Source organism: Neorhodopirellula pilleata, assembly GCF_007859915.1.
Taxonomy (GTDB): Bacteria; Planctomycetota; Planctomycetia; order Pirellulales; family Pirellulaceae; genus Rhodopirellula; species Rhodopirellula pilleata.
On record NZ_SJPM01000001.1, the window covers coordinates 228845 to 286515 of the forward strand.

Below are 57671 nucleotides of genomic sequence, written 5' to 3' on the forward strand. Positions count from 1 at the left end.
CTTGCTTGGCGCGATGGCCCATCCGGACTTCACCGTGTTCATGGATCCCGTTTTGTTGCCAACGGCATTGAAATGGGTCGTGATGTTCGCCTTGATCGGTTCGCTTGAATCGTTGTTGAGCGCCAAAGCGGTCGACATGCTTGATCCGTATCGACGCAAGACGAATTTAAACCGGGACTTGGTCGCTGTCGGTTTTGCTAACTTGGTGGTCTCGTTCATCGGAGGTTTGCCGATGATCTCCGAGATCGTTCGCAGCAAAGCGAACATTGATAATCAAGCCAAGACTCGATTCGCCGACATGTGGCATGGTTTATTCTTGCTCGGGTTTGTCGCGTTCCTTCCCGCATTGATCCACCGGATTCCTTTGGCTTCGTTGGCTGCGATGCTCGTGTTCACCGGGTTCCGATTGGCCTCGCCGAGCGAGTTCTTGCATGTCTACCGTGTCGGCAAAGAACAGTTGGTGATCTTTGTGACGACCATTGTGGCGGTCTTGGCAACCGATCTGTTGATCGGGATCGGCATCGGGATCGCAACCAAGTTCGCCATCCATTGTTACAATGGAGTATCACCGCGTTCATGGTTCGTGCCGGACTTAGACATCCACCAAGACTCGCCCGATCACGTATCAGTGCGAGCATCGCAGTCCGCAGTATTTAGCAATTGGATCTCGTTTCGTCGCCAATTGGTGAATGCCAGTTTGACTCATGGGATGAATTGCACATTGGACTTTACCAATACGCACTTGGTCGATCATAGCGTGATGGAAAACCTTCACGAACTTCAAGACGAGTTTCATCGCGGCGGATTGAAATTGGACGTCATCGGTTTGGAAAATCATAAATCGTTGTCCGACCATCCGATGGCAACTCGTAAGCTGGCCGAGTCGCTCATCTAGTGCCTCAACAAAATTTGGACGGCGAAGCCCAGTCGCACCGCGAGGTTGGTCGAAAGCCGTTCACGTTGACCGCTTGCCGACGCGTTTTGCGTGCTGAAGCGACGAATCCAACAAAGAATCGAGCTTTGGCACAGCGGATGCTTCTCTTTACGCATTGAACTCATCGACCGGTGAGCGATCTGTACGCAAAGAGAGGATACCCAACGATGTCAAATCGTGAAGAACTACAAGGGCACTGGAATCAAGTCAAAGGCCGCTTAAAAGAACATTGGGGGCAATTGACCGAAGACGACCTGCAACGTGCCAAAGGCTCCGCCGATCAACTCGTTGGCGTTGTTCAAGAGAAGACCGGTGCGGCACGAGCTGAGGTGGAGACATTTCTCGATCACATCTTGAATGAGAGTCTTGCCGATCAAGCGTCTCAAAAGTTTAACGAATTTTCCGACGTTGCCGGACAATTGGCTGCCGACGCGTCCGCCTATACACGAGAGCGAGCTCAACAGTTTGCGGCCCAGTCGAGTGAGTATTCGGCTCGGATCAACGAAACGATTCGCACCCGTCCACTTGAGTCTCTCGCGATCGCATTCGGCGTCGGGATCTTTGCCGGCGCGATGGTCTTTATGAACCGGAAGCGATAGGCATGTCAAATACGCTCGCGACCAAGAAGCAGGCCGCCGCGATCAAGCAACGGATGCAAGAGATCCGCACGCAACTTCCCTATGACGTGGACGTGGCGCGGCAAAGTGCGCGGGAGCTGTCGGATTGGAGGTATCACATGGGCCGCTATCCATGGCTGCTCGTCGGTGCCGCCGTCGTCGTCGGCTATGTAATGGTACCTCATCGAAAAAAATCGGAAGTGAAGGTCATTCATCATGACTTCGGCAATCAAGGCGACGACGCCTTGCGGCCGCAGCCAGCCAAGCGAGGATTAATCGGGGGTATCGGCGGCGCGATCGCAACCATGGCGATGAAGCAAGCCGCCACCGTGATCGCCCATCAGGTATCACAACGATTCAGTTTGCCTCACGAGAAATCACATGATCGCCATTGAAACCAGACCGCCCTACGAACAAGAACCGACGCCACCACGTGTCGGTCCGACCTCCGCATCTCATCACTACCACCAAGTCGCCATCGAGAACAACCGTTCCTTTATGTCTCGGCTGACCCAGGAGCGTCCCGCTGTGGTGCTCGCATCGGCAGCGTTGATCGGCATGGCGTTGGGCTGGATAGTCAAACGAAAGATTTGAAATGAGTCATGTACATAGCTTCCAACGTGTCACCCGTGACATCTTGGATTTGGCGGAATTGCAATGGCAACTATTGTCCGTAGACAGCCAAGCAGCACGAACGAAATTGGTCCGCGCGTTGATCTTGTCCGCCGTGGCCGCCACGCTCGCGACATCGGCGCTGACGGTCTTGATCGCGGGACTCGGATTGGCGTTGCACGACCTGAGCGAGTTGCCGATCGGACTTTCGCTCTTAATCGCCGCGACGGTGGTGTTTGTGATCGTCGGGGTCATGTTGTGGATTGCTTTGAAATCGATTCAGTCGGCTGGTGCTGCCATTGCCGAAACCAAATCGGAATTCGGGGAGAATCTTCGCGGGCTCAAAGCAACTCTGGTTTCGCCATCGACATCACCACGCAATCAAATCCGGGCAGAGTCCTTCGCGACGAACGACCTCGAAACCAGTTCAACGACGTACCAACGAAACCCCTCTCACACCTACCAATAGGAAGTAATATGTCTACGCCAGAAACCAGTGCCGAATTTCAACATCAATCCAAACCCAATGTCGGTCATGATATGGCCGGACAAGCCCGACATACGGCCGAACGAGTTGCCAATGCTGCAAGTGTGTATGGGCACGATGCGGCGCAGCACTTTGTGCGCGAACCGGCTCGTGATCTCTTCTCGATCGCTAAAGATTACGCACGCGAAAAACCAGACGTCGCCGCCTGTTGGATGTTTGCGTTGGGCGTTGTGGTCGGTTGGAAGCTGAAGCCATAAAATCGCGGGATGGTGAGGAGAACGCATTGGCGGCGAACATGTGGTGCATTTCCTGACGAGTAAAGCGCTGCCGGGTCTCCGCCGAAGCGGCTCCGACCCAGCCTACCTTGGACGCGTTGGCAGACTTATGATTTGCGTTCGAGATGGGCGAGGACAAGCGCGATATCGGCGGGGGTGATGCCGCTGATTCGTTTAGCTTGAGCCAAGCTGAGTGGTCGGACTCGGGTGAATTTTTCTCGAGCTTCATTCCTTAGCGTTACGATTCGGTCGTAATTGAACGACGCTGGAATTCTCTTCTCGCTCAACCGATTTTGTTTGTCAACGTCGAGTTGTTGCCGATCGATGTACCCGGCGTACTTGATGTCGATACAACATTGTTCGGCGGCATTCGAATCAAGTGATTGCAATTCCGGAACCGATTCACAGATCACGTCCCATGTGACTTCTGGTCGCCGCAAATAAACGTCGGCGGGCGTTCCTTGAACTCGACCTTGGTGCAGTAGTTCGCGACCGCGTTGAATTTGAGCGACCTTGTCTTGAAACTTTTCTCGACGTAGTGTGCTGATCAGACCTAGCTCGTCACCTTGAGGCGTTAATCGACGGTCCGCGTTGTCTTGTCGAAGCAACAGTCGGTATTCAGCGCGGCTGGTAAACATGCGATAAGGTTCATCGGTTCCGGCCGTGACGAGATCATCGACCAACACACCTAGATACGCATCTTGGCGCGAAGGCACCCAAGGCGATCGGCCAGCGATCGTGCGGGCGGCGTTTAGTCCGGCGATCAAACCTTGCCCGGCGGCTTCTTCGTAACCGGTCGTGCCGTTGATTTGTCCGGCAAAGAACAAACCACAAACAGCCTTGGATTCCAAATGAGGCCACAACTGCGTCGGCGGGCAGTAGTCATATTCCACGGCGTATCCGTACCGCATGATCGACGCCTTCTCGAGGCCGGGGATCAAGCGAAACATGGCATCTTGGACGTCTCGCGGAAGGCTTGTCGAAATCCCGTTGACGTAGATTTCGTGAGTTTGAAACCCTTCCGGTTCCAAGAACAGTTGGTGACTCGTTTTGTCCGCAAACCGAACCACCTTGTCCTCGATCGACGGACAATAGCGTGGCCCACGCGAGTCGATCTGGCCGCTGTACATTGGCGCGCGAGAAAGGTTCGCGCGAATCAGATCGTGGACCGCTTCGTTCGTGTGCGCGATATGACATGGCAATTGTTCAGTCGTGATCGCATCGGTCAGAAAGCTGAACGGCTGGGGATCTTCGTCACCGGGTTGAATCTCCAACCGGCTGTAGTCGATCGTGCGGGCGTTGAGCCGCGGCGGTGTGCCGGTCTTGAATCGTTCGAGTTGGAAACCGAGGCGTTTGAGTGCACCGCTGATCCCCGTCGTCGTGCCTTCGCCCGCCCGGCCGCCGGCGCTTTGAGCTTCGCCCGTGTGCATGATCGCCTGCAAGAACGTTCCCGTCGTCAGGATCACCGCAGACGCATAGTAAACGGCATCGCCTCGCACGCGAACGCCGACGATCTTGTGCCCGGCCAATTGGGCGTGCTCGCGTGCGGATTGGTCGGCTTCGGTGATCGGTTCGGTGAGTAGGTCTTCGACGGTTTCTTGCCGCAGATCCAGATTCGATTGAGACTCGATCTGCCATTTGATGTGGTTTTGATACGCCTTCTTGTCCGCTTGCGCCCGCGGGCTGTGCATGGCGGGGCCTTTGCGGCGGTTGAGCATGCGGAACTGGATGCCGGTCGCGTCGATGGCTTCTCCCATCAAGCCCCCCAATGCGTCCACTTCGCGAACGATTTGCCCCTTCGCGACGCCGCCGATGGCCGGGTTGCATGACATTTGCCCGACGGTATCCAGATTGGTGGTTAGCAACGCAGTCTTGGCCCCCAGTCGGGCGGCGGCGGCGGCGGCTTCGGTTCCCGCGTGACCGGCTCCGATGACGATCACGTCATAGTCGTAGCGATTTTGAGGTTGGTGGTGAGTCAAAAGATGAAGTCCCAGGTGGGTGAAAGCCGATAACCGATACAAAGCATTGTCCGTAGACCCTTGATTTTGACCATAACATGCGATTTGACCAGGACCGAAGTGCCGCTGTTTCGAATCAGAGTCAAAATCGGGCGGTCCGTCCGTTCGGCTCGGTCGCCAATCGTCGTGCCCGATTCATGATTGCGCTGGGACTGACCGCAGGGATTGGGGGATTCGGTGGAGCCTCGCATGTCTGCGGCGAGGTGACCGATGTGGTGTTGGGATCGCGATCGTTTCAGATTCCGTTCAACATCGCCAAGAGCGGCTCGCCGCCCCAAGAAGTTCACCTTTACATGGCCGCAACGCCGTCGCCGTCGAACCCTGGTTTGCCTCAAGGGAAATGGCAATTGCTCGACCGCCAGGCTCCCGGTGTCGGACAGTTTCAAGTCTCCGAGACATCTGAAGGGACCTATTGGTTTGCGACACGGACGATCGACGCGAGCGGACGACCGCATCCTCCTGGACCGATCGCTCCGGAACTGAAGGTCACCATCGATACCACCGAACCGGTCGTGGAGTTGGTTGCCGATGCTAGCGCCGAAGGCAAAGTCATCGCTGAATTTCTTGTCGAAGATGCCACCGGCGTGGACCAGATGTCCATCCATTACGTCACCGACGTAACCCGGCAGTGGCAGACGGCGTCGATTTCGCGAACCGCCCAGGGCGGACGGTTCGTGTTCGAACCCCAAGATCGTTGGCAAGAGCTTTCACTGCGTTTGCGGGTGCTCGATCGGGCGGGCAACGAAACCATCGTGACCAAGCGAATTCAAAAGCCGCGCGTCGCGACCAAGAATCCCAACCGGTTTGCGTCGGCACCCTCGATCGACGAAACGCCGGCGTTGCAAGCGTTAGCAGGCCAAGAGCCATCGACCACCCACGCGCAGGTCCCGAATATGACTCCGGCCAAGCCGCAGGCTCATCTGGCGGCGGCTCCTTTCGGATTCCCCGCACCTTATGGAGTGGCCGGGAACTCCGAGACGCTTCCGCCGCCATCGACCCCCGAACAAATTAGCCAAGACTTTGGTCGAGCGTTACCTGGATCGAATTCTTTTTCAGGCGTCGAGTTGTTGCCTGAAACCGCCCCCGCTGTCGAGGACTTGTCTGCACCGGCGGCCGAGCCGGAGAAGCGTCCCCGAACCGCTGCCGATGCGATGCGACCGCTCGATCAACCCTCGGTCACCGAAATGGTGCCCGCACCCACAGGCCAACCACCCGCGCCGACGCAACTGAATCGGCCGGCGATGAACGAATCGTCGTTGGAACCCAAGTTGTCCAATCAGCCTGCGCAAACGAGCGATGTTTCGTCTGATCAAGATGCCGAACCGACGGCGACTCCGTCGCCTTGGTCGCCGATCGATTCGGATCGACCCAAGTTTACCGATCCACGAACCACAGTCAGTCGATCGCGGGTTCCGATATTGAGCCTCGAGGAGTTGTCGCAGCGATCGGTGGTTCGGCACAGCCAGAGTCGTCAGTTCAGTCTTGACTATGAGATTGAAGCGATCGGAGGTCGTGGAGTGGAAGCCATCGAACTTTATGGTACGACCGACGGTGGACAAACGTGGAAGAAATGGGGCAGCGATCCGGACCGTCAAAGCCCGTTCGATATCGAAACCAACGGCGAAGGGATCTTCGGGTTCAATATTGTTGTCGTCGCCGCCAACGGGTTGGCGAGCCCCAGTCCTCTGCCCGGCGATGTTCCTGATATCGTCGTGGTGGTCGATGAGACCGAACCGGAAGTCAGCATCACCGGTGCCCGATATGGTGAAAGCGACCGAGCCGGATCGTTGGTGATTCAGTATCGTTGCCAAGATGAGTACTTGATGACACGGCCGATTGCGTTGGCGTTCAGCGACTCGCCCAATGGTCCGTGGACGACCATCGCGGCGGGGTTGCGAAACGTTGGCGATTACGTTTGGCCGGCCGATCCGCAGTTACCGCGACAGATCTACCTTCGCATCGACGCGACCGACCAAGCCGGCAACGTCGGCGGTTTTGTGCTGGAGGAACCGATCGATACTCGGGGACTCGCCCCGCGAGCTCGCATCCGAGCTTTCCGATCGATCCCGACGCCTTAGTCCACTCACTCGGCAGTGGCGGAAGCTGGTAAACTTCCGGCTCACAAGCAATGTTCCGCCAAGGCTCGTTGGGCCACTTGGGGAACGTTTCACTTACCCGAGAGATCAGTTTTGTCCATCGGTTGGCTCTGTTTGATCGCCATCAGCTTTGTTCTGATCGCGATTTTAGTATTTCGCTTGCATGCGTTCTTGGCGTTATTGACGGCTTCGTTTCTTGTCGCCGTCCTCACGCCGCAAACGCAACTGTATCGTTTTGCGAGCGAGGAGGCGATCCAAGATCGAGGCATCACTGCGGAATACTTGGATGATCACCCGATCGTCGCCGAGCAAATCGAGGCCCAGGCCGACGCGTTCTCACGGGAGTCGGCGTCGCGTCGTGTCGCCACCCAATTCGGAAACACGACCGGATCGATCGGGATTGTCATTGCGCTTGCCAGCGTCATCGGCGCCTTACTCATGCACTCCGGGGCGGCATCCACGATCGTGACCGCGATGTTGAAAGTCACCGGTGATCGTCGTGCCCCCGAAGCGCTGGCGGCGGGCTCGTTCGTACTGGGCATTCCCGTGTTCTTTGATACGGTCTTTTACCTCATGATCCCCATCGCGCGCAGCTTGCGACGTCGCGTAGGGAAGAACTACGTTTTGTTCATTCTTGCGATCCTCGCCGGCGGATCGATCACCCACTCGTTGATCCCTCCGACACCTGGACCGTTGCAAGTGGCCGCCATTCTGAACGTGGAGATCGGCGCGATGCTGATCGCCGGGCTGGGCATCGGAAGCTTGACCAGTATCGTGTCGTTGATGTTCGCAAGGTTGATCAATCGCACGATCGACTTGCCGTTGCGTGACGAAGACGGAAACGATTTACCGGAAGTGGACCCCGCCGATGATCCGGAAAACTCCGCCACCAGCCGACCTCCGTTATCGATGGCACTTGCACCGATCCTGTTGCCGGTACTTTTGATTACGATCGGCTCAGTAATTCGATCGACCAAATGGAAACCCAATGAGTCATGGTCCGAAACCGTTGATTTTGTCTTGTCACTTGGTGACAAGAATATCGCCTTAGGCATCGGTTGCGTAATCGCGTTTGTCTTGATGCGGTGGGTCGATCCGAAAGAACGCAAGGGCTTGGTCGGTGCCGCGATCGCTTCGGCGGGCGGGATCATCTTGATTACCGCTGCGGGCGGTTCGCTAGGCAAGATGCTTCATCAAGCCGGCATTGCCGACGCGGTCTCGGCGATCGCCCGCGACATGCCGGGCGTCATGATGCTGCCACTCGCGTTCGCCATCACCGCTGCGATCCGAACCGTCCAAGGTTCCGCGACGATCGCGATGATCACCTCGGCCAGCGTCTTGCAAGGCTTTGCCATGAGTGAATCGTTGCCGTTTCACCCGGTCTATTTAGCGATGGCGATTGGAGCAGGAAGCAAGCCGGTGTCTTGGATGACCGACAGCGCGTTTTGGGTAATTTCCGAAATGAGCGGCATGACAGAAAAGGAAGCTTTGCGGGTGATCTCCCCCATGAGTATCGCGATGGGCTGTTCGGCGCTAGTGATTACCATGGTTGTGGCCACAATCTTCCCCGCAGTTTAATTACCCTTGGGGCCTTGCCGCTGAACGTGAACGTGAGGGTTGTCGATGTGAGTGAAACCAAGTTCGGCTTTACCGGAGTTTTTGACATTTCCAGGGTTTGATGAAAGATTTTTCCAATCAACCGCCACCCGAGGTTCCATCGATACCCGATGGACGGACCGCGTTTCACCTTCCTGCGATGACCCGTCGTCGGGCGATTCGGGCAGTGGCGGGCGGCGTGCTTGCCTCGCCGGCATTGATGTTCAGTTGGGCGCGGTGGTGGGAACCGCATTGGTTACAGGTGAACTATGCTCCGCTAGCGATCCCGAACCTGCCCTCGACTTGGCGAGGAAAAACGATCGTGCAAATGTCCGACTTGCACATCGGAAGCACCGATCCAGACTACCTGGAATCCGTGGTGGCAACGGTCAACGAGCTGCGAGCCGATCTGCTGGTGATTACCGGAGACATCCTCGACTCGCATTTTGCCGGTTCTGATCAAACGATCGCTCGCTTGTTGTCGCCATTGAAACTGGGATCGGTTGCGACGCTCGCGTGTCTCGGCAACCACGACTACGGGCGTCGATGGCGCGAGGATCACGTGGCCGATATGGTGGAAGCGACGATGTCGAAATTAGGCGTCGAGGTCCTTCGTGACCAGCTAGTCAAACTCGACGGACTGGACGTTTTTGGTCTGGATGACTTTTGGAGTCGAAAGTTCCAAGCGTCCAAGATCCTCAAGCAGGCCAATGCCGGGCGAGCGTCAGTTTGTTTGTGCCACAATCCTGACGTTGTCGACCAACCGGTCTGGGGCGATTTCCAGGGCGTGATCTTGGCGGGGCACACACACGGCGGCCAGTGCAAGCCTCCGTTCCTGAAGCCGCCCAAACTCCCGGTTCGCAATGATCGCTACGTCAGCGGCTTTTACGACGTCGGTTCGGGCCGACAACTCCACATTAGCCGCGGGATCGGATATGGCCTGCAAGCAAGATTCAACTGCCGCCCCGAAGTGAATGTGTTTGAGTTAGGAACGCAGGCTGGGTCGCATCGATAGCGAAGACCCGGCAGGCTGTTAGCTGCTCAAGCTCGGACCGATCAGTCAGATCAGTCCAATCCGACCGATCTCTTCACTCTTCACTCTTCACTCTTCACTGCCGGGTGTTCGTCGCCGAGCCTCCTCCACCCAGCCTACTCGCCGGCAACGGAGTGACAGACTCGGCCGTGGAGTTGCTCGATGCAGGTGGCGATGAGCGCCGTCCAACCGGTCTGATGACTGGCACCGAGGCCCTCGCCGGTATCACCGTTGAAGTATTCGTAAAACAGAACTTGGTTTTGCCAGAGCACGTCGTCGCACTGTGTGCCGCTGCCGATTAAGCACGGCCGCGAGCCGCCACCTTCGGGGCACACGAACAGGTTCGTCAACCGACGATTCAATTCACCAGCGACTTCACGCAGATTCATCATGTTTCCCGATCCGGTCGGGCATTCGACCTGTAGTTCGTCGCCGTAAAACGAATGATATCGTTGCAAGGCTTCGATCAACAGGAAACTCGTCGGGAACCAAATCGGACCGCGCCAATTGCTGTTGCCGCCAAACATCCAACTGTCCGATTCGCCGGGAACGTAGGCAACGGTGTGTTGCTGATCACGAATCGAAATGCGAAACGGTTCAGCCTGGTGGGCTTTGGATAATGAACGGATCCCATACGGGGACATGAATTCATTTTCGTCCAAGAGCACCTTCAGCACACGTCGCAATCGTTCTTTGGACGGGATCGAGATCAACATGCGACGATGCACTTTGGTTGTCTCACAAAACGTGATGTTCTTCACCAAGTCGTGGCGGTTGGTTAAGAACCATTCCAAACGATTTCGGAAGCCGGGTAAGTCGTCGAGTAAATCTTCGTCGAGAATCTCAGCGGCAATCAACGGCAACAACCCCACCAATGACTTCACCTTCATCGACCGGGTATCACCGTCAATCTTCAATTGATCGTAATAGAAACCATCTTCCTCGTCCCACAAACCGCCGCTTTCGCCGCCGTTCATGGCGTCGACGATACGGATGAAGTGATCGAGAAACTTGGACGCCATATCGGAATAGCTTCGATCGTGACGGGCCAATTCGAGCGCCATCGACATCATCGTGCCGCTGTAGAACGCCATCCACGCGGTCCCGTCGGCCTGTTCCAACTCGGCACCATCGGGCAAGCCTTTGCTGCGGTCAAACACGCCGATGTTGTCCAATCCCAAAAAGCCGCCTGCAAACACGTTGTCGCCATTGCCGTCGACTTGGTTGACCCACCAAGTGAAGTTCAGCAGCAAACGCTGAAACGATTGAGCGAGGAATTTGTAATCGCGATGTCCGGTCTCGGCTTCCATTTGAAAGACCCGCAAACAGGCCCATGCGTGGACCGGTGGATTGACATCGTCGAAGTAAAACTCATAAGCCGGCAATTGACCGTTGGGATGCATGTACCATTCACGCAACAACACCATCAATTGTTTTTTGGCAAAGGCGGGATCGATGCGAGCCGCCGGGATCATGTGGAATGCCAAATCCCACGCCGCAAACCATGGGTATTCCCACTTGTCGGGCATCGACAAGATGTCCCGAGCGTAAAGATGCCGCCAATCTTTGTTGCGTCCGGCGTGCCGAGCCGCAGGGGGCGTCATGACGTCATGATCGCCGTCGAGCCAATCGGCCACGATGTAATGATAAAATTGTTTCGTCCACATCAAACCGGCGTATGCCTGACGCGAGATCATGCGTTCTTGATCGGTCGCCTCGACCGGAATCACGGCGGCGTAGAACTCGTCGGCTTCGCGCCGACGTTGATCCATGACGCGATTGAAATCATCGTTTAAATCCGGGTGGGCGTCCCCGAGCAATTCGGTGGCGGTTAAACGTAGGCGGACTGTCTTAGTTTCACCGGGCTGCAATCTCCATCGGTAGATCGCTGAGGCCTTGGTTCCATGTTGTTTCGGATTGACCGCTGTCGCTTGGCCATCAATGACGTAGCGATGAAATGCGTCTTTGGTGTAGGCGGAATAGTTCTCGCCACCGAACAGCTTGGCCAGGTTGGTTTCGTTCTCGGTAAACACCAGCTCACTGCCCGGTTGATTTTCAAACCGACATTGAAACGGTTCGAGCGTATCGTGCCGCGTGTGAACGAGATGAACATCGGGAATTGAGTTTGATTGGACTCGTTGGATCAGCGGCTTGGCCGTGCATCCTTCATGGCGGCATCCCCACACCCAAGTGTTGCGAAACCACAGGGTCGGCAAAATCGTGATGTCATGCGAGTCGGGTCCGTGATTGGTGACGAAGATTTCGATCAGCAAATCGTTGTCGTCGGCTTTGGCATAGGTCGCCGTCACGTCGAAGAAACGGTTCTCGGCGAAAATTCCAGTATCGAGCAGTTCGTATTCACGATCATTTAACCCGCGTTCGGCATTCGTTCGCACCAACTCGTCGTAGGGATACGTCGCCTGCGGATAGCGGTACATCGCTTTGGCGTACGAATGCGTCGGGGTCGAATCGAGGTAGTAATAAAGCTCTTTGACATCCTCCCCGTGATTGCCTTCCGGTCCGGTCAAGCCGAACAGGCGTTCTTTCAGAATCGTGTCGTTGCCGTTCCACAACGCGAGGCCGAAGCACAGCCGACATTGCCGATCGGTGAAGCCGAGCAAGCCGTCTTCACCCCAGCGGTAAGCGCGACTACGAGCGTGTTCATGCGGAAAGTCACTCCACGAATGCCCACCTTCGGAGTAGTCTTCTCGGACGGTGCCCCATTGCCGTTCGGACAGGTAAGGTCCCCAGCGTTTCCAATTGTTCTCACGATCAGCCTCTGCGGCGAGTCGTTGGTATTCCGCCGTAAGCTGAACATCAGGGATCATCGGGTCGTCCTACCTGGATACATCAGTGGCCTAGCAAACCACCAAAGCGTAATCGGACGACCAGCCAAATGGTAGGCTGGGTCGCAGCCGCTTCGGCGGAGACCCGGCAACACGAGGCTCGCCGAAAAACCTAAACTTAAACCTCAACTTAAACTTAAACTTAAACTTAAACTCGTTTTTTCTTGGGTCGCGGATCTGGGATGGCTCGCAAGCGCTGCTCGCTTCGGGTGCGGAAGTTGAAGTTTACGTTTAAGTTGAGGTTTAAGTTTGAGCCAACTGCCAACTGCCGGGTGTTCGTCGCAGAGCCTCCTCCACCCAGCCTACGAAATCCGCGATCGATGGGTCAGAAGTAGGCTGGGTCGCAGCCGCTTCGGCGGAGACCCGGCAACACGAGGCTCGCCGAAAAACCTAAACTTAAACCTCAACTTAAACTTAAACTCGTTCTTTCTTGGGTCGCGGATCTGGCGCTGCTCGGGTCGGGAGCGGAAGTTTAGGTTTACGTTTAAGTTGAGGTTTAAGTTGAGTTTAAGTTGAGGTTTAAGTTTGAGCCAACTGCCAGCTGCCAACTGCCGGGTGTTCGTCGCAGAGCCTCCTCCACCCAGCCTACGAAATCCGCGATCGATGGGTCAGAAGTAGGCTGGGTCGCAGCCGCTTCGGCGGAGACCCGGCAACACGAGGCTCGCTGAAAAACCTAAACTTAAACCTCAACTTAAACTTAAACTCGTTTTTTCTTGGGTCGCGGATCTGGCGCTGCTCGCGTCGGGAGCGGAAGTTTAGGTTTACGTTTAAGTTGAGGTTTAAGTTGAGGTTTAAGTTGAGGTTTAAGTTTGAGCCAACTGCCAGCTGCCAACTGCCGGGTGTTCGTCGCAGAGCCTCCTCCACCCAGCCTACGAAATCCGCGATCGATGGGTCAGAAGTAGGCTGGGTCGCAGCCGCTTCGGCGGAGACCCGGCAACAGCACACTCGCCGAAAGACCTAAACTTAAACCTCAACTTAAACTTAAACTCGTTTTTTCTTGGGTCACGGATCTGGCGCTGCTCGCGTCGGGAGCGGAAGTTTAGGTTTACGTTTAAGTTGAGGTTTAAGTTTGAGCCAACTGCCAACTGCCAGCTGCCAACTGCCGGGTGTTCGTCGCAGAGCCTCCTCCACCCAGCCTACAGTGTCCATCAACTCCGCTTAGGAATTGATCGCGGCTTTCTTCTCGTTGCGTTGAACCAACATCAACAAGATGGGGCTGGCGATGAATACCGAGCTGTAAGTCCCGACGACCACGCCGACGACCAAAGCGAACGCAAACGCGTGGATGCCTTCGCCGCCGAGGGCGTAGAGTAATACGACGACGATCAAAGTCGTCACCGAGGTAAGCAACGTCCGGCTGAGCGTCTGATTGATGCTGCTATTGATCATGTCGCCGGTCAAACGTGGGGCCTTGCCTTTGGTTTCGCGGATTCGGTCGAACACGACGATCGTATCGTTGAGCGAATAACCGATGATGGTCAGCAACGCCGCGACGACGGTTAGCGAGATCTTAAATGGATCAATCAACAGGAACCCGAGTGCGTCAGCAACCCAGTAGCTGATCGCGATCGCACCGAGTGTAATCAACACGTCGTGCAACAGGGCGACCACGGCGGCGAAGCCGTAGATGACCCGTTGGAATCGGAACCAGATATATCCGATGATGCACAGGAGCGATGCGAACAATGCACCGGCGGCACGTCCGATCATGTCACCGGCGACCTGAGCCCCAACGCTGCTGCTACTGATCCAAACCGGATCGCTACCCAGTTTTTGTTCAAGTTGTTTCATCACAGCGATCGCTTTGTCACCTTCGAGTGGCAATTGGATTCGCCATGAAGAGTACGGCAGCGCCGAGCCGCTGTCCCAATCGCCGGTATCATCGCCAAGTGGACTGAGACGAATACCACGTTCGTTGATAGCAATGCCCGCATCGGCAGCGGCGGCTTTGATAAAATCCAGCAACGCGGCTTCATTGATCAACGCTTCCTTGTCGCTGCCTTCGACACCGAGAGCGAGGTCCGAGGTCGTGAAAGCAAAACCAGGCAAGTCGATTTCTCGCATCTCTGTCGCGTCGGTGGCAGCTGAAGCTGGTGCTTCGCTGGCAGGGGTTTCAGCTGCGTCTTCCGCTTGCAAGACCGTCAACATGGTCCCGTTGGTCAGCGTTTCGAAGTCCTGCGGAACCTGCAAGAACGACTGATCATTCACATTCGGTTCGGCGATCGAACTGGTCGCTTCGGCTGGCGGCTCAGTCGTGGCACCTTTGATCTTCGTTGGCGTGATGCTGACTTTGTAGGTGCTCAATCCCACGGACTGTTCCTTGGCGAATCCCTTTTGAATAGCGGTCTTGAGGGTGTCGACTTGATCTACCGACGAATCGACTTTGAAAATTGTGTTATCGGCAACACCGTCCATGCTCACGCCGTTGACAGTGAACTGCACTTTTTCGGTCGATTCATCGTCAGCAAATGCCGCCGCGACAATACGGCGAATTTCTTCGGTCTCCGTCGGCGAATCGACACGAAATTGAACCGAAGAACCGCCGGCGAAGTCGATGTCGAAGATCCCCTGGCCTCGGCTGATCAGTGCGGCAACACCGCCGATAACGAGGATCAAGGAAATGGACAACATCATCTTGCCGCGTGCGATGAAGTCGAACTCGCCACCCGCAGACATCGCCGCTCGCATCGAGTTGACCGTATCGGCCATCGACAGCGACAGCCAACCGCGACGTTCGGCCAAGTCAAAGATTGTTCGCGAAACATAAATCGCGGTGAACATCGAGAACCCAATCCCAAGGATCAGCGTGACTGCGAAGCCGCGGATTTGATCGGTACCGATCGCATATAGCACGATGGCTGTGATGAGGGTCGTCAAGTTGGCATCGATGATCGTCGTCGTCGCCCGGGCAAAACCGTTGCGGACGGCCATGCGTTCCTTGGCACCTTTTTTCAGTTCCTCGCGGATGCGTTCGAAAATCAACACGTTCGCGTCGACCGACATACCGACCGTCAAAACCAGACCGGCTAATCCAGGCAACGTCATCGGTTGGTTGATGAATACCATCGTGGCCAAAATCATCGCCAAGTTCATGATCAACGCGATGCAGGCAACGACTCCGGCGAACCGGTAATAGTACAGGATGAAAACGAGCACCATGGCGAGCGACAAGCCGATCGCGAAGACGCCTTTTTCGATCGTGTCTTTACCCAAGGTCGCGTCGATTTGGTTTTCGGCGATCGGTTGCTTGGTCACGGTCGCGGGCAGTTGACCTGCCTTGAGGATTTGCACCAATCCGTCGACTTCTTCACGAGTGAAGTTGCCCGTGATGCGGCCTTCTTTGGAAATCGGTTGCAGAATGTTCGGTGCCGACAACAGCGTATCGTCCAAGATAATCCCGAGTTGTCGTTTGCGGGTTCCTTCGGGAGAGTTGTTCGTCGTCAAGGCTCGGAAGCGACCCGACCCGAAGTCGGTCAAATTGAACGCCACCGCAGGGCCGCCTTGCTCGTCAAACGTGCTCGCGGCGTACGACAAGTCGTCGCCTTTGATGTCCAACAACGGATTGATGATCATCAGCACTTCGATTTCCGAGAACGACTGAGTTTTCATCCACAGGGCGATCTTGACCTCTTCGTCACGGCCGAGCAGTTCTTGAGGGATGTTGAGGATCTCGCCGTTGTTGGGATTGCGTAGGATCGTTCCCTGGGTGCTCATCCGCAGCGGCCGGACGCCGTCGACCTCTTTGGTTTCGCGGCCGAGTTTCACCCAGCGGCCGTAAAGACCGTCGTCAGGTGTGCCGACGGTTTCATCCGTTGCGATGGCGGGATCGTCGCTTTCGGCTTGGTCGAACGCGGTGCTGATGATCGCTTGGTGGTCGACCTGGTTGGCAAGAATCGCAAAACGCAGTACACCCGCTTCGCTGACGAGCTTTTTAATCCGCGCGACTTCGCGATCGTCGACGGCCGGAACGATGATTTCGATCTGCGATTCACCGTAGGGGCGAATCACGATTTCCTGGGTTCCCGAAGGGTTAATCCGCCGGGTCAACGGCTCGACGAGGTCTTTGCTCGAAATCGGCGATCCGGTTTTTTCCAACTCACGTTGTTTGTCCGGGTCGATCTCATAAACCAAAATCGTCCCACCTTGTAGGTCGACGCCCAGACCGGGGAGCTTGTTCCACAGCGTCACGCCTGAACCGATGATGGCCAACATGATGAAGCCAAAACGGGTGCCGTAGCCAGGCATTTTCAGGCCTTTGGCGAGCTTGGATCCGATGATGAACGGCAGGATCAAGATCGCGGCGGCGACCAACAAGACGACCCATTGTTGGCCAGAGATCCCGCGAGAAACTTCACCGGCAACGGCGGAGTTGGTTTGCGCTAGCAACGCGGTCGACCAATCCGATGGGGCGAAACCGACGGGGATGGCCAAGGTGTGGGAAAGAGAGTGGAGAGAGGAAGGAAGATCCATCGTGACTTTTCGGAGGACGTAGTGGTTTTCGCCGCCGGGACCGAGAACGCCATTCATTGACACTTCTCGCACGAGACGGCGGCGGGAGGATAGGAGCTAGTCCGACGAATCTTCGTCGGACGCATTCTTGGAATTCGGATCGTCGCCAGGGATCTTGCCGGACTTACCCGTCTTGGCAACATTTTTTCCCTTGGCGTGTTCGGTGATGGCCACGATGGCCGATCGGTTGACTTTGACTCGCGTCGTGCCCGCCTCATCAATTTTCAAGACCACGGTGTCGCCGGCGGCGTCCACCGAGGCGACCGTACCGTGCAACCCGCCGAAGGTGATCACGCGGTCGTTCTTGGTCAACGATGCCAACATGCTCGCTTCGTCTTGACGCTTGCGTTTTTCGGGCAAAAACCACGTCAGGTACCAAATCATCGCCAGACCGGCGAACAGCGGCAACGGGCTGCTGAAGAACAATTGCAACCCCGTGGGGGCCTCGCCCTGGCCGGCTCCCTGGGCCAATAAACCCGCCTGATGAACGAACCGCGAGGATGCGTCCCCGGCAAAATACGTGGCCGCGCTAAACCAAGTCGCAAACGTGACGCTTGCCAGCTTGAAGGTCGACGGAGCCAGCGCGGGAGCCAGGGGGAACAACAAAGGGAAGGTCCAAACAGCGGGATCGGTAGCGGGGGAATACCATTAGGCAGGGGAGCATGATATGGAAGCCCAAAAATCGCCACAAGCCCAGCCACCACAATCGGGTATAAAGGAACCCATGAAAGACACGAATTCAGCGACTGTCGCACCGTCTCGGGAATCTGTGGCGGATTGCATCGCTCGTCTAGGCCCCCCGCCGGACGATATTTGGCAGCAATGGCTCGGCGAAGCCCGTCGGTCGATCGGCCAAACGGACTCGTGGTCGCCCAATCCCAACGATCCGACCTGGGCCGATTGGTTCGTCGACGACAACGGGCAATTGGTGCCCAATCCGAGTCTGGCCAAAGAACATCCCGAACACCTAACTGCGGCCGCCGTTTCATCGGACTCCACAACCTCGCCAACTGAACCCGATGCACCCGCAGACTCCGATGTACCCGAGGAGATCGATGTACCCGAGGAGTCCGCCCCGACGACCGTCGAGTTCGACGCTGATCGAGAAAGAACGCAGCGAAGTCAGACCGAACCAAACCGCTCGAAGAAAAAGAATGGGAAAAACAAGTGGATCGCTGCAGCCGGCGTTGCGGTCGCGGTCAGTTTGGTGACTTGGGGCTTCTTCCCGAACGGTCCCGAGCCTCAACCGGAAGTTCGGTCGGCTTCGGGATCGCTCGCGGCACTTGGCGGAATAGAGTCGAACGCGCCGCCACCAATGTCATCGCCCGCTCGCACTGCGGAAACCACGCGGCGTCCGAATTCCGATCCGATCGATGACAATCAATCAGATGAAAGTTTGGAAACGATCATGGCGGATGTCCCCGACGTCGCCGATTCGATCGACAATCAACTGCGTTCGAGCGGCTTATCGCTCGACGCGTTCTTGCCTCCCGAGATGCTCGCCGCGTCCTCGCCAAACCAGCCCGCAGCCTCCGCCAAATCTGATCCGACCGACCCTGATTCGCCCGCCCCGGATGGCCTGCCGAACCTGCCCATTTCGATCGACGAAATCTCGACGACCAAGACGCCCGGCGACGATGCATCCTCCCAGGCGGACGAGTCACTCATGGCGGACGATCTGTTTGCGGACGATTCGAATGCGATGGCTCAAGGGGATGGCGATCCGGAAAACGAAGCCGACGAAGCGACCCAAGAGCAGTCGACGATCACACGGGATCCGATCGCCGCCAAGACTTTTGGAATCGTTTTGCCATCGATTCCTTCGAGCAACGAAACGGCATTGCCCGATCCGATCGAATTGCTCCGTCGGGAAGAGGCATCCGGCGGATCGCTGCCTGGTGAACTAGAGCTGTCTTTTCCAAGCACCGAGAACGGGTCGGCGATCATCGACTCGATCCGATTGGTCGCCGTCGACGCCTCCTCGCGATGGAGTTTGATCGACGCGGAATCGTCCACGACCATTGCTGAAATCCGTCGTTCCGAGGATGAGGATTCGCTGCAATTCGGTTGGTCCGACGCGGCGCGGGATTGGTCCCGATCGGCGTCCTTGAGCCAAGCTCGTATCACAACCGACCAAGGTGACACGATCTTCTTGCGACCGAGCCTCGACGCCGAACCGATCCGATTGGGACTCACCAAACGAGACAACAAGTTGAAATGGAATCTGCAGTCCCCGATCACACCGAACTTGACCCAAGTCGCACTGGACGTCGTCGTCCCGAAAGATGTCGATTTGCAATGGATCGAACCGATCGACAGCGAATCCCCCAGAAACACTCGTGGCGTGGCGTTGTTGAAACTAAAGAAAGCGGAAGAGACCGCGATCGTTGTCCGGTTCGATGTGAAAACGACCCAATCGTTTTCTTTGCGAATGCGATTCGGGGCGCGTTTGCATCCGACCATGCCTTGGCAATGGACCGATGCGACGTCGATCCGCACCTCGTTGGCTGCCGTCACGAATCAACTCGAAGCCGCCGATCGGCAGTTGCTCGATCTGGACGTCGCGATCACCCGCGCCGAACGAATGCGGGCACGGCGACAAGAATACCTGCTCGAAGACCAACGCGACCACATCGACGAAGCGGTCAAGGGATGGACAATCGTCGCCAAACGTTTGGCCGAACTGGACCAACTCGTCGCGTTCTTGGAAGCAGGCGGAGAGGTTCGCCCCAAATTATCCGTGACTTGGCCGGACCAAGAGCAGGTTCTCTTCGGCGTTAACGATTAACCAACCGTTGCACGCAATATAATGCACCCTTAAAAGCCCGAAGCGCAACGGCGTGTTGATTTAGTGAGCCGACGGCGCTAGCGGGCTGTTGATTTAGTCCTCATCGAAACCCGAAGCGTGAGCGAGGGATACATACAAAGGACTTAATGGTGATGAATCCCTCGCTCACGCTTCGGGTTACGATTAAATCAACACGCCGCTAGCCGCGGGCTTTACGGCAAACAAGCCACCATTCGGAACCCGTGGCTAGCGCCATCGGCTCACAAAATGCTCCCCTGCCAGCTCGTCTGGCAGGAAGCCGAGGTTGGCAAGCTAGACGCAAGCCGCAATTCGCCCCACCTTCCGATTTTCACTTGTGCTCGCCGCTTCAAGCGGCGAGCACAAGTGAAGATCGGAAGGTGGGGAGGGCGTCGTTGTCTAGCCGGCGAACCTAATTCACCCACGAGACGAGCTCGTGGGGGTCAAAAAAGATGTGCCGCGATATGCCAATGCGAACTGAACGTTGGAACAAAAACACTACCGTGGTACCACCGGGTGAATCTGATCATGTGGGGCGAACACGACGAGGTAAGTGTTTCGTCCGTTGTGCATCGTAACCGTCGTCTGCACCTGAGGGCCGATCGAAAATCCGTCGCCGCCGACGGGAGCCATCACGATCGTTTGTTGGCCAACAGGCAACTCCGCTCGCAGGACTTGAATCTCGCGAGGCAACAGTCCCCAACACCTTGTGTCGGCCGATTCGGTGGCCGTCCAGGCACTCGTCGCGGCGAAATGAAACACGGTCCCGAGACCACCGTTGAGCCCCAATCCGTCACGCGCTTTGGCGACGGCGAGTTCTTTGCCGGTTTGGCGGACCATGGCGCGGGCGATCGTCCAGGGACGCTCCGCGTCGGCTTGTCGTTTGACTAACTCCGCCACATCAGTCAACGATTGCGTCGCCCCCAACATTCGATACGAATCTCCCGCCGTCGGTCCGGCGAATGTCATTGTCGACGACCCTTGCGACGCAACCGTGATCGCGGCGATGGGCGAGGGAGGCACCACGACCGCAGGGACCTTCACCGACGTGATCTTTGGCAATTGGATGACGTCGTCTTCCTCGTTGCTTTCGTGAAGCAACAACGTCGACGCGATCGAAACGGCTGCCGAAGTGATCGGCGCGTCGACCGGTTGCAGCACCGGTCCTCGGCCGACCATCGCGAACACATACAACACGCCATGATCGGGTCGGCTGTGCGCTCCCGTAGTAGCACGCTCGAGGTCATCCATCGCAGGACGAAAATCGGGTTTGATGGCGCTAACGAGTTGATAGTTTCGTTGGGCATCGTCAAAGTCGTGATGCGTGGCTTCTCGCAATACGCCACGCAAATAGGGCGCGAGCACCAACTCTTGGTGCGGCGTCGTGTCGAGCGACTCCGGAAAGAACTGCTGCCGTTTGGCCTCAGCGAGGCTGCGGAGTTTCCCTTGGTGCAGGGCCGCTTGGTTGATATAGCTTTCCGCATCGCCGTCGTCTTGAACGAGCGAGCACATCGCGAGCATCGTGCGGATCATGACCTCCTCGTAGCCGGCCGGTTGAAAGACCCGAGCGGTGTCGTCAGTGAGCATCGACGCGGCTTCGCCGCCGATCGCCTTAGCACCGGCCACGAGACTGCCGGTGCCGCCGACTTGGCTGACTTCACTCGTGAGATCAAACTCGTCTCGCAGGGTTCGCAATCGATTGGAGGCCGACTTTACCTCTCCCGATGCCAACTCGACGATCGCCAGATCGAGCTTCGCGGGACTAGCAAACCGACCCTTCGAATCGGCGACCTGGTGCAACAACGTTTTCGCGTTCTGCAAATCGCCCGCAACGAAAGCCTGGCGTCCTTGATCGATCGTGGCCAACTTGGCGGCGCAGCCGCTCAGGGTCACGCCGAACAGGGTGAGAACGAACGCCGAATGAAGCCGGAAACGGATCAACCGTCGGCTTGATCGAACAGACCGAAGTTCCACCATTTCCCGGCCCGCGTCTTGTGATAGCCCTTGCGGATCTTGGACGATTCCTTGATGTAGTCGCCCGAGTGCAAGTTCACCATCTCAAGCGTTAAGACATAATCCCGCTGTGTCGATTTGTTTCGGTCGGTCGTGCCCGAAGTGATCGTCGCGTAGAGCAGATAGTCGACCGGCGTTCCTTGACGGCCCAACGCCGCCGCGAAGGCGTCTCGGTTGGCGGGCAAGAACAACGAATCGGGACGCAAACGTGTTTCCAACAACGCCGCGTCGACTAGCCGACGGCTGATGCTGCGAAACGCCTGCCCCGAGTTGATTTGCGAATCGATCCGCTCGTAAAGTTGATCTTTGAAATCGACGAGTTCTTCGGCGCTCTTGTTTTCGATCCCGATGAAACAAACTCGAGCCGGACCGGTGACCAACGGGCCACACGCGGCCGGATCGACCGCTCCCGAGCCGATCGGCCCGTTCAGCGAAACTTGGCCGTCGGGTCCGATCACGGAGCTAGCCGTGTGACTGGCCATCATCGCCGGTGTTTGACCGAATTCGGCTCCAGGTATCAACGGCTCGTTCGGCGGTGGGCAACGGCCGAGCAGTTTGGCAACCGATTCATCGACCAGCGGATTCCAGGTAGCCGCCCCCGCTTCGTGGCTGCCGACCATGTCTTTGTCGTCATTGGCCAGCAAATGTCCATACCGATGGGCGCAGCCCCCGATCAGGAGCGTCGTCGTGATGCTTGCCAACAACAACCATGAAAATTGCCATACCACGGCGAGGGAAGGGAAACCGACCGAGAAAGGACGAGAAACCCCGTTGGGGATTCGGTCACGAGATTGGCCATCCATGGCGGGTCGCACTCAAAATTTAGGGATTCGCCGAAAATTCAGGCTTCGTCGGCTTGTGATTGGTCCATCAGTTACCAAAATGATCGACACAAAGACCAGAGGATGTTCGGAATTGGACCGCGCGTCCGAGAAACTTGTTACAAACTCCGTGAGCCGAATAATCCGAACGGCTTCTTTCGTCTGCCCATTTTGCCACCCATTTTGCCACGGCAAGCGATGTGTTCCATTAGAGTGGTTCACTCTTCGCCGCACCGCTTGGCCATTTTTTCATTTCTTTCCGCGTTGTTAATCCGTTCATGAGCGTCACGTTTGCCCCCCAAACTACCGAGACTGAGACTGAGTTTCCTGCAGGCGAGAAAGACGCCCCCGTCAAGCCATTGATCTCGCCGGCCTTGGTCGTCGATGACGATGATGATGACGATCTGGACAGGGACGAGTCGGATTCGGACGGCGATGATGATGGCTCGCCCGGGTTCGGCGACGACCTGGATGATTCAGAAGACGACCTGGATGAATTTGACGACATCGACGAGGACGATTTCGACGACGACTTCGACGATGATTTCGAGGAAGAACTCGACGACGATTACGAAATCGAGATTGACGACGAAATCAGCGCCGAGTTCGGTTTGAACACTGCCAACGATGACATCGAGGAAGAAGAAGACGACCTCGACGACTTCGAAGATTTTGACGCGATCGATTAGACGCGATTGATTAGGCTTCGTCGAGTAAATCGACGGCCGCAAATCGTTGGCCTTCGAGCATCGCGAGCGAGGCACCGCCTCCCGTGCTGACGTGGCTGACCTGGTCGGCGAATCCGAGTTGTTCGACCGCTGCGGCGCTGTCGCCTCCGCCGATGATGCTCAGAGCATCCGAATTGGCGATCGCTTGAGCGACGGCTTTGGTACCCGCGTCCATCGGCGGCTTTTCGAACACGCCCATGGGTCCGTTCCATACGACGGTCTTGGCGTCCTTGATCACGTCGGCGTACTTCTTGGCGGTTTCCGGTCCGATGTCGAGCCCTTCCATGCCGTCGGGGATTTCACCCGCCGCGACGACTTTCTTGTTGCAACCGGCGATGTTGCCGAAATCGTCACCGCAATGCGTGTCGACGGGCAAGTGCAACTTGTCTCCGCCTTTGGCGAGCAACTCGTTAGCCAAATCGACTTTGTCCTTTTCGACGAGGCTGTCGCCGACTTGTCCGCCTTGGGCGAGCGAGAACGTGTACGCCATCGCGCCGCCGATCAGAATCGCGTCGCAAATGCCCAGCAGATTGTTGATCACGTTGATCTTGTCGCTGACCTTGGCACCACCCAAGATCGCAACGAACGGACGGCCGGGGTTTTCGATCGCATCGCTGAGGTACTGGATCTCTTTGGAGACCAAATGTCCGACAACGCGTGGCTTGCCCGACATGGCCTCGGGGACGGCGACCATCGAGGCGTCTTGACGGTGGCAGGTACCGAAGGCGTCGTTGCAGTACACATCAGCCATCGCGGCCAATTTTCCGGCGAATTCGGCATCGCCTTTCTTTTCTCCGTTGTTGAACCGCAAGTTCTCTAGCACGAGGACTTCGCTTTCTTTCAGTGCTGCTGCCTTGGTCGACGCATCCTCTCCGACGGTGTCGGCGGCGAAATGGACGGGGCTGCCCAACATTTCACCCAGACGCGTTGCGGTTGGCTCGAGCGAGTACTTCTCGTCGCCTTCGCCGCCGCTGGGGCGACCCAAGTGACTCATCAGGATCAACTTCCCACCACGTTTGATCACGCTTTCGATGCTTGGCAGTGCCATGCGGATGCGGCGATCGTCGGTGATTTGGCAGTTTTCATCGAGCGGGACGTTGAAATCGACTCGCATCAAGACGGTTTTGCCTTGCACTTCGGTTTGGTCGATCGTTTTCTTGGCCATCGGGAATTCGCTCCGGTTGTTTGAACGTGATTGAGAAAGTTTGTGAGGTGAGAATCGCCTGCCCAGTATTGGCCAGAACGCGGCAATCGCGAAGGGGCCGAATCTTTTTCTCACGTCGTACCACCGTTACAACCGAATTGGAGAGTTACACCGACGTGGCGTCTTGGACGTCGCGATGGTGTCGGTTTGTCGTGAAATTTGGTGGAACAACTCACGACGAATCGTTCAATCTCCGACCGCCCGGGGGGGCGGCTTCCGTTTATGGGGGCGGTGCTGGTGAAATCCAGAACCACGATGGTCGAAATCCGCGAATACCCGTGCCTAACCGCCCGGACTCTCCGATGTCTCGCTGCCATGGCGGTGTGGTTGTTGGTTTGGCCGGCGACAACGGCCGAGGCACAACTGGACGGTCATATCGGAACGGCGAGTCATCGCCAAGCGATCTTGGACTCGTTACCGCTGGATCGCTTAACGGCCGAAGCCCGCAATCGCATTTTGGAAGTGGCCGAGAAACCCACTTTGTTTCGGCAGTTGCCCAGCCAAGCGATCACGTGCGACCGGGATATGTTCTTATTCCTGACTCGCAACCCCGACGTCTTGGTGGGATTGTGGGACATGATGGGTATCACCCAAGTCCAATCTCAACGGACCGGTCCATTTCAGATTCAAGCGAACGATGGTGCGGGAACACTGTGCCACGTCGATCTGGTTTATGGCGATGATCGGCAACATATCTTCGTCGTCGACGGTTCGTACGATGGACGGATGGTTCCTAAACCGATTCGTGGCAAAGGCGTGTTTGTGTTGCGGTCGAGTTACGCCACGGGGGCTGACGGCGAGACGACGATCTCCGGCACCTTGGATTGTTTCGTGCAATTGGAAAGTCTTGGGATTGATTTGATCGCCCGAACGCTCAGTCCGATCATCGGCCGTTCGGCGGACTCGAACTTCACGCAAACGGCACAGTTCATTTCGCAAGTCAGTCAATCGAGTGCCCACAATCCATCAGCGATGTTGGACATTGCCTCGCGATTGCCGCAGGTTGAACCGCCGATTCGCAAGACGTTTGCTGACACGATCGTGACCGTTGCCCGACGCAGCGCTGCGAACTCGATGAATCAAGCGGCTCAGGCCAAGGCTCAACCAACGCAAGTCGATACCGCGATGCAGCGTTAATGATCGGCTCGCCCCAGAGCCCTCACCCCAAGCCGTACTGTTTGATTTTCTTGTACAGCGTATTGCGGTTCATTCCCAACCGTGAAGCGGCTTTGGTTTGGACACCGCCACATTGGGCGAGCACTTGAGCGATCAGTTCCTTTTCGACCTGATCGACGACGGCCGCGTGAACGTTCTCATCGGGATCCGACTCATCGAGACCGCGTAGGACGACGTACCGGGTCAACGTCTTGGCGTCCATGCGATCGACATAAGCCGCTGGATTGGCACCTTGAGACGACTGCCCGGGCATTCGAGACGGTGGAACGTTCCCGTTGCCTTCACTCGGACCGGAGTCGTGCATGGGAAGACCGCCGCCAGCGGGAGAATGTTCATCGAACGATCCGGAATAGGTATCGGCGTAGGAATCCCCGGTGAGCACGCATTCGGGCAACAAGTCGATCGTCAATTCATCCGTGTCGCTCATGACGACGGCGCGTTCGACGTAGTTTTGGAGTTCGCGGACGTTGCCCGGCCAATGATAATCTTGAAGCGCCAGCATCACTTCCGGGTCGATGTGCGTCACGTAGCGATCGTTGACCTCGTTGTAGTATTCCAAGAAGAACGACACGAGTGCCGGAATATCATCGCGGCGATGCCGCAGCGCGGGGATCTCGATCGGGACGACGTTCAAACGCCAATAAAGGTCTTCGCGAAAACGGTCCGAATGCACCTGACGCATCAAGTCCCGGTTGCTCGCTGCGATCACCCGCGCATCGGTTCGATTGGTGGCGGTATCCCCGACGCGTTCGAATTCTTTCTCTTGAAGGACCCGCAACAACTTGACCTGCAACGTCATCGTCGTGCTGTTGATCTCGTCTAAAAAAATGGATCCGCCGTTGGCGGCTTCGAAACGTCCGGCTCGATTGGCGATCGCGCCCGTGAAGGCGCCGCGGACGTGACCGAACAATTCGCTTTCGAGCAAACTTTCGCTCAGCGCCCCGCAATTGACTTTGACGAACGGTCCTCCGCTACGATGGCTAAGTTGGTGAATCGCCGACGCGATCAATTCTTTGCCCGTGCCGGTCTCGCCAAGGATCAACACGGACGCGTTGGTCGCGGCAACTTTACGCGTAATTCGATCGACCTCACGCATCGCGGGAGATTGACCGATCACGCCGGGCAGCAATTGACCGCGCACACTCACGTTGTAAAAAGATCCGTCATGGTTAGAGTTCGGTCGAGCCAACACATAATAAACTCGCGGCCTAGTGATTTAGTGAGCCGACGGCTAGCGGGCTGTTGTTTTAATCGTAACCCGAAGCGTCAGCGAGGGATTGAACGCTATTAATTCTCTTTGTAAGTATCCCTGTAAGTATCCCTGTAAGTATCCCTCGCTCACGCATCGGGTTTCGATGAGGACTAAATCAACAGCCCGCTAGCCGCAGGCCTTATGATGATGAAGCAACCCTTCGAGGCCCGTGGCTAGCGCCATCGGCTCACAAGATTAGGGCAATGCACTAAATCAACAGCCCACTCGTCGCCATGGAGCCATTGAGGTGAGACGATAAATTATCATGATGACGCCCAATGGGCTATGCGGTCGCCGAAATCACGTTGCCGAATCGTCTCCGCGGCCCGACACGAGGTCGCTCGGCACGCCGACGCACTCGTCGCTTCCGCACGGAGCGAGCAACGAGTGGACGATGTCGAAACGATCGCGGCTGAGATCATACCGTTGGCCGATGCGCTCGCGTGGATCGGCCGCTGCGGTCCGGCGACGCTCAAGAGCCGTAAAGTCGGCCTGCGAGGACGCCCGATGTGGATGTGGGGGGTGCGTAGCGTCGTGCAGCGCGTCCCGTGGGGTCGCGTGCTAGTTCTGGGAACTTGGAACTATCCGATCCTGCTTTCGGGGGTGCAGATCGCGCAGGCGTTAGCGGCGGGCAATTCGGTATGGTTCAAACCCGCTCCGGGTTCCGAAGAGGTTTCGCGGACCTTGGTGCGACTCTTTCACGACGCCGGAGTCCCCGAGTCGGTAATTCAGATTCTCGGCAGCGACACGCAATCGGCCATCGAAGCGTTGTCAGGTAAAAACGGAAAGATTGATTTGGTCGTTTTGACCGGTTCGGCAGCGACCGGCCGAAAGGTGATGCACCAGGCGGCCGATCAAGTGACCGCATCGATCATGGAATTGTCGGGTGTTGATGCGGTCGTGGCGATGCCGGGATCGGATTGGAAACGAATGGTTGATTTGATCCGTTTCGGATTGCTATTCAATTCCGGGGCAACCTGCATCGGCCCGAGGCGTTTGTTTTACGCAGCCGACGATTCGTCAGCGAATGAAGCGTTGACGGGGGATTTGATCCGCAAACTCCGACAGTCTGACTGCATTACCGTGCATCGGGCGGCCCGAACGGGTGTCGCTGATGCCATCGAATCGGCGATCCATTGCGGTGGAATTGATTTGGTGGGCAAGTTCGATTCGGAGCGATTGCGATCGGAGGGCGAGATGTTTCCAGTCGTGATGTCGAATGTTTCCCCAAACCACCAGATCGTCAAAACCGATCTTTTTGCGCCGGTGATTACGTTGATGCCGTTGGATTCGATGGATTCGGCGGTCGCTCACATCAACGATTGCCCGTATCGTCTAGCGGCGTCCGTGTTCGGTCCGACCGCAGCCGCGGTCGAGTTGGCCGGGCGTTTGAATGTTGGCTGTATTACGGTGAACGACCTTGTGGCCCCCACGGCGGACCCACGTCTACCATTCGGCGGACGCGGTGAGAGTGGTTTCGGTGTGACCCGCGGTCCGGAAGGATTGTTGGCGATGACGACGCCCCGGGTGATCGCGACGCGGTCGGGGCGATGGGTGCCCCACTTGTCACCTCGAAACGATTCTAACACCGAGATCCTTACTGGCACGTTGCAGATGATGCATGGTCGAACGCTGCGTCAACGTTTCGCTGCTTTCAAGCGGCTCACCACTGCCGTGAGGGCCGGTGGTGGACTAAAACAAAGTGCGAAAGATCGAGTTCAATAACCGGCGTGTTGATTGAGACACTGCCGGTTGTCATCCCCTTCCAACTTTCATCAACGCTCATGATTGCCGCCGACCCCCAACCGTCCGCGAAAACGAAACCTCAGCACGTCGTCGTGATCGGTGGCGGCTTGGCGGGGTTGTCCTCGGCTTGCGTCTTGGCGGCCCGCGGCCACCGGGTGACCTTGTGCGACAAGAACGATTGGGTCGGCGGTAAAGCGGCGGTCCATCGTACCAACGGCTATCGGTTCGACATGGGACCGACGATCCTGACTCTTCCGAGTGTGCTGCGACGTGTCTTTGCCGAAGCCGGGAAGGATATGGACGATTACGTCAAAATTGTTCCGCTCGATCCCCAGTGGCGGTGTTTCTTTGAAGGAACCTCGCAAGCGGGCACGTCCGAAAACACCGTGCTCGATCTTGTCGCCGATGTCGACACGATGAAAAAGCACTTGCGAGAGTTCACCGGTAACGACACATCCTCAGCCGGATACGAACGGTTCATCGAAGTCAGCAAACAACTGCACGGCGTGTCCGATCGATTTTTCTTTTGGCGTTCGATCGGAGGACTCGCCGACACGATGGAAGTCGGCGGTGCGTTCTCGGCCGCCGTGCTGAAGGATGTGATGTCGTTGCGGATGGGGCGCAGTGTCGCGTCGGTGGTCCGGTCCCACGTGCCCGAACATCGTGTCTCACAGATGATGGATCACTTCACGCAGTACGTCGGCTCGTCACCGTACGCGTCGCCGGCGGTGTTGTGCGGGATCGCCCACATGCAAACCGAAGAAGGCATTTGGTACCCGATCGGAGGCACCCGCGCGGTACCCGAAGCGCTTGCCAAACTCGCCGGTGAACTGGGCGTCGAAATCCGCACGGGGACCGACATTCTGAAAATAGAAACCGCCGCCGGTGGCGTTACCGGAGTGACGACAGCCGGCGGTGAAACGCTTGCTTGCGATGCCGTGGTCAGCAATTGCGACGCCGTTCGCACCTACCGCGAACTGCTCGGCGGGACGCCTCAATCCAATGCATTCGAAAAGAAGAACAAGTACGAGGCGGCCTGCAGTGGCGTGGTCTTGTACCTCGGCTTGAACCGCCGCTACGAACAACTCTTGCATCACAACTTTGTCTTCTCGAAAGATCCGGAAGTGGAGTTCGACTGGATCTATCGCAAAGGCCAACCGGCACCGGACCCGACGGCGTACGTGTGTGCCCCGGCGGTCAGCGAACCAGGCGTTGCACCGGAGGGCTGCGAGTCGCTTTATGTTCTTGTTCACACGCCTTATTTGCGTCCCGGACATGATTGGAAGGCGATGTTGCCCGGTTACCGCGACGTGATCCTGGACAAGTTGGAACGAACGGCCGGCTTGGAAGGCATTCGCGATGCGATCGTGACGGAGGATTCTCTGACACCCGAAGGCATCCACAATCGATACCGCGTGCTCAACGGTGCGATCTATGGTTTGGCCAGCCACGGGAAGTTTTTGGGCGCTTTCAAACCGGGCAATCGACGCAAAGATCTGCGTGGCTTGTACCTTGCCGGAGGTGCGGCGCACCCGGGCCCGGGAATGCCGATGGTCTTGATGAGCGGTTGGATCGCCGCCGACGTGCTCGATCAAGACGCTCGCGACGGAAAACTACCCGGCAAGCTAGCCGGTCAATTGGATGAACGTCGCAGCAAGCCGACCACCACCGAGGGTGTAGCCGCCGGATGACCCGCGTGAAATCGGTCGCTGATTCAAACCCTGCAACGCATCGGGGCGTCGTCGCGCGTCCTGCTGCGTGGTTTCAAAACGGCTTTCATCGTTTTTTGGAAACCTACCTGAAACGACATTTCCACGCGATCGCGGTGCAGACCGAGTCGGTTCCGGCGGCGGAACTCATTCCCAGCGATCCCTCGACGCCGATGATCGTGTACTGCAACCATCCCTCGTGGTGGGACCCGTTGTTGGCGCACTTCATTAATTCGCGTTGTTTTGTTCCCCGCCAACTTTATGCGCCGATCGATGCGTCGGCCCTGCAACGTTACCAAGTCTTTGAAAAACTTGGCTTCTTCGGTGTCGATCTGAATTCGACCAGCGGTGCGGCGGCTTTCCTTCGAACGACGACGGAGCTTTTTAAACGCGACTCATCGGCGTTGTGGTTAACACCCGAGGGACGTTTCGCGGACGTCCGAGATCACGCGGCAGAGCTTATGCCAGGGTTGTCACATCTGTGCTGGAAACTGGATGCGGGAATCGTGGTACCGTTGTCATTGGAATATGTTTTTTGGGAAGAGCGGTTACCGGAATGCTTGTTTCGTTTCGGCGAGATCGTCCGAATCGAAGATTTTCCCGAGCGGACTAAAACGGAATGGTCGGAGGATTTGGCGACCCGCTTGCGCGAGAACCAATCCCGATTAGCCGAACTGTCGATCGCCCGAAACGCTCAACCGTTTACAAACCTGTTGCGGGGCAAACAAGGTGCCCGGGGCGTTTACGATTGGTCGCGTCGAATGAAAGCTTGGATGACCGGCAAGTCATTTCAAGCCGCCCACGGGGAGAAGTTCGTTGAGTGACCCTTGGGATACCTTGATATTCATCGTCGTGCCATCGCTATCGATCTTGCTGACGGCGTTGGCGGTGACGATGTTCCTCGTCAATTTGCCGTTGTTTCGTTCATGGCGAACGGGGAAGGAAGACGTTGTCACCGGACCGCTCTCATCGGTGTCCGTTTTGATCCCGGCGAGGAATGAAGCCGGCGGGATCGCGGCGGCGATCGAATCGGTGCTCGCCAGTGAAGGTGTGGAATTGGACGTCGTGGTGATGGACGACGGTTCCACCGATGGGACGGGCCAGATCGTTCGATCGATCGCGTCGCGGGATCCGAGGGTACGTTTACTCGACGGGATCGGGTTGCCTGACGGTTGGAACGGCAAACAACACGCGTGTTATCGTTTGGCTGCGGCGGCCCATTTTGAGGGTTTGATGTTTATCGATGCCGACGTCCGTTTAAGGCCGACGGCGCTGCGAGATTTGCTCCGTCGCAAAGCGAACGGGATCGGAGAGTTGCCGATCGGGTTACTCAGTGCGTTCCCGCGTCAAGAAACCGGGACGTTGTTTGAGAAGATGCTGATCCCGATGATGCACTTCATATTGTTGTGCTATCTGCCGTTTATGAGAATGCGAGGCAGTGTTCATCCGGCCTACGCGTCAGGTTGCGGCCAGTTGTTCCTGACCGACAAAGCGTCCTACGAAAAGGCGGGGACACACAAGGCGATCCGGTCGAGTCGACACGACGGATTAATGTTACCCAAAGCATTTCGCGAGAACGGGATGTTAACCGATTGTGTCGACGGAACCGACATTGCGTCCTGCCGCATGTATACCAACGCGAAGGAGGTCATTCGTGGATTGCTCAAGAATGCGAATGAAGGAATCGCGAACCGACGTTTGTTGGTTCCTTTCACGATCTTGCTAGGTGGGGCTCATTTGTTGCCTTGGCTAACATTGGTTTATGCGTTGAGCCGGTGGGAATCGACGACGCGTCCGATCATGTTGTTGTTGATCATTGCGATTCAGATCGCCGTGATTTTGGTCGGATACATTCCTCGCGTTTGGGGCGCGATTTATTTGAGGCAAAGTTGGTTGGGTGCTTTGCTGCATCCGGTCGCCGTGTTGTTGTTTCTGGGTTGCCAATGGTGGGCGATGATCAACGAGATCCGAGGCAAGCGGATCGAGTGGCGTGGGCGCAGTTGAGCAAGGCCTAGATTCGTGACCTAGGCTTGGGCAGTTCTTGTCTTTTCTTGATGCCTTCCTCGCCCCGATGGCCTTCCATCATGCTCACGTGTTTTTTCCTCGCTGTTGCCGCACATGCGATTCGCGCGTATGGGCGAACTCACGGTCCGGTGAGGGGCAGGTCGCAACGAAAACGCGGGTTTTCCTTGATCGAACTGACGGTTGTGCTGATGATCATGGCCATCGGAGCCACCATTGCGCTACCTCGTCTTGCCGAAACGGTGTCCCGTCAACGACTCGAAAGCGTCGCAAAATCCATTCAATGCGACCTCGAATTGGCTCGGCGGACAGCGATGAATCGCGGTCGAACGGTCACGGTTCAGTTTGAGTTCGATAACGCTCGCTACCACTCGGCGGACGTGATGATCAGCGCAGGTCGAAGTGAAACGTTACAGACCGACTTATCGACAAAGTTCGGCGAGGACGTGGAATTGTCAGCCGATTTTTTTGGCGCGGCGGGGATTCAATTTGACCAACGTGGCACTCCCACGATGACGGACTTGCAGGGTGCGAACCAATCGATCGGCACGATCACGGTCTTGTGCGAAGGGGGACGCCTGAATCTGCAAATCCATCCCGGATTGAGTTTGGTTTCGTTGGAGCAAGACGATTGAAAACGATCCGACCCGGCATCACGCTTCTGGAACTCGTTGTTAGCATGTCGGCGGCGATGATGCTCATGATCGGGATGTCGATGAGCCTTGGCGTCGTTCTGCGTTCGGCCGAGACGATCGAGTCGGTGGATCGATCCGACGAAGTGATCTTACGAGATTGGATCGATGGCGATGTTCGCTATGCCACCCGCATTGAATCGCCGGGAGTGAATCAATGGAATCTTCAACGCCCCGACACGAGCGGTGTCGATCAAAGCATCGGGTATCGAGTCGAAGATCGATCACTCAAACGCCGGGTCGGAAATGGATCGTGGGCAACCATCGCTCCGGATGTTCAATCGCTGACGATGCAGCGGGTGCCCTTTTCGGCCGAACTTGACATCAGCGGTTTGGACGGATTGCTCGGTAGCGAGAACGAATATGCCGAAACGGATGGTTCGCCTGTTTCGGCTTGCCCCGAGATCGTCGGTGTTCGGACGGCAATGGCCGAAGATGACGATCAATTGACGATCGACGTTCCCCCATCAGTCGCCGACGGGGACTGGTTGATCGTCGCCGGAGGTTCACGGGGGAATCAATCGTTGCAACTTGCCGGTGGGTGGTCGACGCGGGTCGATGATTCCCAATGGACATTCTCAGGCAACGTTCGACTGAAAGTTTGGTCACGACCGTTCGATCCATCGATCGGTTCAACGGTCACGTTGACTTGCTCGTCGGATACGTTGATCAACGCGGCCGTGCTGGTCATTCGACGTGCTGATCTTTACGATCCGTTTGCCGCCGTCATGTCGGATTCGACGATCTACTTGAGTGGCTCCACACGAGCCGATCCCGGATACCGCGATTCGACCCAATCGAACGAGTTGAACTTGCAAATCGTTGCGGTCAACACGCCGGGTAACGGTTCACCTTCGATGGGAATGTCAGGATATGCGGACGTGGCGTCAGTGACGAATTCCGGCGACCGCGACTGGTCACTTTATTTGGCCACACGTCAGGGATCTCTGATGCCAACGAACACATCGGTTCAAGCGGACATCCCGTTCTTGAGTGCCTACGTGCTGGCATCATTTCGGATTCGACCATGAATTTAATTGAAGTCACAGCGTCGACAATCTTGGTCGTGTTGATTCTCCTGGGCAGTGTTCAGGCGACAACGGGAATGCTGGGCAACGAAGTCATCGCGGATGCGCAGCTTCAAGCCGAATGGCACGCCAACGATTTGCTGGCCGAGATCACTGCGGTCCCTTTTGTTTCGATATCGGGGTATGACGGTTTGAGTCAATCACCGCCGACGCGAAGCGGTGGGATTACGCTGCCGGGATTAGCGGGTTGGTCGGTTTCCGTCGGTGTTGCGGACGTCGATCCGGCTGCGCCCGACAACGTGGTCGTATCGACTCCCGAATCCCCCGCGTGGCTGAAGCGAGTCACGGTGACGATGTCCGATCCGGATGGCGGTACATTTTCGAGATCGAGACTGGTCAGTCGTATTCCTCGGTCCCAAAACATCGTCGGATCGATCGATTCACTCAGTCGTCTGGAATGGAGTACATCGACAAGCACACACCGGATGAACGTGCCTCTGATCAATCTACCGGGGCAATGATCGGATGCAGATTAAAATCCGTTCGCTCAACACGCATCGTCGCTCTGGCTACGTTTATGTCGCCGTGCTAATAACGACGTTGATCGTCAGCGCCGTCGTGGCGTCGACGTTGGTGGTGAGCACTTCACGTCGGCAAATGCAGATCGATACGCGAGATCACCATGCCGCCATGGCTCTGGCCCATGACGAACTACAGCGACAACTTGCGATGTCGAGAACGCAGACGGATTGGCGAACCGGACAAACCAATAACGTTTTCACGGGATGGCGGTCCGGACAAACGTGGATGGCGGGCGGGCTGGGCCAGGTGCGTCATCGTTGGAACGATCCCGACGGTGATCTGCATGACAATCCCGTTGACCCGGTCGAGATTAGTATTCACGCGACCGTCGGCCGCGCCGAAGCAGCGATCCAAGCCACTCTGGAAGTTGAAACGCAACCGTTGTCGGTGCTTCAACATGCGATCGTCTGCGACGACGACTTACGAGTCGAAAACGGGGCTAGGTTGAGCTGCGTTCGTGGAGTCGTTGCGGGCGACGATGTTCGGGCAGACACGGGGAGCCGCATCTATGTTCCCTATGCGATTTATGCCGATGAAGCCTCCGGGACGATTGACGGAGATCAAGTCCAAGACGACGAACCATTGCCAACATTCGATTTGATTGACCTGTATTCACAAGGGGCGGTGGTCATTCCACAAAACGCGTTGAGCGTTCATCAATCCCAACGCCGGCTCATGGATCTCGTTTTGACGTCGACCCAAAATCCGTTCGGAGTTGCCGGACCGGTTTATCACATCACGCTCAACAATAAAGATTTTGTGGTTGAGAATTGTCATGTTGAAGCAACCCTGGTGATTGAAAACGCATCGAAAGTGATCTTACGCGAGGGCAACGTGATGTTGGGAGACCCGGCGACGAAGGTATCGATCATCACCGACGCTCCGATCGAGGTGGTCAATTGGCGTGGCGAGGTCGGTGACGAACGCAGTGTCCTGTCAGGTCTGTATTACACCAGTGACAACATCCAAATGGTCAATCGCCTCGATAACACTCCGATTCGGATGCGCGGATGCATCATCGCCAACGCCTGTACCGTTCAAACTCATACGACGATCGAGAAACTCGATGATCTCAACTTAGATCCTCCGCCGGGGTTTCTAGAACCGGCTTTCTTGATGGTTCGCCCACGGACCTTGCGATCGATTGCGTCGCCGTGAAGCGGCTCACGCTTGCGAAGTGGGCAAATCCACCATCTCAACGGGCATGATGACTTCGTCGGCGGGGATCAACCGGAAGTTTTCGCACCGGGAAAGATGAAACTGGCGAGGTTCTTCTCGGCAAAGGCACAATCCCAGTACGCGATCGGCGGCGGCGAAGCGGATCGGACTGATCGTGCGGCGGGTCCGTTTTCCCTTGGAATCGCGGTAGTCCATTTCGACCACCCACGCGTCGCTATCGAGCATCGCCGTTCGCAGGATTTGCAATGGTGATTTGGGTTGGCGGGTCGAGCGTGCGGGCAAGGAAATGCTGGCCAAAGGTGCATCGAGAGTCAAAGTGGTCGTGGACATGATCTTCGTGGTGACAGCGGGAAGGGCTTCGTCACGCGGCATTCACTTCGCCCCGTGACTCTGCTAACCATCATCGCAACGGCGCGGACACGTTTGGTCACTGGGCCCGAGGGAATTTATCGCCTGAGTTCGACCCGAATGGCGTCGACGTCGATCCAGGTGTCTTTTCCCGGTCGGTAGCACACCAAACTGACAAATTTGATTCGCGTCAAATCCAGTTTCCGGGAATCCGGTCCCTCGATCATTTCCTGGCGGCTGACCGTGAGATGTTGCGTTCGGCCCGGCTCGATTCGAAACTCTTTGCGGCAAACGTCGTGGTGATAGTCCGTATGTTCGTAATCGATCACTTTGACGAAAACCGACACGTCCTCCGGATAGCTCGGATCGAGCGTGACGTCCAGTTCCAGCGAAGCGGCGTCGGACCAATCGCTCGCTGTTTCGATCAGGGTAATCGCCGGATGCTCGGCATCTTGAATCAGCCACCGCATGGCGTACTCGCCTTCGGTGACGTTCGATTGGACCCGTTGTACGGAGCAATCGTCCAAATACCAACGCTTGACGTCGTTAGGTGATTCGAATGAATTGATTACCGGATACGCTCGGTGGACCTCCCAAACGTCCCGCAATATTCGCAGGGGAGCCACCGTCGACGCAACGCCCAAAACCACCGTCAACACGATCATGGCAATCGTCAAGGGTCGGTGTTCGGGTCGGTGTAAATGGTTGAGCAAGCCAATGCATAACGAAGCGGCAGCGAGAATTCCGATCCCGTTGGCGACGACATCGTGGAATGCCGCTTTGCGGCCGGTCAACGACTGTGTCAACTCGACCAAGATGCCGGCGATGAAGACACACAGCGCCACCAACGCGATTCGCCCGAGCCAATCGCGACCGAAATGGTGCAGAGGCCGGACGCGATGCCACAGCAATAGGATCGACACCGTGAATCCACCGAAAAGCGGCGCGTGAGCGAGATCCCCGACCGCTTCGGCAACCCGCCCCTGAAGAGGAATCGGAATGAGCAACACCGCAGCGGCTAAAACGAACCCGACGAGTGCTAGCCAAGCGATCGGCTGACCGGGCTCGACGGATGAAATATCGTCCGGAGTATCTTCGTTTTGTTCAGGGTCGTCGATCGATGAAGTCAACGCGCCACCTATCGACGCAGATTCAGCAGTTCGTCGATCAATTGTTGTGTCGTCGTGATCACTCGGCTGTTTCCTCGATACTGGGTGCTCGCCAGAACCAATTCGACCAAGTCATTTCCGATGTCCGTGTTGGATAATTCCAACGCTCCACCGATGACGGTGCCGATGCCGTTTTGGCCTGGGCTTCCGGTCACCGGCAAGCCGGTGTTGACGCCTTCGGCGTAGAGGTTCAAACCCCGAGCTTCCAAACCGGCAGGGTTGGCAAAACGAGCGAGTTGCAATTGTCCTAGGTCACGGGAGATCCCGTTGCTGAACACGCCTCGAACCGTTCCGTCCTCACCGACGATGAAACTGTTGAGCACGCCCGGTTCGCTACCGTCCTGACGTGTCGCCGCCAAAGTGGCTTCGGGCGTCGCCAAACCGGACACGAGCGAGAAGTCCATTTCGAATTGCAGTGGCGTGACGCTGGGCACTCCTAACCGATTGATCGAGATCGTTTCTTCGGTCGCCGTCACGAAGTTACCGTTACCGTCGAAACGAATCAGTCCCGTGCCGACGGCGATGTCGTCACGACCGGGCACGGAGTTATTGGGACTGTCGGCGTACCAACGATAGATGGTGGCTTCGTCGGTGCGACTTTCAAGCGCCGTCGTCACGCGAACGTTGATCGGAACACCGAGCGAATCATAAACCACGAAGTCGGTCGCGGCGCTTTGGCCGATCGCCTCCTGCTTGACACCGAACGCCAAGTTGGGTGTTGTGACCGTGCCGGTTTCATCCTGCAAACGAAACGATGATAGATCAATGTCGACTGCGTTCGACTCGCCATTGTTGGATACCACACGGATACGTCCGTTTTGGAGGTAAGCGCCTGGCGTTAATGTCCCTACTTCACCAAGAATATTGTTGTCCGAATTGGGAATCGGGTTTTGAGAATCGACCTGAAACGCCTGGATCCCTGACGCATCGGCAATGAAATCGAGGAAATCCTGCACCGTCGATGTCGCCGTAATATCGAGTTCCTTGGTCCCCAAGGTCCGCTCGCCTTTACGTCCGGTGTACGACAACGTTCCAAGACGAAACATGCTGTCATAGGTCACGCCGTCGCGACGAAGTACATCGGTCAACAACGTGTTGCTGTTCACCGAGGGGCCGTCCAAGTTCAAAATTCCGTTGGCGGTGTCGGTTAGATCTGAGATTTCAGCATCGGAACGAGAATCGGTGAATGTGTCGCCTGGATCGACGCTAGCGACCAAATAAAAGTTGTTTTGGTCGCCGGCGAGGTTGCGGTAGATGCGAATTTCATCATACGCCGGAAAACCTCCGCCCGGCGGTGGTGTGGGCGGCGTGGGAAATCCCTCGAGTGTGATCCGTCCATTGACCACACTTTTGGGACCGAGGAATTCACTCGGACGACTCTCTGGATCACCGGATTTGAAATACGTGATCATGTACGTGTAGTTGCCGGTCAGGTTTTCGGCATCCAGTTCAGTCGCCGATAAGGGAGTTGTGCCGTTGTCGGCAAACGTCCCCCCGGCCGGTGCATTTCCGAGTAGAAAGAAATCGCTGCCACCGGGCCCGGTCCGATAGATGTTGACGGAGGGGTAGGTCCCACCGGTGGGATCGTTGGGCAGGTTGGCCAGCGAAATGCTACCGCCCGGTCCAACCGTAGCCGACACCGTATTGGACGGGGTCGATTCGTTTCCGTTGGCGTCGACCAACGCAAATCGATACTGATAGGCTCCTGCTGCGAGCGAACCGGCTCCGCCGGGAGTCGCGGTTGTGGTGGACGCATTGGTTTGAGGAGCCGACTCGATGTTGACCCCGGTCGCATCGGGCCGAGGCACTTGGCGATCGCCTAAATGCAAACTTTCGATCACCTGTCCTGCCGAGGCGATATCACCTTCGGGCGTCAAGGTTCCTTCGAACGAAACGTTCTCGGTCGCCTTGGCGACTGTTTTGGTCCCCAGAGGTACGGTCAAAGGCGTTAACTGGGACGTTTGCAATTGAAATTTGTCGTCGACACCATAGCCGAGCAAACGCTGGCCGGTCGCGTTGACGAGTTCCGCGTTGCTGTTGAGTTTGAAGATACCGTTGCGGGTATAGAGGCGTTCGCCGTCGTTGGCTTCGACCTGGAAAAAGCCTTCGCCTTGAATCGCTAGGTCGCTGCTGCTGCTGCTGATCTCGATCGTGCCCTGGTTGTGGTTGGCGGCGATCTCGGCGACCTGAACGCCCAAGCCGATCTGGCGCGGGTTGGTACCGCCGTTGTTTTGCGACGGTCCTGCACCGAGCGATAGGGTTTGCAAGAACTGAGTCGCGAACACAACGTCGGATGACTTGAACCCGACGGTTTGAGAGTTGGCGAGGTTGTTTCCAATGACGTCAATTTGCGTTTCGGCAGCGGCCAGTCCGGTCAGCGCCGTCGTCAGTGCGGATTGCAAACCCATGGGCGTCGTTCCTTACACAGTTCAGTTTGGGGGGGAGGTATCCAAACGACCTTTCAGTAAAACGCCCGACGCGTGAAACACACGTCCTACTATCGGCGCAACCTATTCAGTCTGAATATTTCGGATGTTCTCGATATTCATCGTCTTCCCACCCACGTGAACTTTGACCGAACGCACATCATTTTCATCATTCGTTTCAACCGATACCCGTTCGACGACTCCGTCGATGTTCGATTGATCATTGGCGAGTCCCTGAACCTTGCGCCCGATCAAGCCGCTGGCCGTCACGAGCTGTTGATTGTTGGACAGGCTTGTCAACGCGTTGCTGAGTTCATCGGTCGCACCGATTTCACGGATCTGGCCGATCTGCTGAACCATTTCCGAGTTGTCCATCGGGTTGAGTGGATCTTGGTTCTGCAATTCTTGAACAAGGAGTTTCAGAAAATCGTCCGTTCCCAATGAGTTATAGCCTTCATTGGTTCCCGAACCGGTGATTCGACCGGATCGTTCGGCGGAAGAAAAATTCGTAGCCGCCGCGGTGCTTGCGGGGTTGTTGATGGCCGACATACGACAAACCTATGAACGGAAAGGACGAAACGGACTAAATCCGTCGTTTCCGTTATCAAAACCGCCCCGCTCTCCGCTACGGCAAAACAACCGTGCTCATGTGAAGCGAATGCCGCCGTCATCGAACGCGTCACCCGGGGCGGCCACCCATTTCTGGGTTTGCGAGAATACTTCATCGATCGTCGTCGATGGAGTCGAATCGGTCAACACTTTCCGCTCGTCATCCTCGGCGTCAACCGCGAGCGGCTCGCTTTGGGCTTGCCCGCCGCTCGATCCACCCGCGTCTTGGGCGTTCAATCGGTTAATCACTCGCAATGCGTCGAGTGCCGTCACCACGCCGTCGTTGGTGACGTCGACCATCGCCCCGTCGGCATCATCCCACGCGAGAGGTCGCGAGCCGTTGAGATTCAAGTCGTTGATGATTTGCAACGCATCCACGGCGGTGACGACATTGTCCCCGTTGACGTCCTCAGCTTGCGTTTGATTGAATCGCGGGCTGAAGACCGGACGAGCTTGAAAACCGCTGACGCCGCCGACGATTTCGCCGGAGGAGACGGTCACCGTCTGTGGCTCAATCAAGTAGCCGGGGTCCGAAGGGGTTGCGGTGATCTCGTATTGGCCGTCGGGCAGACCCGCCAACGAAAACGCACCGAATTGATCCGTCGAGAAACTGGGCGGCACTCCATAACGAATCGCTCGCGTACCGATCACGGTTTCGTCGTGACCGTAAACTTCGATCGAGGCGATGCGGTTGAGTTGGTCATGAAGCACAAGCGTGTGCTGTTCGCCAACGGACAAACTGCCGGTGGGGTGATTGCGAACGTCCGTGGTCACGCGACCGACTAAATTGCCGTCGGCATCGAACGCGTCGACGCGACCGTAAGAGGCGACTCCGCCCAGGGCCACAACATCAACTTCGACGTAGCTGGTAGGTTCATCAAAGACCGCTTCGAATCGCAGCCGATTGTTCATGATCGGCGTATAGAACATCATCTGACGATCATAAACGTGGAACAACGGTTGCCCGCCGCCACCGCCATAGTTGCGGACCTGCAACATCTCGTCCGCCGCAGGCGTCTTGCCTCGAAGTGTGATGCCATTGAACGTCGTCAGATCGGATTGCATCGGCAAGCTATCGGCACGAAGTTCACCATTGGGAAGATCCCCACCTCCGACCTGTTTGACATCGATGACGGTACTCTCGAGTAACGGTTCCCCGGCCGAACGAACACCGTTGCGATCGTTGTCGATGTAATTGAACCCGACCAACGGTGACGCATTCATAAGCGGCGTTGTCATGGTCGCCGACAACACTGGGCTCGTCACTCCAGTTGGCGCGTCGATGACGCGAAAGTCGATTGCCGCAAAAGACTCCGGAACATCGATCAATAAATCGAACGAAGCGATTGGTGTGTTCGGCTCCGCCACCACTTGCCAATCGCCCCCGTCGATCGACATCTCTAATCGACTGACTCGATTGAGTGTGATGTCGCTTTGAGAGCCCGACGAATTGCGGTTGGGCAGCGTGTTGACGGAAGCCTCGGCGATCAAATGAAATTGCCCTGTCGTGTCATCAAGAACGCCAGTGCCCTCCAATGACAAGGGCACGTCGAGAACGTCGAAGATCCCGTCGCCGTCGGAGTCTTGCCAACCAAGCTGCGCGAACGTCGATGCGGGCGACTCGTGCGAAGCGTACGCTGCAACCAACCGATTGAAATCGGCCATGATCGAATCTTGCTGAACAAAACCGACCGTCGGATTGTCGTAGGCGTTTTCGTTGGGGGTGTCGTAGTATCCGCGACTGGAATGATAGGTGCCGCCACCGGCGTATTCATCCATGCCCCAAAAAATATGCCCCATCTCGTGGGTGAAGGTGCTGATCGGACGCGTCGAGGTGGTCACAAAGAATTGGCCACCTGCGAACGCAAATGCACCACGGAACGAGCCGTTGGACGGAAAGAATCCGTCGGCGTCGTCGGACGAATCTGCAATCAAAATCGAAAACGCCCAATCCGTACCCAAACGTTCTCGCTGGGCATGGTTGAACGCGAGCATCCCGCTTTGCAGCGTGTGCGACGAACTAATGCCGACGAAATCTAAAAAGTCGCCGACGTATTCATCATAGTCGTCGCTGGGACGGTCGATCGGTTCGTATCCGATCTCGACCGGATTGCGGGCATAAGTGTCGTCGACGACGAATTCAAGCGTGTGAACGGAACCGAGTTGGTCCAGCGCCTCGGTCCACCAATTCACCCCTCGGGTGACCTTTTCCAAGACATCCTCGATCTCTTGGGTGGTCCAGTTTTGACTTTCCGTGTCGATCGAGCCATCCGATTCCAGGAAAATGGGCGTCACGGCAACGCGGCCGAGCAGGAACTCCCCCGTATCGGTCGGCAACGCTCCGGTGGGAATCCCCAAACTCGCCGCCATCACGCGGCGATCTTCCAGCGATTGGATCGTCAAACGGCGACGCCGATCGCGGGAAGCAAGTTCGCGTTGTTGACGACGGAATCGCACAGGCGGAATCACGGATGAGGACGAAGGAGCGAAGAGATCATTAAGACGCGGCAACCGGCCATCGAGTTCCCCCCAACCGGCAGCTGGATTGGCAGGAGTTCAGTTGCTTTCGCATCGACAACCGAATTCTTGCGACTCCGCCTACGATTAGGGTGGATCGGCTAGGTCTATCAGTCTGATTCGCTTTCTTCGAATTCTATCCCATGGATGCGAAAATCTCATCAATCGCGGAGGTTCCCTCGTCGGATTCTGCTGATTGTGCGTCTTGACGGTCCTGAACAAGCGAATCGACGATCGCATCAATCTGCATCGACACCGGCGAATCGAAGACACTCGTCTTGCTTGCCGGAACCGCCATCACGGGCTCGGGGACGATCACCGATCGTTCCGACGCAGACGCGACATTGCGGGTGGGGTCGAAGATGATCGTCGACGGTGACGCCATGACGCCATTGCCGACGGATTGATAGACCGACGCCACGATGGATTCACTGGTATCCAACGGCTCTCCGGCCGCCATCGGTTCACCGGCGGGATTCGTCGGATCGACGCCCGGGGACGTCGTCGTGTTGAGGTAGTTGATTACCCGCAACGCGTCGATCGCGTTGATCGTTCCGTTGCCGTCGACATCGGGGAACGGCGGTAAAACCAAGCCGACAGGAATATTGGTCAGATCGATCGATCCGCCGTTCGCGTTGAGCATGTTGATGATCAACAACGCATCCAACGGCGTGACCGCTCCGCTATCATTGACGTCCTCATTCTGCCGTGAACTTTGGAACGGGTTGTTGGTGATGGTGTACTGGTAGTCTTCGACTTCGCCCGCACTTGCCATCCCGTCAGGACCCAAGTTTGCCTCGTAGCTCAACCGGAAACGACCTTGAACATCGCCGAGGCTCGCGGTCGAAGGCACATCGATCACGATCGTGTTGATCGACGAATCACTGACGACCCGCAAACCGGATCCGAATGATCCGAAGCGGGTCACTTCGTTCGCACCAAAGGAACCGTCTCCGTTCCAATCGAACCAAGCGTCAAAGTAGAACGGTTGCGAAGCCGATACATGATTGTTGGTACCCGCGATCCGGTTGATGTCGACTTGGAACTGAGTTCCGAAACCCGGACGCAAGGTTCCCAATTGAATCACACCGTCATCGTTGTCGGCATCATCGTTGACGCCGTTGACGTCGGCCGTAACGCCAGTACCCAAATACAAGTCGTCAACAATTTGGTGACGTGGGCCACCGTCTTGCAACGTGGTGTTGTAAGGATCAAACGCATCGCCGTAATCGAACAAATCACCGACTAGAATCTCGACCCGCGATCCGACACGATCACTACCCGGTTGCAGACGATTGCCTGCTTTATCCGCGATGAAGTTAGTCACCACGGCATCACCCTGCGGCGTGGTCGCCGTTCGCAACAGAACCCGATCGTCGATAAGCGTCGCGTCGATACCCGCAGCGATGGCGGCATCGGCAAACGCCGCAGCGACGACATTGGCGTCGTCGTTGTAACGAATGACCACAGGCGTCGACGGACCATCGCCCGGAGAACCGATCTGGGTCAAGATCGTACCAGCCGTGTTGAGCTGGATGTCGTCTTCGTTTCCAAGAGTCACTCGTCCGTTACCTGCGTTGGCGGCTGCCAGCGATGGGAAGACGAGATTGACTGCTTGAGCGATCGCATCGGCAAGTTGATCCGGTGTGGTATTTCCGAAACCGCCGCCCGGCAGGCTGATCAGTCGAGCATCCAAATTCAATGGTATCGAATCGAAGTCGAGTTCGAACGTGACGGGCGTGCCCAAGCCACGGCCGATCGTAAACGATTGTCCGTCTTGGACGGCCGGCGAGAGTTCCCCGTCGATCACCGGGATTTGCAAACCAAATCCAGGTGCGACACCGATGGCGCTGTTGCCCGTTACGAGCACCGCGCCGGTCGGCGATGTCACCGAAATCGGCCCGTTGTTACCACGAATTCGGAAGACACCGGACGCACCGAAGGCAGCCACATCTAAGTTGTTAGCTTGAATTCCAGCCAACAACGCTTGCACCAATTCACGCGGCGAAGACTCCGGTAAGATATTCAATATCACACCGTTGATGTCTGGACCAAATACCGTCGTCACGCCGTCGCTGTCAAATTCAAACAAGATCTCTTCATTACCGTCAAAGACAGTGATCTGTTGCCCGTCATAATTCGTCAAGCGTTCTCCGTTGGGGCCCAGAGTCGTTTCCACCAACAATTGAACATCCAGTTCTTGATTGACTTGACGGAAGATGCTGTCGGGTTCGAACGAAACAAACGCATCCGACGGACTGGTGCTCGCGCCGAGCAACTGCATTCGACCAGGTTGGCCGGCAGCGGGTTCATCGAAGTGAATCGCTTCGATATCGAGAACGCCCAGTGCGGCGATACGGTTGATCTCGCGTGCTAGCAAGCGAGTGATCAATTGCGGCGTTGCTGTTGATGGTAGTTGGACCGCATAGTTACCAGAGAACGGCAGTTGTTCATTGGCGTCAATGACGGTCGTCAAATCGGTGACGAACTCGAACGTGACCTCAGGGTTCACGCCATCGAAAATGGTAATGGTCTGTCCGTTGAGAACGGAGACCTGTTGCCCGGTGAGCAAATCGGTTTGAGTCAGAGCATCTCGCAGAACCGTCAACTGAATCCCGAGTTCCGTCTCCAAAATCTGATCATCGACGAAGTTCTTTTGCCCATCACCGTAACTGGTTCCCGGTCGACCTTGGAGAACCGCAGTGTATCCATCCACGCTCGGGCTTTGACCTCCGAGGAACTCGATCGTGTAAACCGAATCGGTCGTCCAAATTCCCGCAATCGGCGTCAAACGAATCAAGTTGTCGGCGGGTTCATAAGCGAAACGATAGTCTCGACCCTCTTGGAGGACCTCGATCTTGGCTCCGACGCCACTTCCGATGATTCGTGTCAACACCAAGTTTTCGCTCGTCACGGTGGAATCGTTGATCCCCACCCCGGTTCCAGGATCGGCCGGACGGATCCCGTCGATCAATTGAATTTCAAATGGTTCCGCGATCGCACCCACGGTGATCGATCGACCGAAGCCGTCTTGATCATTGTCGAAGATCAAGTCCTGAGCCCGTGGCGAGACGAGCACGAACCTGGGGCCCGTCTGGTCTGCTCGCTCTTCCGCACCGCGGTCGACGAACGCGGTCCCTCCGGATCCGAATCGAGAGTCAAACGTTGGGTCGTCGAGGCGAGTTTGACCGTTTTGATCCAAGCGTGGAGCAAGAATCGGGCTGTCAAGAAGTCCGAGCGATTGACGTAGGTCCGATAGCGATCCTCGTTCTTCGATGGAAGTTCGGCCACTATCGATAATGGGCGTTCGCGACTGAGGAGTGAACACCAAATTGACCGGATCGACAAATACTTGATCCTGATCGTCCAGGAAATCGGCGCGGACGCCAAACCCATTCACTCCGTTGATCAGAGAAGGCTGCAGGTTTCGATAGAACGTCGTTGATCCGATCACCGTTTGAACGCTACTGAAATCGACAAGGCCCGATCCGATCGGCGGAACCGGCGGGATGGCGATACCCGTTTCAAAATTACTGATCACATTGTTGAGCAACGTCGGTGCCGCGTTGTCTTCAACACGAATCCCTATCTGACCTGGCGTGAATGCGTCTCGCAGAATGGTTGAAAGGGCACCGATGGCATCAATATCCGCCCCGCCGGGACCGAAGTTGAAAGAACCGGCAGGCGACAAATCGGTCAACCGGACGTAAGAGAAACGATCGTTTAAGCCGAAACCGAAAGCGTCCAAATCGATGGTGTTGTCCAGACCAAAGATCTCGCCGACTTGGAAAAACGTGACGTTGTCACGACTGACTTCGACACGCACTCGTTCGGGGATACCCGACTCGAAGATGATCAAGTCGGCAATGCCGTCGCCCACGCCGATCAACGAAGACGGATTGGACGAACTGCCAGTCAACAAGTTGTCGTTGAATACGAACGTGGCCGATCCGCCCGAACCGAGCGAAAGTGTAAACAGTCCGTTATCCGGATCCGTCGCCGCAATGCCATGACAATCCGGTGACCCTAACGCAGCTTCGAGATCACGGAATGAAGTCTCCGCATCGTCTCCGAAGGAAACCGATTCGACCACCACACTATCGGCGAATGAAACACTTCCCATCGGGAAGAAGGTCGCCCCGAAAACTTGCGAGCCAAGGCTCTGCGTTTGAGTGACGGTACCACCGATCAGGGTGTTGTTAATCAGGCGATCGAAGCCAACAGGATTGTTGGTGGCCGATCCTCCATTTTCCAATCCAACGATGTCGATGCCGACCTCTTGATTGAACGCAAACGTATTGTTTCTCACCACAACGCCGGGCAGGAAATTCTCGGTGTTCAATTCCGCAAAGTTGCGTGGGTACGCCAAGATGTTCGGGGTCGCGTCGCCGACGTCTTGAGAAATGACATTGCCTGCGGCATTGCGAACGATCTGCACGCCGCTGTTTTCGCTGTAAATGATCCGGCTGCTCTCGATCATGATCACGCCTTGCTCGTCACGATCGCGATTGGAGTCGCCTCGCAATCCACCGTCGGAGGTCGATTCAAACGCCGTGGCACCCGTGCCACTGGTTCGGAAACTGTCCGCACCGATCAGGATGAGATTGCGATCAGGTACATCGATTGGAGTGTTAACGCGAGTCAGGTTCGAACGCGTGGCGATAATACCTAAGATCGGGCGAACGTCGGGTGCATTGATGCGAGCGATTAAGAGATCGGCAACTTGTTCTGCGGTCGCTTCGGCGGGCAAACGAACTGCAATCCGATTCGCATTGCTAACAATCCCGTTACTCGTTCCGTCGCCGTTCTCGATGTCAAACTCGAATGTCAAACGCTGGTTCTGGCCGGCAAGAATGAACGTCGAACCATCCACGATCTCGGACGCCGAACGTGCCGTCAAAGAAACGCCTTCATCGGTAAGACGATCATTCGTATCGAAAGTACGGAAACGGGCATCCAAATTGAGCGAATTGTTCAAAAGGACGGCGCCGGATGCGACGTATTCCGACGCGTCTCGGATCTCTAACTGATACGAGCCTGTATCGGTCAATCGGCGGGTTTCATCCGGCGAGGTCAGTGCGGTATCGCCGAAATCGACAAACGCGGCATTGGGATCGATCGGATCGGAACCGGTTACCAATTCGCCACGTTCGGCGAACCCGATGATGATATCGTCGATGTAAGCGCCTTCGGTCGCATTGTCGGCGGCACCACCTCGGAAATCGCCGCCAAACTGATCACCAAAACGCTCTGACGTGGAGACGAAAGGCCCTAGGGGATCGTTGGCGTTAATCAACCCGGGCAATCGCAGTGCCGATCCGGCCCGCGGTACCAACGAGATATCACCCTCATAAAAGCGATTGGCCACGGCTTGTTGAACCGCGATCGCCACTTCGGTCGCCGTCGCATTGCGACCGACCGTTACCGGAACTCCTGCCGGCGCGGCGATGCCACGTCGATCGAGAATGCTGTTGGTCGGAACATCCAACGTCTCAACGCCGATAAACTCGACCAAAGACTGGGTCGCTTGGATATTCAATGGCGACTCGATGGCAATGGTCAACGCATAGCCGCCGACTTGAGCCGCATCGGTGGTGCCTTCAATCCTCGGATCGTAGGTGGCGTTCTCCGGTCCACTCACGCCAATGAAATAGAGACCGTCTTGTGGTGCGGTCAAAGTAATCGTGCCACGAGCGTCGTTGGTCACCGCGAGTGGACCGCCGGTCGGTGACACCAATTCGGCACCATCGGAATCAAAGAATCGAACCGCATTGTCGACACCAGGTTGATCGGCATTGACAGACACGACGATCTCAGTGCCCGCAGCAACACGGACCGAAAGCAAATCCACGTCACCCCGGTCGGTCACCGAAACCGCCCCGAATGTACCGATGGTCCCGCGTCCTTCGATCACAAGGCTACCACCGGTGTAGGGCAGCGGAGTCGCTTGGAAAACCAAGTCATTTCGGTTGGTATTTCCACTCGCGTTCGGGTTGCCGAAAGGATCTACCGGATCGGAACGATCACTGAAGTTAAACTGGCTAATCCGACGGAATTCCGGTATAGCGACATTTGTGTTCGCTTCCACGGCGTCTTGCAACGCGCCGCCGATGTCCGCGTTGGTTAGGTCGCTACCCAGTGCGACGGGGACTTGGCTTCCGGTCGCGTTTCGATTGTTATCCAACAACGCATATTCGACTCCATCGATCGTGACGACAAACAGCGCCGTCGGATCGGCATACAGAGTGTCAAGAACGTCGCCCGATGGGACAAGCTGCCCGTACTCGATGGTCGTTTCGGGTTCATTGAAATCCAGTTCGCCGCTGAACAAAGCGAGAATTTCGGCAACATCGTCGATGGTTAGCGTTGAAATGTCCTCCAGCGGATCTTCGTCTGGGTTAAGAAACGCGTACCCAAGAATCAAATCAACCGGAACTCGCGGCGCCTGTAACTGCGTGTTGAACGGCAATGTCAAGCCTTGACGATCGGTATCTTCGTCAATGAAGACGTACTCGATGCCGTTGAGGTAAACAGAAGAGAGAAGTTCTGGATTTTGGTTGTAGAAGAACTGCGGGTCGGTACCGACCGGGACAGGATTGTCCTGATAGAACAAATCGATTTCGGTTCCCGAGGGGACGACTCGCGACAAGGCAAGATCGCGATCAAACGCATCCGCAACGGCATTGGCGATATCGCCGGACGTCAAGGTCGCCAAGGGACTCGGCAAGTCGATCGAGATCGGATTGTTCAGCGTCGCTTCGGCCAAAGCGGTCCGAGTGCCGTCGTTGAGATAGTAGTCCTGGCCGTCGACACGGAACGAAGCCAACTCATTGGGGTTGGCATAAAGGTCCGCTAACGAACGTCCCGAAGGGAACACGATGGCTGGTGCCAAATCGATCGAGAACGTTTCGCCTCCGATAACGAACGTATCGTTCTCGGTCAGTTCGGCGGCCGCGACGGCGCGTATCTCGCCGGTGTTCGTGATCGTCGTTCCTGCGGTCGAGAATTCGATTCGCAGTGCCAAGCCCGCTTGACCGGCAAAAACGCCGAGGGGAACTCGGGCTTGACGCCATGTTCCGGTATTGTCGTAGAGTTGTTGAACATCGACGTCGATGTTGTCGGCATAGATTCCAGTAGTCGGATCATCAAATTCATCGTCGACACCGAGTTGATTCGCGGGCCCGCGGGCTTCGTTGTTGGTCGCGACCAAGTGCTCGACGCCGTTGGCATCAATGACGTAGACTCGCAACGTGTCGCGGTCTTCCTGGAAAAGATCGTTGTCAGGGTTCGTGAATGCGCTATCGTCATCAACACCATCGGTATTGAGGAAGTAGTTGAAGTACATCGTCGGCATGTCCGCCGGCGAATACCCGGCCAACGAAAACTCATTGGACTGCACCGTCCCACGAGCACCGCCGGGGAAGTTGTACGTGCTCTGAACTCCCTGACCATCGAGTCTCGGATTCGTCGGCAAGCCGTTGTTGAATCCACGCACGGGAGCCTCGCCGAAGGCGTAGTTTCCATTGAACGCGCCCGTGGTGTAGTTGAACACCAACGAGTTATTACCACTGGTACCGATACCATCGGATTGTTGAGGCCGTGCACCATGAAAGGCTTCGTTGATCCCGTGTCCAGCATCGCCGCCTCGCGCGCCCGTTACGTGCCATAGGTTATAGTCGAGCGTAGCAAAGTCGAGGCCTTGAGCATTGAAGATGCCCGTCGGAACGGACGACTGACCGCCGGCAAAAATGTTCTGTAATTCACCAGCGGTATTGAATGCGTAAAGTCGACCGTTCGTAGCGGTCGCGAAGAGCAAGTTAGCAAAACGTCCTCCCTCAACACTGTTCGGTCCGGCACGCAGACCGGTAAATTGAATCCCCAGAAGGTCCGTTGCGGTATCGACATAGATGCCGACATTGTTATTGCTGCCCAATGCCGCGATGCTCGATGCATCCACGCGGTACAAACCGCCGGTATTCGAAATCGCGAAGAGGCTCGTTCCGACAATCTCAAGTCCTGTAATGAGCCCACCGTTGGGCTGCCCGCCGGCCCGCAACGCTGTGCCTTGGGAGGTCACTTGCTGAACCAACGCGGTGAACAAGACGCTGCGTCCGCGAGCGGTCGCGTTGACGTTCGCAAGACGCCCGGCGTTGTTCTCTTGAGCCACCGCCTGGACGATTCGCTGTGCGATTACATCGGCGGTATCGGTCGGGAACAATTTCACCTCCGAATTACCCGGCGTCACGGCTCCTCCACCCGAAAGTGTCAGACCGGTTACCGGTGTGAGCGTTGGCGAGATCAGTTCGACGAGCGTCGCAGTCGGCATCGCCAACTGAGTGCCTTCAGATGAAACGGCGATTCCACGTCCCTGAATGATCGTCGCTAGCGTTTGAGCGAAGCTCGTCGCATCGCCCGTCCGATCGATCGGAACGACAATGTTGGAGGCTGAACTAGGGGCGCTATTGGTCAGCTCGAACGTGACCGGCGGTGCCCCTGGAGGAGTCACACGAACCAAGGTTCCATTGAGGATACTGGCTGGGTCAGTTGAAATCAGCGTGAAGCCTTGGTTGAACTCAAACGTGACCGTCGACGTCCCGTCGAATAGCGTGAACGTGTCCCCATCAAAGATTCGAGGAACGGCTTGGCCATTGAGGCCAAGCTCGGTGGCGTCACTCAGACCCAACACGTTGGCGACGTTGGTCGGATTACCGTTGGCGTCTTGAGGCGCAGTCGTGTCGATCTGCCCGATTTCTCTTACGTCCGTTCCCGCACCAGCATTGGCCAACGTCAAATTGAAGTTGGGGCCGGTCGCCAAACCAGTTTGCTCATCAAAGGCATACAGAATGTTCGTGTTGTATTCGAGCCCCGCCGCCGACGCGCCGCCGGGACGATTGCCGACGAAGAACCCGGTTTCAATACCCAAACGCGATCGGATCGTCATCGCTTCGACCGACAATCCGACATCGCTGGCTTGGTCCAAGATCTGTTGAGCCGGAGGTGCCTCGAAGTTCTGATCATTGAACGTCGAAATCCCAGCCCCGTCACTAATCACCTGGTCGATCGCGCCGGTGACCGTATTGAGACGGACATAGCTCCAAGAATCGTCGGCGGCTTGGCCATCGTATTGTGTGTAAGCGAATAATTCGCCGTTGGCCGTGAAGGCCACATCTCGGACTTCTTGTCCGTCGAAATCACCTAGGTTCACGTACTGGGTGCCGGTAAACGGATTGACCAGGAACAGGTTCGATCCTGAGTTGACGTACAAGAAAACGTCATCGAGCGAGTAATCGATAATCGAGTTCTGATCAAACAAGACCGGCGTAATCGGTCCTTGCGCGACCTGGGTGTAACTGGTCGGGATCCCGAGGTTTGTGAATCCTTCCTCGGCGATCCGGCGGGTGCTGTCAATCGGTTCCAAACGAATCAATGGGTTGGTCGCGTTGCGGTTATTGAACTGATCCAAGACGACCGGAACTTGTCCTTGATTCGATACCGCGACGAAATAAGTACCCTCGGGCAATTCAGCCGATCCGATGAACGGGTCAGCACTGCCGAATGAGCCGCGTGACAAATCACTCGCACCGCCGGTTCCCGGCAACGATAGATCGTCGGCAATGTTCGAGTCACCCCCGATCAAAACCAACTCGCCGGCGGCATTGAACACGTGGAGAGCAAGGTCGGCACGCCCCAAACCATCGGTGTAATCTAGGTCGAATACGGTTGCCAAGTACATCGCCGCGCCATCGCGGGTCAACTGAGAATAGTTGATCTCAAACTCGTACCAATCGACGTCATCGGTCCCGTCGATGAAACCGGATATGTTCGTTGCCAAACGATCACTTCCCAACGGACCGGCCGGATTATCCAACGCAACATCGACTCCATTGCGAGCCACCGTCAGTGAACCGTCTGGATTGATGGTCAAGTTGGCGGGAAGCGTTGCGCCATTAACAAACTGGGTGTCGTATAGTCCCAACCGTTGGGCGCCGGCAAGCGTATTGTTGCTGGTGGTGGCATCGCCGTCGCGATCGGTGTTGTTCTCATAGGCTTCGCCCGACAACGGGCTTTGCAGTGGACCGCCGACGACTTGCACACCGTTGCGGGCGTACAAGACATCGCTGTAGCGAATCTGGGTGCCTGCAAACACGTCAGATTCTTCGATACGGATTTGCAACTGATAGGACCCTTGTGTGGCCCCGAGACGCAAACCACCGGTCATATTGCGAAGAGTCTCTTCGTTGTCGATCACGTTGGACGTGTCACCGACGATCATGCGATTCTTGTTATCGCTGGTAAGACTCGCTTTCGATGCCGGCGTAATGGCGCTGCGAACTCGCACATGGTACACGGTCCGAACGCCTTGTACGCCCGGAAGAATGACTCTCATTCCCGCGTCACGTGAGTTGGTCGAGTACTGATCTTGGAACGGTACCAGTCCGGCACCGGCATCGAGTTGGCCGGTGGCCAATCCGAAGATCGCTCCGGAGTCGATCGCTTGCGCGCCACGTCCGGTACGTGAGTTGATCAATTGCAACAATTCGGTGCGCCGAGCGATGACGGCCGGGTCAGTATTGGCGGCATCGATCGAAAGCAGTTCTTCGATCGCAGCCGCTTCGCGGAATGCATCATCCGAGAGAACGATCGTTTGTCCGTTCGAATTGACCAGTTCAATGACCGTATCCAAACTCATGTCGGTTCGGTCGATGTCCAACCATACCTGCGTACCCGCCTCGGCGACGAACGAATAAACGTCCACGTCGGACGGACTGCTCACTTCGCCATCGACGATCAAGCCGAGTCGCCGGTTTTCGTCGCCCGATTTGCGGTCAGGTGCGATCTCACCAAGGAATTGCGAACGGCTGGCGATCGAATTGGTGTCGCTATTGCCGACGTTACTCGGTTCGTTCTCCGAGGTGATCGACGCGTTGGAATCCGAAGCCGCTTCACGAATGACGATCCCCTCCCACTCGCCCGCCAGATTCGCGTTGGCGGCCGATCGAGACGTACGAATTCCATTGGAGTTGGTATCCACGTTCGCACGACCGTCAGGCGTGAATCCGGCACCAACCGCGTCGTCGGCTAAGGAGGTCAGCACGACCGGGAAATCCGGTTGACCGATGACCTGCAAACTGCCACCGATCCGATCGGCGATTCCGACGAATTCATTCTCAGCCGTATAGGAATTCCCACCGACCACGATCCCAGCACTGCGGCGAAGCAGAGCATCGGGCTGGAAAGGAATTTCCACTTCCGGGAAAATGATGTCGGTATTGATTCGAATCGTATCGCCGGGTTGGTAGTCCAAACCAGCAACATTGATGAAGAGCGAACCATTGATCAGGGTCAACAAATCCGAACTGAAGCCGGACAGTGTGGTGCCAAAGCGATCAAGGCTAAAGTTATCAAACGCACCAAGATCGAAGGCGGGACTCAACTGAAATCCATTGAACACACCCGTTGCGAAGGTCCCCGCAACGGCTTCCGTAATGGTCAATTCGATAAAGTCATCGCCAATGACTACGTCAAAATCGACGTCCACAGGGTCGATGAACTCCACCGTCCCCGGCGCATCGAGGGAGTCAATGAAAATAAAGCCAACGTCACCAGGAACCGGTAGACCGCCAGGAGCGACCGCACCGTTGGCGGTCGTCACAAAGAGCGTTTGCTCAGGAACATCACCGAGCGTATCGAACTTGACGACAAGCGAACCGCGGGCGTCGGATTCCAATCGCAATCCGCCGTAGATGTGCTGGTTGGGAACGGTAATTTGATCCCGAACGATATGGACGATATCGGTGTCGTCCCAAACGACTTCCGTCGCGACGGCACCGCCGCGTACTTCAACACCGGCTAAACCGCCAGCAATTTCGTTGCCCTGAATCAACGGGCCACTGTTTCCGCGGACGGTGAGGTTGTCGATCGGTCCGGTCGAGCGTCCCGGATCGGTAACCTCTTGCCACGTGAAGCTGTTAACATCAAAGCTCAACGTGGGGCCCTGACCATCAACGAATGTGTTATTCAAGATCGTCGGCTGGGATCCGCGTACGAATACCGTTCCCGAGGCGTTGTTCACTCGGTTAACACGTTGTTCCCGTGGATCGTCAGGGTTGTTAAGGTCGTTCCCGCTATCATTGAGGAACCGACGTCCGTCGGCATTGTTTTCAAACCGCGAATTGGCAACTCGCAGCTCGCTTTGATGAGCCTCAATGACATTGAAGCTGGCAAATCCGCCTTCGACTTGCGATGTACCACCACCACCGGCAAAGACGGTATGGTCGAAGGAACCATCGGCACCAAAGCCGAGATAGATTCCCGACCAATCGCCCGCGTTGAACGAGGTTTGCGCACCTGCGGTCGAATCCTGGAATTGACCGTTGGTATTGAACGTGCCGCCGGTTCCGAATCGGCGATCATTCAAGCTGGTGAAGACGATGCGTTCTTGCTCCGTTCCCTCGGCGAACAGACGAGCGCCAAACGTGACGTCGATTCGAGCATCATCTAGTTTGATGATCGTGCCGGGATCAATCGTGAGGCCTGGGTCTAATCGTCCCGTGAATGCCAATGAGTTGTCACCGATCAAGTTGTCAGCGATCCGTGTCGTACCGGCCAATTGCGTGTCGATGAATGTCGTCGTCGAAGGATTCAGGCGAGCCACACGGAGGAAGTCGCCGTAAATCGGGGTGCCGTCCAAATTCGTTCCGATGACCGGAGCGCGATATAAGCGACGACCGGTGAAACCGGCTTGCGTTGAAACGGTTGGCAAATTGCCCAACGTGATCGAACCGGTCGCAGACAGGGTTACCGATCCGATGGGGAGGCTCGCGACCGTTTCAAAACCATCTGACGTGACGAACGTCATTCGATATCCGTATTGCCCTTGAGGCACGTTACCGAATCGAGTTGCCACCGTGTTCACCCGCGGCAGCGTCGTGACATTGGCGACGCTGGGACGATCCGTCATCGCCGATGCTCCGCCCGGCGTGCCTTCGATCAACAAGTTCTCGTTCAGAATGTGAACAATATCTGTATCATCAAACCTCGCATTCACGTTGAGCGTTTCCAACGAACCGCCCGCTGGGGTTTCGATACGGATCATCATTCCGTTGTAGGTGTTGTCGATGACCGTATTACCACGAACGTGAGGTCCGACCCGAACGAAGTCGCTGGTAAAGAACTCGTTGGTTCCATCTTCGGTTTGGAAACGCGATTCATCGAACCGGGTTTCCAAGAACGTATCGGGCGTGGCCGCAATGGCGGCGTCGGCAGATCGCATGATCGTGTTGTTGAGAATCGTCGCGCGTGTTTGCGCCAATTCGATCGGCGAGACGACGCGGGAGACGCCGTCGACCGAGACGCGTCCGCCACCGCCTTGAATGTTGGCGTACTGGATATGGTTGAGGAAGATTCCATTGTTCTCGAGATTTTCGCGGCTGTCGTCTTTAAAATCGATGTCACCACGAATGTCGATACCACCCCACGTGCCCGGGGTGCTTTGTCCGATTCCGACCAACTCGACAGGATTATCCGGCGTACCGAGAACCTGAATCGTCGCGCCACTACGGTCCACTCCGACGGTGGTGCTACCCACGCCGATGCGGTTGCCCGACATTTCAAATCTCACGCCCGCATCTAGAACTAAGTTCACGCCTTTGGGGACTTCGACCGTGCGAACTTCGCCGGCCGTCAGGTTGCCGCCGCTCTGGTTGGTGCCGATGCGGTAGGTGCCCTCGCCGACCACCCGGACAACCTTCACGGGGTTGGTGCTATTGCGGCGGGTTTCTACCGATTGGAAGGCCGCGTTGAGGGTGCGATACGGCAATACAATGTTGCCGTTACCTGTGTCCGATCCGATCGTGTTGTCGACGTACAAAGTCGTATTCGGATCGTTCGGCTCGAACCAGTACTGGAACACACCGCCGGCTTGTCCGTCGGAGTCACCGTCAAGCGTTAATCCACTGCTGTCGGTGATACTATCGGCTGAGGTCGGTGTAAACGAAAGGGCCAGTTCATAATCGCCTTGGGTAACACCACCACTTCCCGTACCACTGACGATCGGATCGTACTTGTCGTTGCCGGAGGCGCTCACGCCGACGACATAACGGCCCGGCTGAACGCTCAACTCGATAAGCGAGTCGTTGCTAAAGTAATCGTCATTGGCGGCGATTTCGATCGGCTTGCCGTCTTCGATTCGGTACAAACGCAACATCGTGTCGAGTTGGCTCGACGTACCCAAACGTTCCGCAATGGTCGAGATGTTGATCGTGCCTGCGTTCGCTAGCGTGAACTCATACAGGTCAATGTCATTGCTCTCGGGGCGATAGAGGAACTGACCGTTGACAATGTCGGCCGGGCTCGGGAACAACGACTCGTTGGACGGAAGCAATCCGTCGGTGGTGGCTGGTACCACATCTTGCACCGGACGGAATGGATCGAGCACACCACTTGCCGATTGGGTAATCGGCTGAGGCAAGTGATCGGCATAACCGTATCCTAGTAGCTGGCCGATTCCCAAGAACGCACCACGGAAGAATTCGCCTCCGGTGAAGTCATCGGTACTCTGATCGAAATCTTGACCGTCCAAAACTAACAAACGGTTCGGGCTATCGGAGAGATCGGTCGAT

General features: G+C 56.5%; 34 protein-coding genes (2 of these 34 running past the window's edge). 20 read left to right on the top strand and 14 right to left on the bottom strand.

Annotated elements, in window-relative coordinates:
• From Pla100_RS00660 to Pla100_RS00685, 6 genes are all read left to right on the top strand, one after another.
• Positions 1 to 895 carry the 3' portion of a SulP family inorganic anion transporter gene (locus tag Pla100_RS00660; RefSeq protein ID WP_146575782.1) on the top strand. It extends 851 nt beyond the left edge of the window, so 895 of the gene's 1746 nt are visible here — the last part of the coding sequence; its start codon lies beyond the left edge, outside the window; it ends in the stop codon at positions 893 to 895.
• 206 nt (positions 896 to 1101) lie between these two features.
• Complete coding sequence (locus tag Pla100_RS32335) at positions 1102 to 1533, top strand: CsbD family protein (RefSeq protein ID WP_146575783.1); 432 nt, start codon at positions 1102 to 1104, stop codon at positions 1531 to 1533.
• 2 nt (positions 1534 to 1535) lie between these two features.
• Positions 1536 to 1946 (top strand): hypothetical protein, encoded by a 411-nt coding sequence (locus Pla100_RS00670; RefSeq protein ID WP_146575784.1) that lies wholly within the window; start codon positions 1536 to 1538, stop codon positions 1944 to 1946.
• Entirely contained in the window at positions 1933 to 2145 is a 213-nt protein-coding gene (locus Pla100_RS00675; protein WP_146575785.1) for a hypothetical protein, read from the top strand. The genes Pla100_RS00670 and Pla100_RS00675 overlap by 14 nt, the downstream gene beginning before the upstream one ends.
• A 1-nt stretch (position 2146) precedes the next feature.
• On the top strand, positions 2147 to 2632 hold the full coding sequence (locus Pla100_RS00680; RefSeq protein WP_146575786.1) for a phage holin family protein: 486 nt from the start codon (positions 2147 to 2149) through the stop codon (positions 2630 to 2632).
• A gap of 8 nt (positions 2633 to 2640) precedes the next feature.
• Positions 2641 to 2907 carry a hypothetical protein gene (locus Pla100_RS00685; RefSeq protein ID WP_146575787.1) on the top strand — a complete coding sequence of 89 codons (267 nt, stop codon included), beginning with the start codon at positions 2641 to 2643 and terminating at the stop codon, positions 2905 to 2907.
• 125 nt (positions 2908 to 3032) lie between these two features.
• Here the strand turns inward: Pla100_RS00685 and mnmG are convergent, their stop codons facing one another.
• Positions 3033 to 4946, bottom strand: coding sequence for a tRNA uridine-5-carboxymethylaminomethyl(34) synthesis enzyme MnmG (mnmG, locus tag Pla100_RS00690; protein WP_146575788.1), 1914 nt, complete (start codon positions 4944 to 4946; stop codon positions 3033 to 3035).
• A 35-nt stretch (positions 4947 to 4981) separates the two neighbouring features.
• On the opposite strand from mnmG, the gene Pla100_RS00695 reads away from it, so the two are divergent.
• The 3 genes from Pla100_RS00695 (at position 4982) to Pla100_RS00705 (ending at position 9650) form a co-directional block, all read left to right on the top strand.
• Positions 4982 to 7021, top strand: a complete 2040-nt coding sequence (locus Pla100_RS00695) for a hypothetical protein (protein ID WP_146575789.1) — start codon at positions 4982 to 4984, stop codon at positions 7019 to 7021.
• Positions 7022 to 7132: 111 nt separating this feature from the next.
• Complete coding sequence (locus Pla100_RS00700; RefSeq protein ID WP_146575790.1) at positions 7133 to 8617, top strand: GntP family permease; 1485 nt, start codon at positions 7133 to 7135, stop codon at positions 8615 to 8617.
• Positions 8618 to 8717: 100 nt separating this feature from the next.
• Complete coding sequence (locus tag Pla100_RS00705; RefSeq protein WP_146575791.1) at positions 8718 to 9650, top strand: metallophosphoesterase; 933 nt, start codon at positions 8718 to 8720, stop codon at positions 9648 to 9650.
• A gap of 134 nt (positions 9651 to 9784) precedes the next feature.
• On the opposite strand, the gene Pla100_RS00710 is transcribed toward Pla100_RS00705, so the two are convergent.
• From Pla100_RS00710 to yajC, 3 genes are all read right to left on the bottom strand, one after another.
• Positions 9785 to 12496, bottom strand: coding sequence for an MGH1-like glycoside hydrolase domain-containing protein (locus Pla100_RS00710; protein ID WP_146575792.1), 2712 nt, complete (start codon positions 12494 to 12496; stop codon positions 9785 to 9787).
• Positions 12497 to 13672: 1176 nt separating this feature from the next.
• Complete coding sequence (gene secD, locus Pla100_RS00715) at positions 13673 to 17041, bottom strand: protein translocase subunit SecD (protein ID WP_231602511.1); 3369 nt, start codon at positions 17039 to 17041, stop codon at positions 13673 to 13675.
• Between the two features lie 39 nt (positions 17042 to 17080).
• Positions 17081 to 17629, bottom strand: coding sequence for a preprotein translocase subunit YajC (gene yajC, locus Pla100_RS31415; protein ID WP_231602513.1), 549 nt, complete (start codon positions 17627 to 17629; stop codon positions 17081 to 17083).
• A gap of 118 nt (positions 17630 to 17747) precedes the next feature.
• On the opposite strand from yajC, the gene Pla100_RS00725 reads away from it, so the two are divergent.
• Complete coding sequence (locus Pla100_RS00725) at positions 17748 to 19811, top strand: hypothetical protein (protein WP_146575793.1); 2064 nt, start codon at positions 17748 to 17750, stop codon at positions 19809 to 19811.
• Positions 19812 to 20327: 516 nt separating this feature from the next.
• Here the strand turns inward: Pla100_RS00725 and Pla100_RS00730 are convergent.
• A complete protein-coding gene (locus Pla100_RS00730) occupies positions 20328 to 21770 on the bottom strand; it encodes a hypothetical protein (RefSeq protein WP_146575794.1) in 1443 nt (480 codons plus the stop codon).
• Positions 21767 to 22645: a penicillin-binding protein activator LpoB gene (locus Pla100_RS00735; protein ID WP_146575795.1), complete on the bottom strand. Its 879-nt coding sequence runs from the start codon at positions 22643 to 22645 to the stop codon at positions 21767 to 21769. Before Pla100_RS00735 ends, Pla100_RS00730 begins: the two co-directional genes overlap by 4 nt.
• 296 nt (positions 22646 to 22941) lie before the next feature.
• Between Pla100_RS00735 and Pla100_RS00740 the strand changes: the two genes are divergently transcribed.
• Positions 22942 to 23352, top strand: a complete 411-nt coding sequence (locus tag Pla100_RS00740) for a hypothetical protein (RefSeq protein WP_146575796.1) — start codon at positions 22942 to 22944, stop codon at positions 23350 to 23352.
• Positions 23353 to 23362: 10 nt separating this feature from the next.
• Here the strand turns inward: Pla100_RS00740 and Pla100_RS00745 are convergent, their stop codons facing one another.
• Positions 23363 to 24556 carry a phosphoglycerate kinase gene (locus Pla100_RS00745; protein WP_146575797.1) on the bottom strand — a complete coding sequence of 398 codons (1194 nt, stop codon included), beginning with the start codon at positions 24554 to 24556 and terminating at the stop codon, positions 23363 to 23365.
• Between the two features lie 276 nt (positions 24557 to 24832).
• Here Pla100_RS00745 and Pla100_RS00750 point away from each other — a divergent pair, with 276 nt between their 5' ends.
• On the top strand, positions 24833 to 25732 hold the full coding sequence (locus tag Pla100_RS00750) for a hypothetical protein (RefSeq protein ID WP_231602514.1): 900 nt from the start codon (positions 24833 to 24835) through the stop codon (positions 25730 to 25732).
• Positions 25733 to 25754: 22 nt separating this feature from the next.
• On the opposite strand, the gene Pla100_RS00755 is transcribed toward Pla100_RS00750, so the two are convergent.
• Positions 25755 to 26867 carry a sigma-54 interaction domain-containing protein gene (locus Pla100_RS00755; RefSeq protein WP_231602722.1) on the bottom strand — a complete coding sequence of 371 codons (1113 nt, stop codon included), beginning with the start codon at positions 26865 to 26867 and terminating at the stop codon, positions 25755 to 25757.
• A gap of 441 nt (positions 26868 to 27308) precedes the next feature.
• Here Pla100_RS00755 and Pla100_RS00760 point away from each other — a divergent pair, with 441 nt between their 5' ends.
• The 8 genes from Pla100_RS00760 (at position 27309) to Pla100_RS00795 (ending at position 35960) form a co-directional block, all read left to right on the top strand.
• The gene (locus Pla100_RS00760; protein WP_146575799.1) at positions 27309 to 28748 is read left to right on the top strand and encodes an aldehyde dehydrogenase family protein; all 1440 of its coding nucleotides are present in this window, start codon (positions 27309 to 27311) and stop codon (positions 28746 to 28748) included.
• Between the two features lie 59 nt (positions 28749 to 28807).
• Positions 28808 to 30460, top strand: a complete 1653-nt coding sequence (locus Pla100_RS00765) for a phytoene desaturase family protein (RefSeq protein ID WP_146575800.1) — start codon at positions 28808 to 28810, stop codon at positions 30458 to 30460.
• Positions 30457 to 31302 carry a lysophospholipid acyltransferase family protein gene (locus Pla100_RS00770; RefSeq protein ID WP_146575801.1) on the top strand — a complete coding sequence of 282 codons (846 nt, stop codon included), beginning with the start codon at positions 30457 to 30459 and terminating at the stop codon, positions 31300 to 31302. The genes Pla100_RS00765 and Pla100_RS00770 overlap by 4 nt, the downstream gene beginning before the upstream one ends.
• Complete coding sequence (locus Pla100_RS00775; protein ID WP_231602517.1) at positions 31295 to 32482, top strand: glycosyltransferase; 1188 nt, start codon at positions 31295 to 31297, stop codon at positions 32480 to 32482. Before Pla100_RS00770 ends, Pla100_RS00775 begins: the two co-directional genes overlap by 8 nt.
• A gap of 80 nt (positions 32483 to 32562) precedes the next feature.
• Complete coding sequence (locus Pla100_RS00780; RefSeq protein ID WP_197167615.1) at positions 32563 to 33135, top strand: prepilin-type N-terminal cleavage/methylation domain-containing protein; 573 nt, start codon at positions 32563 to 32565, stop codon at positions 33133 to 33135.
• Complete coding sequence (locus tag Pla100_RS00785; protein WP_146575803.1) at positions 33132 to 34223, top strand: PulJ/GspJ family protein; 1092 nt, start codon at positions 33132 to 33134, stop codon at positions 34221 to 34223. Before Pla100_RS00780 ends, Pla100_RS00785 begins: the two co-directional genes overlap by 4 nt.
• Positions 34220 to 34741 (top strand): hypothetical protein, encoded by a 522-nt coding sequence (locus Pla100_RS00790; RefSeq protein ID WP_146575804.1) that lies wholly within the window; start codon positions 34220 to 34222, stop codon positions 34739 to 34741. The genes Pla100_RS00785 and Pla100_RS00790 overlap by 4 nt, the downstream gene beginning before the upstream one ends.
• 4 nt (positions 34742 to 34745) lie before the next feature.
• Positions 34746 to 35960, top strand: a complete 1215-nt coding sequence (locus Pla100_RS00795) for a hypothetical protein (RefSeq protein WP_146575805.1) — start codon at positions 34746 to 34748, stop codon at positions 35958 to 35960.
• A gap of 6 nt (positions 35961 to 35966) precedes the next feature.
• Here Pla100_RS00795 and Pla100_RS00800 read toward each other — a convergent pair whose 3' ends face one another.
• The 6 genes from Pla100_RS00800 to Pla100_RS00825 form a co-directional block, all read right to left on the bottom strand.
• Positions 35967 to 36311, bottom strand: a complete 345-nt coding sequence (locus Pla100_RS00800; RefSeq protein WP_231602519.1) for a WYL domain-containing protein — start codon at positions 36309 to 36311, stop codon at positions 35967 to 35969.
• A gap of 116 nt (positions 36312 to 36427) precedes the next feature.
• Positions 36428 to 37459, bottom strand: coding sequence for a DUF1109 domain-containing protein (locus Pla100_RS00805; protein ID WP_146575806.1), 1032 nt, complete (start codon positions 37457 to 37459; stop codon positions 36428 to 36430).
• 8 nt (positions 37460 to 37467) lie between these two features.
• Positions 37468 to 39906, bottom strand: coding sequence for a flagellar hook-basal body complex protein (locus tag Pla100_RS00810; RefSeq protein ID WP_146575807.1), 2439 nt, complete (start codon positions 39904 to 39906; stop codon positions 37468 to 37470).
• 102 nt (positions 39907 to 40008) lie between these two features.
• Positions 40009 to 40473 carry a flagellar hook assembly protein FlgD gene (locus Pla100_RS00815; protein ID WP_146575808.1) on the bottom strand — a complete coding sequence of 155 codons (465 nt, stop codon included), beginning with the start codon at positions 40471 to 40473 and terminating at the stop codon, positions 40009 to 40011.
• A gap of 96 nt (positions 40474 to 40569) precedes the next feature.
• Positions 40570 to 42990 carry a dockerin type I domain-containing protein gene (locus Pla100_RS31420; protein ID WP_231602520.1) on the bottom strand — a complete coding sequence of 807 codons (2421 nt, stop codon included), beginning with the start codon at positions 42988 to 42990 and terminating at the stop codon, positions 40570 to 40572.
• Positions 42991 to 43186: 196 nt separating this feature from the next.
• Positions 43187 to 57671, bottom strand: the 3' portion of a protein-coding gene (locus Pla100_RS00825; protein WP_146575809.1) for a pre-peptidase C-terminal domain-containing protein. Its footprint extends 2423 nt past the window's final position; 14485 of the gene's 16908 nt are visible here — the last part of the coding sequence; its start codon lies beyond the right edge, outside the window; its stop codon occupies positions 43187 to 43189.

What these genes read in the sequence shown, in the direction of transcription:
- Pla100_RS00685 (WP_146575787.1), top strand. Translation starts at nt 2,641, where the DNA reads ATGTCTACGCCAGAAACCAGTGCCGAATTTCAACATCAATCCAAACCC.
- Pla100_RS00755 (WP_231602722.1), bottom strand. Translation starts at nt 26,867, where the DNA reads ATGCGTGAGGTCGATCGAATTACGCGTAAAGTTGCCGCGACCAACGCG.
- Pla100_RS00760 (WP_146575799.1), top strand. Translation starts at nt 27,309, where the DNA reads ATGCGGTCGCCGAAATCACGTTGCCGAATCGTCTCCGCGGCCCGACAC.
- Pla100_RS00680 (WP_146575786.1), top strand. Translation starts at nt 2,147, where the DNA reads ATGAGTCATGTACATAGCTTCCAACGTGTCACCCGTGACATCTTGGAT.
- Pla100_RS00810 (WP_146575807.1), bottom strand. Translation starts at nt 39,906, where the DNA reads ATGGGTTTGCAATCCGCACTGACGACGGCGCTGACCGGACTGGCCGCT.
- Pla100_RS00670 (WP_146575784.1), top strand. Translation starts at nt 1,536, where the DNA reads ATGTCAAATACGCTCGCGACCAAGAAGCAGGCCGCCGCGATCAAGCAA.
- Pla100_RS00780 (WP_197167615.1), top strand. Translation starts at nt 32,563, where the DNA reads ATGCTCACGTGTTTTTTCCTCGCTGTTGCCGCACATGCGATTCGCGCG.
- Pla100_RS00795 (WP_146575805.1), top strand. Translation starts at nt 34,746, where the DNA reads ATGCAGATTAAAATCCGTTCGCTCAACACGCATCGTCGCTCTGGCTAC.
- Pla100_RS00815 (WP_146575808.1), bottom strand. Translation starts at nt 40,473, where the DNA reads ATGTCGGCCATCAACAACCCCGCAAGCACCGCGGCGGCTACGAATTTT.
- Pla100_RS00710 (WP_146575792.1), bottom strand. Translation starts at nt 12,496, where the DNA reads ATGATCCCTGATGTTCAGCTTACGGCGGAATACCAACGACTCGCCGCA.
- Pla100_RS00790 (WP_146575804.1), top strand. Translation starts at nt 34,220, where the DNA reads ATGAATTTAATTGAAGTCACAGCGTCGACAATCTTGGTCGTGTTGATT.
- Pla100_RS00705 (WP_146575791.1), top strand. Translation starts at nt 8,718, where the DNA reads ATGAAAGATTTTTCCAATCAACCGCCACCCGAGGTTCCATCGATACCC.
- Pla100_RS00765 (WP_146575800.1), top strand. Translation starts at nt 28,808, where the DNA reads ATGATTGCCGCCGACCCCCAACCGTCCGCGAAAACGAAACCTCAGCAC.
- Pla100_RS00735 (WP_146575795.1), bottom strand. Translation starts at nt 22,645, where the DNA reads ATGGATGGCCAATCTCGTGACCGAATCCCCAACGGGGTTTCTCGTCCT.
- Pla100_RS00725 (WP_146575793.1), top strand. Translation starts at nt 17,748, where the DNA reads ATGAAAGACACGAATTCAGCGACTGTCGCACCGTCTCGGGAATCTGTG.
- Pla100_RS00675 (WP_146575785.1), top strand. Translation starts at nt 1,933, where the DNA reads ATGATCGCCATTGAAACCAGACCGCCCTACGAACAAGAACCGACGCCA.
- Pla100_RS00740 (WP_146575796.1), top strand. Translation starts at nt 22,942, where the DNA reads ATGAGCGTCACGTTTGCCCCCCAAACTACCGAGACTGAGACTGAGTTT.
- secD (WP_231602511.1), bottom strand. Translation starts at nt 17,041, where the DNA reads ATGAATGGCGTTCTCGGTCCCGGCGGCGAAAACCACTACGTCCTCCGA.
- Pla100_RS00770 (WP_146575801.1), top strand. Translation starts at nt 30,457, where the DNA reads ATGACCCGCGTGAAATCGGTCGCTGATTCAAACCCTGCAACGCATCGG.
- Pla100_RS00695 (WP_146575789.1), top strand. Translation starts at nt 4,982, where the DNA reads ATGCGATTTGACCAGGACCGAAGTGCCGCTGTTTCGAATCAGAGTCAA.
- Pla100_RS00800 (WP_231602519.1), bottom strand. Translation starts at nt 36,311, where the DNA reads ATGTCCACGACCACTTTGACTCTCGATGCACCTTTGGCCAGCATTTCC.
- Pla100_RS32335 (WP_146575783.1), top strand. Translation starts at nt 1,102, where the DNA reads ATGTCAAATCGTGAAGAACTACAAGGGCACTGGAATCAAGTCAAAGGC.
- Pla100_RS00745 (WP_146575797.1), bottom strand. Translation starts at nt 24,556, where the DNA reads ATGGCCAAGAAAACGATCGACCAAACCGAAGTGCAAGGCAAAACCGTC.